Here is a 54712-nt window from a genome sequence, read left to right on the forward strand (position 1 = left end):
GCCAAAAGCGCCAAGAGGAGCGGAATGAGCGCCAGGATAAAGCTGGTCATCGTCTGAATCGCCTCAGTTGCATAGTTAATTGCCACATGAAAGCTATTAAGCGCAAGGATAATCAGCACCATGTACACAATTGAGTAAGCGACCTTACTGACGGTGCTTTGCTGAAAAGCATTTTGCAGAAGCTGCAGAATGACGCAAAAAATCGTGAGCAAAATCAATGTGCCCAGCAGCTTTCCGTTGGCAAGCACTTCATGAAACAAATAAGAAAAGAGAGCTTTCAGCCATTCTTGCGGTGAGAATGATTTATCGCCATTGATAAACTCCATTAAGCTGCCTTTTTGGCTTTCCGGCAGCAGTCCACCGTATTCTGTCATAATGTCATTCCAAAATTCCCCGATCTTATCTGTTTCAAGCGAGGCTGCTGTCCTTTCCGCTAATTGCTCAGCTGTTTCAGCATGGTCTTCCGTTTTTTCTGCATTACCAGCTGCTTGTACAATTTCTGCACGGCCTGCTATAATCAGCACGGCCAAAAGCAAAACCCATTGAAAGCGCTTCAATCTACCGCCTCCTTTCGGTTATGACATAGAAGGTATAAGTCCGAGAATCGTCTCGATAATGACGGTTAAAATAGGCACAGCCATAACGAGAATTAAAATTTTTCCCGCCAATTCTATTTTCGAGGCGATGGCCCCTTGGCCGGCATCTTTTGTGAGCTGCGCCCCGAATTCAGCAATATAGGCGATTCCGATAATCTTTAAAATGGTTTCAACATAGACCATGTTGACATTTGCATTAATCGCAATTTTTTCTATCATTCGAATAATGTCGTAGATTTGGTCTACCAAATAAAGAAAAATGGCACATCCGGCAAAAACGACGATTAAAAACGCAAAAGTCGGCTTTTGTTCTTTTACGATTAAAGAAAGGAAGGTGGCGATCAGCCCTAAACCTACAATTTGAACAATGTCAATCTGCAAGCCCCCCTATCCTTGGAATAAAAACACAGCTTTTATCTTTTTAAATAGGTCATCTACAATCGTGGCGACCATAAATAAAATATAGATAAAACCTAACAGCGTCACCCACTGAGCGTATTCTTTCTTGCCCATCTGATCCAATATCGTGTGTAAAAAAGCGACCACGATCCCCACTCCGGCGATTTGAAATATGACATTCACGTCTACTCCCATTTTATTTTTGCTCCCCTCACGTTTACATCAATAGAAGAATGAGTAACAAGCCCGCTAAAAAGCCCAAACTTTTTATCATCTTTTCATTTTTCGCTTGCGCCTGCTCAGCATCCGCTTCCGAGGCTTCCAAATGTGTCAGCGCCAGCTTGATGTGCTTTTGCTGAGAGATTCGATCATGAATCCCAAGCGTCTCGCCAAACTGCTTCAGCACTTCGTATTCGCTTTTTTTCAAAGACAGGGTGTCCCATACCTTCTTTAAGCTTTGCTCCCACGCCGTTTTCGCGGAATCACTTCCCTTGTCCAGCTGATCACTGAATGCGGAAAAAAGAGCTGAAACAGGCTGTGCGAGCTGTTTGGCAATCTGCTGTGAAGCAGTATGAAGCGGTGTATGGCCGTACATGATTTCAGCCTCGAGGGATTGAAGCGCCGCACGCAGCTGGCGGATTTGCCGCGGCCGTTCTGTATAAATCTTCGCCATCTCAAAACCTGTCCATGTTGTCGCTACCACAATGAATACAGCGCCCAGCAGCTTCAGCATGTTTTCACGCCCGTCGTTCTAGACAGCACATTTCCGTCTTTGTCATAAATTTGGCTCACTGTGCCCGGCCCCTTCGCTCTCGATAATTCCAAATAGCGGTCAAAGGCTCTTTCTTCCCACAAACGCTTCAATGAAGGCCGCTTCATCAGGTCGGATATGCTCCAGCCATGCGCCGACACGATTACTGAAACACCGGCATGCAGCGCCTCCAGAAGTGCATCTGTATCTTCCATACGCCCGATTTCATCGACAATCATCACCTCAGGGCTCATGGATCGAATCATCATCATCAGCCCTTCAGCTTTTGGACAGGCGTCTAACACGTCAATTCTCTGACCAAATTGATGCTGCGGAATGCCGCGAAGACACCCGGCAATTTCTGACCGTTCATCGACGATTCCTGTCTTAACGGGCAGCATGGGTTTTTTGCCGGTGCTTGAGAGCCTCGCAAGGTCCCGGAGAAGTGTTGTTTTGCCGGTTTGGGGCGGTCCGATAATCAGCGTATTCAGCCAGCTGTTTTGATATAAGTATGGAAGCAGCGGCTCCGCAATCCCCAGCTTTTGCCGGGCAATTCGTATATTAAAAGATGCGATGTCACGGAGGCCTTTCACACCTCCGTTTTCCGTAATGACTCTGCCCGCCAGTCCGACTCTGTGGCCGCCTCTGATCGTGACATACCCTTTCTTCAGCTCTTCTTCTAGTGTATACATACTATAGTTGCTGAGCCGGCTCAGGATCAGATGGGCATCCTCGGCCGTGCCCGCATAGGACAAATAAACAGGTTGTCCTCTTCGAATCAATTCAACAGGGCGGTTGATCCGAATTCTGACTTCTTCGATTTCCAGCCATTGTTGTTCCGGTATTTCAGAAAGGGCGTTTTTCATGGATTCAGGGAGAACCTCAGCAATTTCATTCAACAGAGCCTCCTCCTTTCTACCGATTGGCTTCTTTAAAATGTATGATGTGAGGCAGACTTTATGACAAGCCTCTCTTTATTTATGAACACCCGCCAAAATCAAAACAACACCCGTAAAAATCAGAATCAGCTTTGCATACGAAAGCTGCCCGGCAATTTGGTAGATTCCGACAGTCATTGTAATGATAAAAATCAACGGACCGACAATAGCGAGAATGCTGTTAACCACAACCGCCTTCCGGACATCGTTGGTCACAAGCATGACAATTGCTGCCGTCAGCTCAATCATAGAGGATAAAACTCGTAATCCCGCCATTGTTAAAACAGTAGAATTGATATTTCCAAGTAAAAATTTCATAGCACTCTCCCAACCTCCCATTTTTTTATATGATATGCTCTAGCTTGCTGAAGTAGTCTTGTCATTTTCGTATAAAAGAAAGATTCTGTTTTTGGGCACAAAAAAAGCCTGCTCCCATTTGGGAACAGACTTCTTTTTTTCTTTCTATGCTCTTGAAACGTAAGAACCGTCTGATGTATTGACAACAAGTGTGTCGCCTTCATTCACAAAGAACGGCACGTTTACAACAAGCCCGGTTTCAGTTTTCGCAGGTTTTGTACCGCCTGACGCTGTATCACCTTTAATACCAGGTTCAGTTTCAACAACTTTCAGCTCAACTGTGTTTGGAAGTTCGATACCAAGTGTTTCATCCTGGTACATCATGATATGCACAGACATGTTTTCTAGCAGGTATTTTAATTCTTCTTCGATTTGAGTTGCGCTCAGTTCAAGCTGCTCATAAGAAGAAGTATCCATAAATACGTGCTGATCTCCGTTTGCATATAGATATTGCATTGTTTTGGTTTCGATTTGCGCTTTCGCTACTTTTTCACCAGCGCGGAATGTTTTTTCCTGAATCGCGCCAGTGCGAAGGTTGCGGAGTTTAGAGCGGACAAATGCCGCACCTTTTCCAGGTTTTACGTGCTGGAAGTCAACGACGCGCCAAATGCCGCCATCTACTTCAATTGTTAATCCTGTACGGAAATCGTTAACTGAAATCATGTTTAATGTCCTCCTATATTCCAATCACAAAATAATAAGTTCTTTTGGGGAATGGGTGATTATCCGGTTGCCGTTTTCTGTAATCACGATGTCATCTTCAATGCGGACACCGCCTGTTTCTGGTATGTAAATGCCCGGCTCCACTGTGACCACCATACCCGGTTCAAGGATAGCTGAAGATCTGACGGATAATCCCGGCGATTCATGAACTTCCATGCCGAGCCCGTGCCCGGTTGAATGGCCGAAATAGTCACCGTAGCCTTTTGCAGCAATATGATCCCTTGTGAGGGCGTCAGCCTCTTTTCCTGTCATTCCCGGCTTAATATGTGCGACGCCAAGCGCCTGAGCATCAAATACAACCTGATAGATCTCCTTCAATTGATCACTGGGCTGACCTACAGCGACCGTCCGGGTAATATCAGAACAATATCCTTTATAATAAGCGCCAAAATCAAGCGTAACAAGGTCTCCGCTTTCAATCAGTTTGTCACTGGCCACACCGTGCGGAAGGCTTGAACGAAGGCCTGAGGCGACAATCATATCAAAAGAAGAGCTGTCTGCTCCCTGGCTTCTCATATAAAACTCCAGCTCATTGGCAACAGCGATTTCAGAAATGCCGGGTTTCATAAACGTCAAGATATGTCTGAAGGCATCATCTGCAATCTTCGCAGCTTCCTCTAATATCTTAATCTCTTCACTAGACTTAATCAAGCGCAACTTTTCCACGGATTCAGCCACAGGCACTAATTCGGCATCACTGATAACGGCGCTGTATGAAGCGTAAGTGCCATATGTCATGCTGTTCTGTTCAAAGCCGAGACGCTTGATGCCAAACGATTCAACAGTGTTGGCAGTGGTCTGAATCAGGCTGCCGCCATGTTCAATGATCTCAAAGCCCTTTACCTGAACCTTCGCCTGCTCAGTATAACGAAAATCCGTAATAAACGCTGCTTTGTCACCCGATATAACAGCCAAACCCGCTGAACCTGTAAACCCTGTCATATAGCGTACATTCGTGCTGCTTGTAATCAGCATGCCGTCAATTCCCAGCTGTCCAAACAGGTTTCTTAATTTCTCTAGCTTCATCTTGATTCTCCCCCTTGCTGGCTTAATAAGTAGCGAACAGCAAGCTTGTAGCCTTCAGCTCCAAGACCGACAATCTGCCCTTTCGCAACAGGAGCGATAACCGACTGATGCCTGAATTCTTCCCTGGCGTATAAGTTTGATAAATGCACCTCTACCACAGGAAGACTGATGCTTGAAACAGCATCCCTGATCGCATAGCTGTAATGACTCAGGGCGCCAGGGTTCAGAACAATCCCGCTGTATTGCTCCTCAGCCTCATGTATCGCATCTATCAAATCACCTTCGTGATTAGACTGGAAGAAAGTGAGCTGGATATGTAAGGCTTCAGCAAACTGAAAAAGATCTGTTTCAATATCGGTCAGTGTCTGGCGGCCGAATACTTCAGGCTCACGCTTCCCAAGCCGGTTAACATTCGGTCCGTTCAAAATCAAAAAATGAGGCACATAATCTCTCCTTTTCGCGAGGGTTTCTCATGTAAAAAATGTTCACTTCTCGTGAACATTTTATCATACTGGAAAAGGATTATACACTATTCTCTATGCATTCCCAGCGCACGTGCAAGCTTTTCCGAATTCAGCTCATTGTATTCAAATGAAATGGAATACCCGACAAACAGCCCGTAAAGCAAATAAATGCAAATGGTCGTAATAATTGTATCTGATGTCAGTTCGGTCACCGTGCGCACTTCTGGAAAAATCGGATTAAAAACAAAAAACACGAGCAGCCAAAGCACCAAGCCGTATAAAATACCCGGCCACATTGTTTTTAAACGTTTCAATAGAAGAAAATAAAGAAACGCTGCGCCAATTGAAATTACTCCAATCAAAATGATGCTGATTACCGTTCCCAGCCCATGTTTTTTCCACTCTCCGAGCACAAACGGCTGCAATATCATATTCGGGCTGATTTCGGAAAAATGAAACAAATATGCGATATAAGCAACGAAACTCCAAAGTACACCTCCGCAAAAACCTGTTGCCGCCACTCTGCCGGCCATTGAAACAGGCGGCTTTTGCTTCTCATTCAATTCTTCATTTTGTTCTGTATCTTTTTCGCTTGTCATCATGGCACCTCCAGTTAAAGTGTGCCCCAAAAATGAAATGTCAATAAAAAAGCTCACACTTTTTGGCAGCTGCGAGTAAAATTTGAAAATAACGGGTATAATGCATGTAGAAAAAGCAAGGCTATGGCAATTTTTTCAGCCTGTCAATCTAGAGGTTTAGCGCTGTTTCCTGTACAATAGAGTGAAAGGAAATGGTTAGCAATCCTAAAGAAATAGGCAGGTTGATAATATGTCAAAACATAAAGTTCCGCCCGCTTACGGCGGGCAGGCTGTTGTGGAAGGCGTTATGTTTGGCGGAAAGCATCATTACGTTACAGCCATCAGAAGAACGGATGGAAGCATTGACTTTTTTAAGCTTCCACGCAAACACAACCCGAAACTGAACATCGTGAAAAAGATACCGTTTTTACGGGGGATCGCGGCCATTATCGAAGCGAGTGCAAACGGCACAAAGCATCTGAATTTTTCAAGCGAACGTTACGGGCTCGATCCATCTGAAGACGAGACACTTGAGCAGGAAGAAAAAAAATCCTCCGGGCTGTCTATGTATCTCAGCCTCGCAGTTATAGGCGTCCTATCATTTTTGTTCAGTAAATTCGTATTTACATTGGTTCCAGTTTTCTTAGCTGAACTGACAAGGCCGATTTTTTCCTCGGACACAGCGCAAATCGCGGTTGAAAGCCTGTTTAAGTTGATTTTGCTGCTCGGTTACATCTATTTTTTGTCCATGACACCGCTCATTAAAAGAGTGTTTCAATATCATGGAGCCGAACATAAAGTCATAAACTGTTATGAACAGAATTTGCCAATTACCGTAGAGAATGTCCAAAACCAATCTCGGCTTCATTACCGCTGCGGATCAAGCTTTATTTTATTTACGATTATTGTCGGCATGTTTGTTTATTTACTCGTTCCGACAGATCCGCTTTGGCTGCGTGTTATAGATCGTGTCGCACTGATACCGGTCGTGCTTGGTATATCCTTTGAAGTTCTGCAGCTGACAAACAAAGTGCGTGACATTCCCGGTCTGAAATTACTTGGGTACCCGGGACTTTGGCTTCAGCTGTTAACCACAAAGGAACCTAAGGATGACCAGGTTGAAGTTGCCATCGAAAGCTTTAACGAACTTCTCAGACTCGAAGAATTGTCTGAGCAAAATCAGAAGCCTTCTCACAACGTCATCTAAAATCCGTTGCCCTGCTATTACTTTCGGAGGTGGACAGTTATGAATCATCGTGTACAACCTATTATTGCTGTATTAATTGCGCTGGGAGCGTTCGGTTTCCTCTATGTGCTGGTAACCAATCCCGGAGAAATGGCAAAAATGGCGGTAACCGTCATCGTGGCAGGTATCATTATTTATTTTATTGTGAAATATGTAATGAATCGAAATGCGGGCAGCGAAGGAGCAGCCTTCAAAAAAGCGGCGAAACAATCGCGGCGCCGGATGAAAGAACAAAAAGCAAAACACCGCGCCGGACATAAGGGACGTGTCAGCCACCTGCGAAGCGTTCCGAGCGCCAGCAAGCCTAAGCCGATGATTCTCAAGAAAAAAAGCCAGACTCAGCTGACTGTTATAGAAGGGAAAAAAAATAAAAAGAAAAACAGGGCGCTTTTTTAATAGGTCCACTGCTTTAAAAACAGCTCTGTCCGTCTTTTACCTAGCTCAATCAGGGCTAGTTTTTTTTGTTGTGTTAAATGAAAATCAGTTGCCATTACGCCATCAACCGGGAGAAAAATGATATTTTGTTCATAGCGTGATGCAATGTGCCTTGCGTCATGGGCATCCTTCATCGTTTCAAACAGGGCGCCGAACAGTTCAAAAGCGTTGCGGATATTTTTTTTCGGACGCTCTCTTTCACGCGGCGCAAGCGTCACACCGATCACAGGGCGCTTTCTTTCCTTTGAAAACAGCCAGATGGGGAAATTGCTTAACACACCTCCGTCGACAACCGTGGCGGTGCCTGTGTCCGTTTTTAATTTTATCGGTTCAAAAAAATACGGAATGCTGCAGCTCATTCTGACCGCTCTGGCAACCGGGAACATATCGGGATTTAACCCGTAACGGGCCAAATCGTCCGGCAAAACAATCATGGTGCCGTTTGTCAGATCAGAAGCAATAAGGCGCAGAGACCCTTTCTGCAAATCGCCGAAAACCCTTATGCCTTTCGCTCTTAACAGATCAGCAATCCATTTTTCTATCGTATCGCCTTTGTATAAGCCAAGACGCCAGTAGATGGACACCCACTGGAGCATTTTTAAGGGGAGAAAAGAGTACCTCTGATCCAGCAATTTCTCTCCGTCCACTTCTTCAATTAAAGCGTGGATTTCCTTACTGGTGTAACCTGACGCAATGAAAGCGGCAATAATGGCGCCCGCGCTTGTACCCGCAACCCTTTTAAAGCGGAAGCCTTTTTCCTCAAGCGCTTCATAAGCGCCTGCAAGCGCAATGCCTTTTACTCCTCCGCCGGAAAACACACCGTCAATATACATCTCATTCCCTCCCCCTCCATCCGATCGTTTATTACCATTTTAAGAAAACATGCGAAGAAATAGACCAACGAATGACGGGCGGCGCAGCGCATCAAAAAAGACGGCCTCCTTTGAGACCGCCTTTTTACTGATTATGATGTTCTGTTTTCTTTTGGATTGATTTCAGATCTTTTTTACGGGCATCATCTTCTTCAAAATATTGAACAAGATCCCCGATGCGATCAATGCTGTTCCAGCTTAAATGATGTTCGATTCCTTCGACATCGTTATATATTTTCTCTTCATCAACACCAATGATTCTTAAAAACTGCTCAAGCAATTCATGTCTGTATACCAGCCGTTTGCCTATTTTTTTCCCTTTAGACGTTAACACGAGACCGCGATATTTTTCATAAATTAAATATTCGTCTTTATCTAGTTTTTGAACCATTTTTGTTACAGAGGAGGGATGGACTGCCAATGCTTCCGCGATATCGGAAACTCGTGCATATCCTTTTTCTTCAATCAGCATATAAATCTGTTCAATATAATCTTCCATACTTGGTGTTGTCATCGAAACCCTCCCAAAAAGCACCTTAACTTTATAAACCATTACAAGTTTACACTAATGAACTTGAAAAAACAAGGATGCTCCGCGGGTCAAAAGCCCTGTTTACCGCTTATAATTCCATTCATCTGAAGCGTACTTTGTTTCAGCCAAGTGATGAACAAAATCAAGCTCTTCCTGAGAAAGTTCATATGGCTCCAAATGAATGTTAAGACCTGTTTCAAATCCTTCTTTAAAGGCTTTACGAGCCTCATCCATCGTCACCCGCTTTTCAGTGAGTTCATTAATGGCAACCGCTTTATTTTTGAAATTGCGCTGCATCCGTTCTCTTACTCTTTCACTCGGATATAAGAACAGATCGAACAGCTTATCCTCATCCAAATCAAGCAGAATGGAGCCATGCTGAAGAATCACGCCTTTTTGTCTCGTTTGCGCGCTTCCCGCCACCTTGCGCCCCTCAACCACTAGCTCATACCATGAAGGCGCGTCAAAACAAACAGATGACCGCGGATTTTTTAAGCTTTCTTTTTCTTTTTCAGTTCTCGGGATGGCAAAGTAAGCGTCCAGACCGAGATTTCTAAAGCCTTGAAGTATGCCTTCTGAAATAACCCGGTAAGCCTCAGTAACAGTTGCCGGCATCTCGGGGTGCTCTTCCGAAACAATTACGCTGTATGTCAGTTCCTGATCGTGCAGCACACCTCTCCCGCCGGTCGGGCGTCTGACGAATCCGAGATTATATTTATGTACTGCTTCAAAATTGATTTCCTTTTTAATATTTTGAAAATACCCTACAGAAAGTGTCGCCGGATTCCAGCCGTAAAAACGGATAACCGGGGGGATTTTCTTTTCGCTGTGCCAATATAAAAGCGCTTCATCAAGCGCCATATTGAATGCAGGACTTGCATTGCCTGAGTCTATAAACCGCCAAGTTTCTTTTTGCATTTTAAGACCTTCCTTACCGTTTTAATAGAATCAGTTTATCAAACTGTCGGGAAAATGAAAAATATTTTAGTTCCATTATAGATGACAATCACGCTGTGCTTTACTATAATAGTATTTGTCGAAAACGGCTCTATGACCTTGTTTTATGAAGCAGGGTTTTGATTTTATATGCTAAAGGAGTAGAATCACATTGTCTAATATGATCGTTTTGATTATTTTTGCTGCATTTATCATCTATATGATTGCTTCATATGTCTATCAGCAGCGAATTATGAAAACACTTACCGAAGAAGAATTCCGCGCGGGTTACCGCAAAGCGCAGCTTATTGATGTTCGTGAGCCAAATGAGTTTGAGGGCGGACATATTTTAGGCGCCCGCAACATCCCGCTTTCCCAGCTGAAACAGAGAAAAAATGAGATCCGTACGGACAAGCCTGTTTACCTGTACTGCCAAAACAGTGTCCGCAGCGGACGCGCGGCACAAACCCTGCGCAAAAACGGCTGCACTGAGATTTACAACCTAAAAGGCGGCTTTAAAAAATGGGGCGGAAAGATTAAAGCGAAGAAATAAAGCAAACAGCTGTCTGGTAGACAGCTGTTTTTATTTATCTTTCTTCTGCCTCGTATCTGAGCACCGGGTGTCTCGCCGCTTTTGTTTCATCCATTCTTTTTACAATCGTTGTATGCGGGGCCTCCTGAACAAGCTCCGGATTCTCCTCCGCTTCTTTTGCGATTTGAATCATAGCATCAATAAACGCGTCCAGTGTTTCCTTTGATTCGGTCTCTGTCGGCTCGATCATGATGCATTCTTCAACATTAAGCGGGAAATAAATCGTCGGCGGATGATAGCCGAAATCAAGCAGCCGTTTTGCAATATCAAGCGTACGCACTCCCAGCTTTTTCTGCCGCTTCCCTGATAATACAAATTCATGCTTGCAATGACGGTCAAACGGAAGATCGTAATAAGGCGCGAGCTTCCTCATCATATAGTTGGCGTTTAACACTGCGTTCTCAGTAACAGCCTTTAATCCGTCAGGCCCCATGGAGCGAATATACGTATACGCTCTCACATTAATGCCAAAGTTGCCGTAATACGGCTTCACTCGGCCAATCGCATGAGGGCGGTCATAATCAAACGTAAAGCGCCCTTCTTTTTTGACTAAAACTGGCTTTGGCAAATAAGGAATCAGATCTTTTTTTACGCCGACAGGGCCTGAGCCGGGGCCTCCGCCGCCATGAGGGCCTGTGAATGTTTTATGCAGGTTGAGGTGCACCACGTCAAATCCCATATCTCCAGGTCTCGCCTTGCTTAAAACGGCATTTAAATTAGCGCCGTCATAATACAGTTTCCCCCCCGCTTGGTGTACAATTTCCGCCATCTCTGTAATCTGCTCCTCAAACAAGCCGAGCGTGTTCGGATTCGTCAGCATAAGAGCTGCAGTTTCTTCATTCACTGCTCTTTTTAAATCCTCTAAATCAACAAGCCCTTTTTCATTCGATTTCACCGTAACGGTTTCAAAGCCTGCTACTGTTGCTGATGCAGGATTCGTCCCATGCGCGGAATCAGGGACAATGACCTTCGTCCGCTTGAAATCCCCGCGAGCTTCATGATAGGCACGGATCATCATCAGCCCCGTCCATTCGCCGTGCGCTCCGGCAGCAGGCTGAAGCGTAACCTCATCCATTCCCGTTATTTCTTCAAGGTGCTTGCTTAAATCATATAAAAGCTCTAATGCGCCTTGCACCGTGTCTTCATCCTGAAGGGGATGAATCGCAGCAAAACCAGGTATACGTGCGATTTTTTCATTGATTTTCGGATTATATTTCATCGTGCAAGAACCGAGAGGATAAAAACCGGAATCCACCCCGTGATTGCGTTTGGACAGCGCTGTATAATGGCGCATGATGTCCAGCTCTGAAACCTCCGGCAGCGCTGCGTCTTCGTCACGAATATAGGTGTCTGACAAGAGGTCCTCCAATTCGATTTCCGGTACATCGAGCTCCGGCAGACTGTAGCCGATTCGGCCTTCTCTTGAAAGTTCAAAAATAAGTGCCTGGTCCTGATTACTCATGGCGATCCCCCAATTCCTGAATGAGTGCGTCAATTTCTTCTTTTGTTCTCAGCTCCGTTACAGCAATCAGCATATGGCAGTCCAGCTCCGGATACGTCAACCCAAGATCATATCCGCCAATCATGCCTTTTGCCAGCAAACGCCTGTTCACAGCTCTCACCGGCTCATCCAGTTTGATGACAAATTCATTAAACATCGGCCCATCAAACATAACGGTAAGGCCTGCTTTTTTTGCTTCTTGCTTTGCATAGTTGGCTTTTAAGAGATTTTGGCGGGCTATATCTTTTACGCCGTTTTTTCCGAGAGCAGTCATGGCCACTGATGCTGCCAGCGCATTTAAAGCTTGGTTGGAGCATATATTTGATGTTGCTTTATCCCGGCGGATATGCTGCTCCCTGGCTTGCAGGGTAAGCACAAAGCCTCTTTTTCCGTTTTCGTCTTCCGTTTGTCCGACAAGACGGCCCGGCACCTTTCTCATTAATTTTTTAGTAACGGCAAAAAAGCCGCAATGCGGGCCGCCGTATGCTGAAGGAATGCCGAAAGGCTGCGCATCACCGACGACGATATCAGACTGAAACTTGCCCGGCGGAGTGAGAAGACCTAGCGCCAGCGGGTTGGCTGAAACAATAAACATGGATTTCCCTTGATGAGCGATAGGCTCAATATCCTTTAGCGGCTCGATCCGGCCGAAAAAATTCGGGTACTGAACGATCACTGCGGCTGTGTTCTCGCAAACGGTTTGGCGCAATGCATCAAGATCCGTAACGCCATCCGCAGCGGGTACTTCAACAACATCAATATACTGACCTTTTGCGTACGTTTTCAGCACCTCTCGCGATTCAGGATGCACGGTTTTTGACACAACAATTTTTTTCTTTTTCGTGTGGCCTGAAGCAAGCATTGCTGCTTCTGCCAAGGCTGTTCCGCCGTCATACATCGAGGAGTTGGCGATATCCATGCCTGTCAGTTCACAGATCATCGTTTGGAATTCAAAAATAGCCTGGAGCTCTCCTTGTGAAATCTCTGGCTGATAAGGCGTATATGCGGTATAAAACTCAGAGCGCGAAATAACATGATCCACAATGACAGGCTGATAGTGGTCATATACACCCGCTCCTAAGAAAGAAGCGTATTGTACGGTATCACGATTTTTAGAGGCCAGCTTTGTCAGTTCTCTAATTAATTCTGTTTCTGATTTCGCTTTTTTGATTTGATACTCTTTTTTATATTTGACGTTTTCCGGTATATCAGCAAATAAATCATCGATGCTGCTTACGCCGATAGTAGCAAGCATCTCCTGTTTATCCTTTTCTGTTGCGGGCAAATAACGGTGCTTCATGTGTTGTCTCCTCTCTCCAAGAAAAAATATTAGCGTTTATAAAATGGTGTTTTGACAACCTTTGCTTTCACTAATTTTTTGCGAATCTCTACATCTACAACAGTCCCGATCTCACTCGTTTCCGAATCAATTAAGGCAAGGCCGACGTTTTTCCCTAATGTCGGTGACTGCGTGCCGGTTGTCACCTTTCCGACAAACCTGCCATTTTGAAAAACCTCATATCCGTGCCGCGGTATCCCTTTTTCAATCATTTCGAGACCGACAAGTTTGCGCTTCGCTCCGTTTTCTTTTTGTTCACTCAATACTGACTTGCCAAAAAAGTCAGACTCCTTTTTGTGCTTTACAGCAAAGCCTATACCTGCTTCAATCGGTGTAATATCCCGGGTCAGCTCCTGACCGTAGAGCGGGAGCTTCGCTTCAAACCGGAGTGTATCACGTGCACCGAGACCGCATGGAATCAATCCGTATGCATCCCCTGCATCGATGATTTTTTTCCAAATATGCATAGCATCATCACTGCGGCAGTAAATTTCATACCCGTCTTCTCCCGTATAGCCAGTGCGTGAAATAAGTGCTTTGCGGCCGCTGATATCGGCTTCATCAATAAACGCAAACGGCTTTAATGCAGACACATCCGCATCTGTCAGATTTTTTAAGATCGCTTCTGCTTTCGGTCCCTGTACAGCCAAGAGCGCGATTTGATCTGACTGATTGTCAATCTGCACATCACCTGCTGCATGTTCTTTCATCCAAGCCAAGTCTTTATCTATATTAGAAGCATTAATGACAAGCAGATAGCAGTTCTCTCCTTTTTGATAGATAAGCAAATCATCGACGGTTCCGCCATCCGGGTAACACATCGCTGTATATTGAGCACGGCCTGGCGTTAACGCGGAAACATCATTTGTCATCAATCTTTGCAAAAAAGACAGACTGTCGTTCCCTGACACTTCGACTTCTCCCATATGAGATACATCAAACAAACCGGCTGCAGTTCGGACAGCCTCGTGTTCTTTTTTTATAGAAGAAAATTGAACAGGAAGCTCCCAGCCTCCGAAATCAATCGTTTTTCCTCCATATTCATTATACAGGTCAAATAACGGCGTTCTTTTCAGCATCTAATTCCTCCCCTTTATCAACGGCGCAGCTAAAAAATATACAAAAAAGGACAGAGAAACACCTCATGTAAAATGAAGGTTCTCTGTCCTGGCACCTGAAAGTTTACTTTGCATACGCAAAGACGTCCCCTTTGGTGGTTTGCGCATCCGCACAAACACTCTCCAGAGTTGCGTCGAGCAAGAGTTCTTTTGCCTGAGAGATTCACTCCGCAGTTTGCTCCTTCGGCGCCTGTATCCCGAGGTTTTCGGTCAGGTCTCTCCCCTTGCTGTCATTCGCTCATATTTTCATGCTGTTATGGACATACTATAGCAATATCTTACATCAAATACATACTCATATCCTACCATCATCACTATATGCTGGGCAACAGCAATTTGGGCAGATTTTTCTTATATTATTCATCTTAAGAATCGAAGAATAAGAAAGGCGGTTTCAAAGCAATGAATACAGAAATGATCTACGATGCAAAATGGCCTGAAGAATTTGCTGAAAGACTGAAAAACGATGGCCCTTGGGCAAACTGGGAACTGTACAAGCTCTCTGCAGAAATCCAGAAAACATTAGCAATTCCAGAGTTTGAAGGCTTACGGGCTCCTTTATATCTGCCTTCCTTTACGCCGCTCCCCCACCAGCTTGAAGTGGCGCAAAAAGTGGTTGAAAAAATGAACGGGAAAGCGATTTTAGCAGATGAGGTTGGTCTCGGAAAAACGGTTGAAGCTGGACTGATTCTAAAAGAATATATGATTCGCGGGTTAGCAAAAAAAATTTTGATCCTTGTGCCCGCTTCCCTTGTGTCACAATGGGTCAAAGAGCTTCAGGAAAAATTTTTGATTCCGGCTGTTGAACAAAAGAAAAGCTATGTGTGGGAGCAATGCGATATTGTCGTCTCATCAATAGACACCGCGAAGCGCTCGCCCCATCGAGAAATCGTTCTGTCTATCCCATATGATCTTGTCATTATTGATGAGGCACACAAACTGAAAAATAGCAAAACGAAGAACTATGAATTTGTCCGGAATCTCGTAAAAAAATATTGCCTGCTTCTTACCGCGACGCCAATCCAGAACCGTATCGAAGAGATTTTCAATTTGGTGTCCTTATTAAAACCCGGCCATTTAGGCAGTCAGAATCACTTTCAGGAGGAGTTCGCCAAGAAGAAATCCAGTTTAGAAGCGCATGAACATTTAAAAGATCTTGTGAATAAAGTCATGATCCGTAACAGGCGGCATGATACAGGGCTGAATTGGAAACAGCGCCATGTTGAAACAGTGCCGATTCAATTTTCTCCATCAGAGCAGGCGCTTTATGATGAAATTTCTCGCTTGAAGGAAAGTATCAATAAACCGGCCAGCATGTTCTCGATTATGACCTTGCAAAGAGAATGCTGTTCGAGCAGAGAAGCGGTATATATGACGCTGAAAAAGATGCTTGATCAAAAAGAGAAACAAGCACCTGCCATTGATGAGGATACGATTTCAGTTTTGATAGATCGCATCAATCAAGTGACACAAAACTCTAAAGCGCTTCAAGTTGTTGACTTGATCAAAAAGATCGACGATAAGGTCATCATTTTTACAGAATACCGTGCAACCCAGATTTATCTGCAGTGGTTTCTTCAGCAAAACGGCATCAGTTCTGTGCCGTTTAGAGGCGGATTTAAACGTGGAAAAAAAGACTGGATGAAGGATCTTTTCCGCGGAAAAATCCAAGTCCTTATTGCAACTGAAGCAGGCGGTGAGGGAATTAACCTGCAATTTTGCAATCACATGATCAACTATGACCTGCCATGGAACCCGATGCGGCTTGAGCAAAGAATCGGAAGAATTCACAGACTCGGGCAGGAGCGTGACGTGCATATTTATAACATGGCGACAAAACATACGGTGGAAGAGCATATTCTAAAGCTTTTATATGAAAAAATTCATTTGTTTGAAAAAGTGGTCGGTGAACTTGATGATATTTTAACGAAGATACAAGTGAACAATTTTGAAGAGCACCTTCATGACATTTTGTATCACTCAGCAACAGAAGAAGAAATGAAAATAAAAATGGATAACTTAACCTCATTTTTGTCTTATAAAAAACAGCTGCCTGCTGAAAAAAGAGGATCTTAGCCTGTAAGGAGGTTTTATTAGTGAGACAGCAAGAGGTTCACGATTTTCTGCTGCGTTTTTTTCAAGCAAACAGCTGCCAAATCGTCGATCAAGGCTTAGGCTATATGACAGTGCAGCTTACAGTTGAAATGGACAAACAAATCATGAACCGCCCTTTCTACTGGCATTGGCGCGAGAAGACAGGCGGTGATCCGAATCCAATGAAAATCACTTTTATTACAGATAAAGAAAATGCGCCAAAAGACCTAGATGGTGAATTTATATATTTTGGGGCCCCGCGTCTTTTTCAAATATTTAAAGCTGTTAAACAAAATGGGAGATTTACCAGAATGTATGAGAAAATTGAATCAGCCGGAGCTAAAGTCCCACTTCAGCCTTGGCTTGGTATAAATGTCACGATTTCATACCAGTCCGACATGAAAAAGGATAAGTTATTGTCACTAGGTCTTCACCTAGTCTCTGGAACGATAATTGAAGATTTTCAAAGCAAGCTGACCCAGTTTTCACTGACGTCTCAAATATGTGACTATTGCTTCACCATTTCACCTATGATCAAACCAGAAAGCGGACTTAAGCGTATGGAAAACTATATTTCCAAATCCGCTATGCAGGAGCCGTCCGACTGGGCGGAACAGGCGGTTAACAGGTGGAAGAATGATATGACATTGCTTGATAAGTTTTACGAGCATATAGAAGAAAAACCAGAAGAATACCATCTAGAAAAACAGGCGCTGAAAACCTTGTATCAACCAAAGATATCAGTTGAAATTGAAAATGGCGGATTGTTTTATCTGCAAAATAATATTTCAAGCTAACTTTTTTACCATTCGACATCATTCTCGTTTTTTTTGAGAAAATACGATTATAATAAAGGTATATTGGAAAAAAATTCTGGCGATTTAATGGCAAATGACTTCCAGAGACTAATGAAGCATACAATAAGTCATGGCCGGACTGGCTGAAATACATAAACAAGTATTTTAGGAGGAGAAACTGCATGAAGAATGCAAAACAAGAGCACTTTGAATTGGATCAAGAATGGGTTGAATTAATGGTGGAAGCCAAAGAGGCAAATATCAGCCCGGAAGAAATACGAAAATATTTACTTTTAAACAAAAAGTCTGCTCATCCTGGTCCGGCAGCCAGAAGTCATACCGTAAATCCTTTCTGAATGTGCTATAATATCACAAGGAAGGTGATGACATTGATTGGCCAGCGTATTAAACAATACCGTAAAGAAAAAGGCTACTCACTATCAGAACTAGCTGAAAAAGCTGGGGTAGCGAAGTCTTATTTAAGCTCAATAGAACGAAATCTACAAACGAACCCCTCCATTCAATTTCTCGAAAAAGTCTCCGCTGTTCTGGACGTCTCGGTTCATACTTTGCTCGATGAGAAACATGAAACCGAATACGATGGTCAATTAGATAGTGAATGGGAGAAATTGGTTCGCGATGCGATGACATCCGGGGTATCGAAAAAACAATTTCGTGAATTTTTAGATTATCAAAAATGGAGAAAATCTCAAAAAGAGGAGTAGTGCCTGAGCAGAGGCACTAACTCCTCTTTTGTCAATAAACATCGAGACGGCCCAGTATATGAATACTGGGCCGTCTCTTTTTATTGCTGTTATTAATTTTTATCCTCGCTGTGCGCTTTTTCATTTTCTTTCACATAACCGTCTTTATCAGTATGGTCCTTTTTGATTGTCAAGCCGTTCCACTGTGTAGCTTCGAACGAGAATTGAAGCTTAATGGAGTTGCCTTGATATTTATTTTGAACCATAAGCCCGTTTTCATCTTTTGTTTTATCATCTTTGAATTGGATTTCCATTTGAACCTGATCGAAGTCAGTTGGTGTTTTTGGAACACCATCATATTCAGGAGCGGTTTTACCGTCAATTGTTGCTACATTGACTTTACCGCTTGCATTTAAGAATTTAGGGTCAATTTGTTTTTTGATTTTTTCAGTAGCCGCTACATCATTTTTAGCAGACATCAAATACAAGTCTTTAAGGTTCGCATCATCTAAAATAATGTTTTTCGGGTAACCATTGCCGCCCTCTTTTCCAACTGTCAACAATGTCACTTCAAACTGGCTGAGGAAATCTTCTGGAGATGTATTGCTGCCGCCGTTTGCTTTAAAATCTCCATAATTAAGCGCCATTAGAACTTCTTTGATCGCAAGTGATCCGTTATTTTCAAATTGGAAATCCTTTGTCAACTTATCTCCCGGCTTTAGATTTGATAAGTTCACACTCGCTGAATTCTCTTTAGCAGATAAATCAAGCGTACCTGATGCAAAAGTAGCATCCTTTGATTTAATGTCGTTAAATGCTGCCCATGTTCCTCCTCCAACTAAAGCTAATCCTAGTGCTGCAGAAGCAACTCCTAAACTCAATTTCTTTTTCATACCCATGGTAAACTCCCCTTTTATTGAATGATTTTATATCGAAACCTGTTGCCAGGTTTACAACTGAAGTTAAGTAGACATGGTGCTGTCCTTTGTATCTGTTTCCAAGGCTTTTGTCTTTCTTTCAATTTCTCTAATGGCGCTGCTGATCGTCACAAAAGCGTAAACTAACAGCATCACGCCGGGAACAATCAATAATACAGCCGTTCCAATCGGCTGGCTGGCAAAATGAAGCATATAGCCGGCATATGGAAGCTGAAAACCTGTGTATTGCGCGCGAACATTTTCGTCCGATACAGGCGCTGAATCAGCTGCTGCATTATTATCACCTTTTGTTTTAAATAACAAATGGTCTCCTTGCTTTGTTATGTCAACAATTCTGTGGGTGACCGCCGTATTTGCATCCTGCATAAATGTAATAACGTCACCTTTTTGGAGCTCTTTCACATCAGTGATTTCTTTGACCAATATTAAGGAACCTGTATTGAACTCCGGCTCCATCGAACCTGACAGAACTGATTTCAGCGTATACCCAAACACTGCCGGCTCTCCCCCGGATGAACGTGTTGAAATCACGACAAGTGTCAGCACAATAATAAGAGTAAAGATGATCACGTATAAAATATTACTGATCAGCTTCATTGCTTTTTTCATCCTCTTCCCCGCTTTCCTTCTGGTCTGATTGAGTTTCTTTTTCTTTGGTTACAGCTTCTTGAGATGTTTCTTCTTTCATTGTTTTTTCCTGTATATCTTTTTGTGTTGTTTCATTCTCCTTTTTGACGTCCGACTTTGTTTCTTTTTTAGGGACTGTCGGTTTTTCATCGCATTTTGCAAGCCTCATAGGCTCCGACCACTCAAATGTACTGCCGTTTGCCGGGTAGCCTGCCGGTTTATATACTTTAAATGCATAAATGCCGGGTTTCATTTTTTTCTTCGTCTCAATTTTATAAAGTGAATCGCCAATTTGATTGGAGACAAATCCTTTTTCGATCACGTTCCCATCCTTTAACGGTTTGCGGGCATTTTCAAGCTTATGAAGCTCCCACTTCCACTTTGATTTCTTAAGTTTCTCACCTGTATTTTCGAGCACAGCAAATAAGGCGAAAGGTGAGCATACAGTGCCTTTCGTATCCGTTTGATCTGATATGTGCAAATCACTTTGATCCCAGCGTTTATCATAATGGCAGTTTTTATCTGTATGCTGAAAGTCTTTACACGTTTGAAGTGAGACATCAAATGTTTCAATATCATGAAAAGCAGCGCTTGTATCATCGGAAAATTGTAAGCATAGTGCGGCAGTCAGACTGAAAATGACTGAAAGCTGAAAGATAAGCAGAACTTTCAGTTTCGTCTTCGCATTTTGCTGATTGTGAAACAATCGAAACATATCTTACCCTCCTGTAAAACACTGTAACTTGATATGACAATCGTTCTCTTTAAAGAACTTCACAAATAGAGTATAATCAACGATTTATAGATTTAAAAACACCGAAATCGCTCATTTCGTTCGTTTAAAAGAATGTTTTCATCATATTACAAAGTCTTGCTCAGTATTGCTCATTTTTTCAATTTTTTTGAAATTTTTGGGATTGTTATGTGAGAATTTAAATGCATATCCCATTATTATTTGGTAATAATAAACAAAGAAAGGGTGACAGCATGATGATCAAACAATGTGTGATTTGTCTATCTCTTCTCGTCTTTGGCACCACAGCCGCTCACGCAGAAGAAACACCGCTTATAACCGCCCGCCACATGTCCAAATGGGAAGAGATTGCTGTAAAAGAAGCAAAAAAAAGGTACCCGCTCGCACAGGTACTGTTCAAACAAAAAGTATGGGACCGTAAAAGAAAAGATGAAGCAGTGAAGCAATACCATTTAACTCTAAGGGAAGGGTCAAAAGAATTCGGCGTTTTTGTGACGATTTCATTTGATCCTTATAGCCAAAAGGTCAATAAAATCGCCATATTAGAAGAATATCAATAAGGTCCTCCATTTTTTTAAGGACCTTATTCGTTTATTTGCGGTTATTTTTTCCGTTTCAGCCAAAGTCGGAAGCCATAGGGTAAAATACCGAACCACTGCTGGGAAGCAGGCGTTTTTGTTTCTTTCCGCACCTCTTTTCGTTCTTTTCGCTCATCTCTCGGAGTATCTATATATTTGACAAATTGCTGCGTCATATATTTAACATAATCATTCGTTTTCACGTGATCACCTCATCATTCAATTATTATGAGTGTTGTCTCACATGACTTTTTTTATACCCTTTACACTGTTTTATTCTGTCCATCTCAGCAGTTTTTTCTGTTTTTGATCAAACACGATCTGTGCAGTTCTTTCTGTTCCCGACTCCGTTGACACTCTTAAGTTGATTTCTTTTTGTTCTTTTATCGATGTATCATGAATGTAATAAGAAACCCGTCCATATGGAAATTGCTGCGTACCCTCCTGGCCTTTCCGTTTCTCTAGAACGTGCCGAATCGAAAGAAGCGTACCATTTTGAAGCAAATTCTCTCCTATGTATAACTCTTTTGTTTCCTTCTCAAACATGCAGCGTGAAATATATTGAGCAGCAGCAAAGTTCACGATTAACAGCACAAGCGCTGACACAAAAAGAACAGCTGGATAAATAAACCCTCTTGTACGATACATTCACCCCCCTCCTAAATACGAATAGACTGGAAAAGCAGTTTGATACACTTTTTGGTTCTCACTCTGAATTTTCAGCAAAACAACACCATTTTCAATATCAGCTTTCATGGCAGTAATATGATCTAAAATCGGAACATGCCCTTTGCCATCCACTCTTTTTCTTATCATTGAATGATAAATTTCGAAACGGATGTCCTGCCCGGAAAGATTGGTGCAGGTTAACACGCTCCCATGCTCGGCTGTCTTAACTGCCTGTGACTCCTTGCATTCATTCATCATCTGTTCTATCGAAACCATCCATTCTTGCTGTGTGAAACCGTCATGTTCCTGCTGTCGAGACAAAAACAGATGGAAAATCGCAGCTAACGATCCTGATATGAGCAAAAAGACTGAGAGCGAAAATAATACGTTAAGAAGCGTGTAGCCATTCTGTCTGCAGGATGCTGAGGCAATATGATTTTTCTTTATAAGCTGTGGCTTTGATACATACGTTTTGATATTCGCCCTCCTCCTCCCACTTCATTGCGTAGATATGATTGTTCTTTGTAATCGTTTTTGACGCGGCTCCTTCACCACTCATGACATATTTGCTAATGCTCTCATTCATCATCTGATAGCCGATTTCTCGTGATTCCGCCATTTTTTCATCAGCCATCAGCTTGTCCCACAAGGGGACGACTGTCAGCAGCACAAACAGCCACAGGCTTAGCGCAGACATTGTTTCTATTGTAGAAAAACCTTTATTTTCTCTCCACATTGACTCTCCCGCTCCCTAGATAAACTGTTATGTCATAAACGGCATGGCCTTTTACTCGTATTTTTCCGCCTGCATTCGGGTGCCCTTTCTCATTAAATTCCAAACGGTCTTTTAATGTCAGCAGTTCTATAGAAAGTCCCGTTGCATACGGACGTTCAATAACCGTATCACCAATGACTAATTGATATTCTTTTTTATGAAAGAGAATTTTTGTTCTTTGTTGACGGGAAATAGCAGTCTGCTGTGTGAGCATAATGTCATTTTTCAGCTGCCTTGCTGCCTGTCGGACAGCTGTATTGTCATAAGCAGGAGGAAGTGTAGTGAAGACGGCCACCAGGAGGATAGAGGCAAGGCTTAACACAAGCAAACTTTCTAAAAGGGTAAACCCCTCCTCCTCGTTTAATTTAATGTTCAACCTTAACTTCTCCGCCGGTGATGATAATGTGCTTCCCATTTGGACAGACAGCATCCTTTTTCACATAGCCCTCTGACTGTAAATCGGCAAGGCTCGGAGTTTGTCCTTCATGATCAAGCTCAAATGCAGTCACTTGTGCCTTAACCATGTTTTGTAGGCCTTCACAGCCCTTTTTTTGAATGGTTTGATTATGTTTCGTGACGTTCGGTATCGTAATTAAAAGCAAGATCGAAATAATAAAGAGCACGATTAACATTTCAACAAGTGTAAATCCTTTCTCATTCATCAGCCTCTTCCTTTCACATTTGATTCATCATCTGATACATAGGCACAAGCATAGATAAATACACAAGTAAGATCATCGCTGCAACAAATCCATAAATCATTGGCTGAAGAATGCCTGTCCATTTTTGCGCCTTGTGTTCCAGCCGCTGCAATATGAACTGGCTGTATGTGAAAAGCTCTCGATCCAATCGGCCGCTCAGCTGGCCGTGAGATATGACTTTTGAAAAATCAGTTTCATAAAAAGGGCTTCCACAAATAGCGGCTTCAATTGACTCACCGGCTTTTAGCCGTTCAATCAATTGTTCAGCCTCGCAGCGGTAGAAAGGGAGAAACGTTTGATATTTAAATGCATTAAGGCTGTCATAAATTGAGAGGCCTGATTTTAAAAGGCTGCTTAGCTGCAAAGAAAAAAAGTAACTGTTAAACAGCTTGACAAGCTTTCCAACCAAAGGAATCCTGACACAAATCAGCATTTGCCGGGCAGGTGATTTTTTCTTAAACACAAGCCAATAATAAATCCCGATACCTGCTGTAAAAAGAGCCAGCAAAATGATCACAAGATCAATATGCTGGAAAAAAGCAAAAAGCATATCGGTTGAACGTGAGGTTTCCATATTCATCGATTGATAGATACCGGAAAACTGAGGAATGATGATGGACTGTAACATATAAAACATGACAGCGACCGTAAATATGAGGAAAAGCGGATAGCGCAGCACTCTTTTCAGCTGGTCTGCCTGTGCAATTTTTCGTTCCAGCAGCTCTCCGCTCTGGATCATGGAAGCAGGCAGTTCACCATGTGTTTCAGCAAAATAACAAATACCTACGGCTTCCTTATGAAATGACAAACTCTTTAGTACTTGATAAAACGGAGCCCCTTCCCTCAAACAAGTGACCGTATCAGTCAAGTCAGCCGCCTGCCTCTTATTCATCTGAAGTTCCATCAGGCGTAATCCATCCAGAAGCGTATATCCCCCCGCAGTCATTTCACCGAGCCGCTTTAATAACCTGGCTTGATCCTTTAATGACCAGACTTTTCTAATCTTTTTCATGATAAACCCACCGGTCATAGTTGTTTGTCGTTAAATAGCCGAGCGCAATTCCTTTCCTGATAATTTGACGAAGCGTTTGATATTGGTAATTTGCATGATTTCCTTTTGCCTCCTGGATACATTGCTGAAGATTTTTCCCGTATAGAAGCTCATAAACACTAGCTCTCCTGGTATTTCGTGACTGTCGGCAATACACTGATGAACATCCGTTTTCACAAAACGGGCAAGCCAAATCAACCAAGCGCTGAGCCGCTATTGCAATGACAGTCTGTTCAATTTCATTCATATTGATACCGAATTCAAGCAGTCTGTAAATTGCGCCCTTTGCGTCTCTCGTATGAAGGCTCGTCAGTACCAGATGTCCCGTCATCGCTGCCCGCACCGCAATTTCAGCTGTTTCCGCGTCTCTGATCTCACCTAAAATAATCATATCGGGATCATGGCGCAAAATTGCTTTCAGACCTGCGGAATAAGTTACACCGGCTTTTTCATTCACCTGAACCTGAAGAACATCTTCGTCCCTTGTTTCAACAGGATCCTCTAATGTGACAATATTTCGATTAAAGTGTTTTTTTGCATATTGAACGAGAGAGTATAATGTGGTAGTCTTTCCTGAACCAGTTGGCCCGGTAAAAATGAGCATGCCATGGGAATGTTTTAAAAACGAGAGTAATGTGGCTCCTGTCTTCGGAAATAGCGACAATTTATCAATCGAAGGGATATTGTATTGGGGCATCACTCTGATCACGAGGCTTTCTTCATTAATTGTGGGCAGCGTTGACATTCTTAAATGAACATTTCCCTCTTTCAGCTTTAACGTAAGCGAACCGTTTTGCGGCTTTCGCCTTTCACCTATATCCATTGCTGAAAGAAATTTAAAATGTGAAATCAGCCTTACGCACTCTTCTTTTTTCATGTCCCTTTTTTTCAGCAAGGCATGATCGACCCGAAAATGAATGATAGCGTCCCGCTCCCTCGGCACGATGTGAATATCAGAAGCCTTTGTTAGATATGCCTCTTCAATCAAGTTTTTGCTTAACTTTTCTATTGAATCCAATTTGATTCCCTCTCCTTTCAACGCATATTGTAGAAAAAGAAGAAACGGTAATCAAACAGGGAAAACGTGATTTTGAGAGATGTTATATGCTGAAAAAACAATTCTTTCTGGCAAGAAAAAAAACTTTCAACTGAATGTGCCCCTTTCATTATAATTTTCCCAATAATAAAAAAGCAGACATGGTCACCATGCCTGCTTGAGGTCCATTTTCATTATGCTGTTTTCGCTTTTTGACCAGTATCTTTTTCAACGGAAAGGTCGCCTAATGCAACAATACCGGTCATTTGGTCATTTTCAAGAATCGATAAACTGCGGATTTGATGCCCTGCCATAAGCGCCTTGACATCGTATCCGGTCACCCTGATATGTCTGGTGAAAAAGCGGGGCACGCTGCACAAAATATGAAACATCCTATAGAGTCCGCCTTTTTCGAGGTTTCTTTTTCTTCTTCCGCTCCTGCAGCATATCTCCCGTCCAGCCTTTTTTTCTCAAATAGAGATAGATCAGAACTGTAGATGTGACAATCAATAAGAGAGAAAAGAGATATCCGTATTTCCAATTCAGTTCCGGCATCACTGAAAAGTTCATCCCCCATAAGGCACCCAGAGCTGTAATCGGCGTAAAAAGCGTCGTAAAAATGGTCAGTGCTTTTACAATTTCATTTCCCCTATGTGAGGTAATGACTTCCTCTGAATGCAGCAGATTGTTAAGCTCCCCTTCAAATTCGCTGATGTATGTAAATCCCCTATCAATTTTCAGTTGTGTCCGCTGATAATCCTTTTTCTCTTCATTTTGAGGTAAAAAGGTTTCTTTCAACGCCATTTCAATTTTTTTGGCGCTTAATATTAAATTTTTCCAAATCATCAGTTCATGGCGCAGGAGATGGACGCGGTTTAAAATGCTTTTGCTATTGTCGTCTTTAATCTGCCATCTGAGCTTTCTCAGCTTTACTTCAAATTCATCAACACCGATTAAATACGCATTCATTAGTTCGCCGAGAAGAATTAAAAACCCCTCTATCGCATTGTCCGCTCTTTCCATTTGCCGGACAACTTCTTTTCCTTTAATCTCTCTCAAAATCGAAAAGTCAAAATTGATTGTAAAAAAATATTGTCTGGTGATATAAAAGTGAAAAACAGTATGGTCTTTTTCTTCACCAAGCCCCTGATCATAAACAATCGACCCAAATACCGCTTCATTTTCCGTATCAGTTGTATCTACCCGCAAAAAATTAACGTGGTGGTTATTTTCAAACCACTTTTCACACTGAGGCCAGTGAGAAAAATGGATTAGATCTCTTGCCTTACTTCTTTCTTGAGGCCCCATTTGGTACCAAAACCAATCCTTTCCTGAATGTGCCTTCATGTCAAGATCCTCCAAACTTTTGTTCTTTATTCTTTAATTGCCCAATAACCGCGTCACTAAACCAGTCTGCCGCTTCAACACATGTTTTATGAGCATTTTCAGGTGGTATGGAATGTAGAAAGACATCGGAAAAGGGAGGTGCATGCCTTCCTTGGAGAAGGCAGTTGTTTTGGAATTTGTCAATTTACTAGCAGTCGCTATTCTCATTTTGTTAACAGGATTTTTTGTTGCCGTAGAATTTTCAATCGTAAAAGTGCGGCGGTCCAAAATTGATCAGCTTGTCGCAAAAGGAAAGAAAGGTGCTAAAGCGGCAAAGCATGTCATCACTCACCTTGATGAATATTTATCAGCCTGTCAGCTGGGCATCACAGTCGCAGCTTTAGGTCTGGGATGGCTTGGGGAACCGACTGTGCAAACTCTGCTTCGACCGCTTTTTCATAAAGCAGGCTTAAATGAATCGCTTACCCACCTGCTTTCACTCGTCATCGCATTTTTAGCGGTTACGTATTTAAATGTCGTTATTGGGGAACTGGCGCCAAAGAGTTTTGCCATTCAAAAAGCAGAAAGCATTACCTTGTTGTTCGCTAAACCGCTTATTTGGTTTTATAAGATCATGTTTCCATTCATTTGGCTGTTGAACCACTCTGCCCGATTGATTACAGGAGTGTTTGGGCTGAAGCCGGCATCAGAGCATGAGCTGGCTTATACAGAGGAAGAACTTCGGGTCCTATTGGCTGAAAGCTATAAAAGCGGCGAGATCAGAAAAAGTGAATTAAAGTACATGAATAATATCTTCACCTTTGATAAACGAATGGCAAAGGAAATTATGGTGCCGCGAAATGAAATGGTTAGTTTGTCACTAGATGAAGACTCCATTTCAAATCTTCAGGAAACAGTCAAGCAAACAAAATATACACGGTACCCGGTTGTAAGAGAGGATAAAGATAACGTCATTGGCGTGATTAATATGAAAGAAGTGCTGTTTTCCATGCTGACGAAAGATTTTTCAATCAAGAAGCATCAAATTGAACCTTTCGTACAGCCCGTTATCCATGTCATTGAGACGATTCCTATTTATAAACTACTGCTGAAAATGCAAAAGGAACGCACTCATATGGCGATCCTCATAGATGAATATGGAGGGACGTCCGGTTTGGTCACTGTCGAGGATATTATCGAGGAAATTGTAGGAGAAATCCGTGATGAATTTGATGCGGATGAAGTGCCTCATATCCGCAAACTTGGAAAGGATCATTACTTGTTAAATGCAAAATTATTAATCAGCGATGTTAACAGCCTGCTTGGAACCGATTTATCAGACGCAGAAGTAGACACCTTGGGCGGCTGGTTTTTGACACAAAACATAGACGCTGAGCCTGAAAGTACCATAGAACATGATGGCTACTCTTTTAAGGTAAAAGACATCAACAGCCATCACATTTTATTTATAGAAGTTAAAAAAGCTGAATAGCCCGTGAAAGGCTGTTCAGCTGCTATCTTTCAGATAAACATGGCAAAGGCATCAGCACTCTTTTATTTTAAACCCTTTATTGGCCAGGGCTTTAGCAAGACTTTGCTCGGTTTTCACATTCGAAAAATCCAGACCCAGCTTCACGACAGTTTGGGCAATTTCCGGCCTGATTCCTGAAATAATCGTCTCAATGCCGAGCAATTTGGTGCTGTCAATCACTTTAAAAATTTGATAGGCTACCATGGTATCAACGATAGGAACGCCCGAAATATCTAAAAATAAATACGAGAGCTTTAACGCTGAGCACTGCTCCAGCACAGACTCCAAAATCGTCCTCGCTCTGTACGTATCAATTTCACCGACAAGCGGAAGAATCCCAATTCCATCAGTAATCGGCATAATCGGCGCACTCAATTCATTAATCATTTCTTTTTGCGCGTTTAATTGTATCATGGTCACCTGGTGATATTCTTCTGTAAACACTTCAATGATCTCATCAATGTTTTGATTCAAGATCCGGCTCCACTCATAAAAATCCTGAATGCTGATGTCTTGAGAAGAAGCTTCGCTGAATTTCTGAATCCATTCAAACATGATGTGCCTGAAGGTGTTAAACTGGCCGACACTTTCTGTTACCGTCACTTCATGAACGGCACGGTCTCTGGCGCATTGAAGAGACCACCTGTTGAGCTCATCCTCTACGTCTTCTTTTCTAAGGGATTTTGCTACGATGGTCACCAATAATTCATGCTGGTCTTTTAACTTTTGTTCTAATTTTTGCTGATCTTTCGCTGAATACAGCCAGCTGCCTTTTGACGTACAAACTTCCAGCCATTGTTGCGTGATATCTTCTTTGTGCTCTGTTAAGTGCTGATCAAGAGCTATCATCTTAATGAGTTACCTCCTGTTTTTGAAAAATGTACGCTATATATGTATAACGCGTCTGCCTTTACACATACTATGTTTACATTCAATGGGCTATAGCCAAGCGGTAAGGCAATGGACTTTGACTCCGTGATCGTTGGTTCGAATCCAGCTAGCCCAGTTTCTGAACAGGTGAAAAACCGAAGATAAGCTGATTCGTATAAATCAGCGGATCTTCGGTTTTTCATCATGCAGATTGATGAACCGTTTTCTTCTTCGATAACTTCAACAGTTCTCCCGGGTTATAACCAATCACTAGCTTTTTGTTGTCTACTAGAATCGGGCGTCGCAAAAGCTTCGGCTTTTCGATTAAAAGTTCCAGCACCTCATTTACCGTCATTTCTTCAATGTTTAAATTTAAATTTTTGAAAGTCTGGCTTCTTGTCGCCAAAATTTCATCAATTCCTTCTGTCGTTAACGATAAAATGTACTTTAATTCTTCTCTTGTCGGGGTTTCTCTGAATAAGTGCCGTTCGTTAAATTCAATTTGATGTGCTTTAAGCCAATGTTTTGTTTTTCGGCATGACGTGCAGCTTGGATATGAGTAAAAAGTTAATTGTTGTTCCATTCGTTTTTTCCTCCTCAGTTAACCATCTCTTTGTAGAATAACTACCCGGATCATTTTTCATTTAAACCATTTACAGAACTTTTTTCGGATTATTTTTTAAAAAACATTCATACAATAGTAAACACAATCAAAGGGACAAATTCCATTTGTATATTAATAATGAAAATGTTTACATTTCTAGGTGTGATCTATTATAATAACAGTCAGAGGGACTCTCGGGAGGGGATAAAAATGAATCGCATGTTCCGGGTGTTAGGATTTTGGACGGGAATTTTTGCAGTCATGTTTTATTTAGGTGATATGAAAGATGCTTCCCTTTTATTTTTTGGACAGACGATCTTATTTGTGTTTCTATCGTATTTGAACTTAACCGAACGCATGTATATTTATATTTTTGGCGCTTATTTAACAATTTTCTTCGCCGGCTTTACATATTACTCAATTTTTATTATGGTGCCCGGCGGCGGAGGCCATTAAATGCAGAAAGAGACAAACCTTATCGGTTTGTCTCTTTTTTTTACAATGAAAATCCATTTAAAAACGGATTTTGGTCCTGCTCAGTCAGTACGTCTGTTTCAGGTCCATGGCCGCTTAACACCAGCGTGTGTTCCGGAAGCGTAAGCAGTTTTTCATGAATGGACGTCAGCAGTGTCTCTTGATCGCCGCCTATTAAATCCGTACGTCCTATACCGCCTTGGAACAAAACATCTCCGGAAATGACCAAGTCTGCATCTTTCACGTAGTAAGACACACTGCCTGGTGAATGCCCCGGCGTAAATAATGTTTCCAAATGAAACGGCCCGATATTCAACTCACCGTCGCCTTCAATTAGATGATCTGCAGGCTTAGCTGTGACCTCTATCCCTCGCAGCATGCCGGAGCCGTTTAAAGAAGCATCCGTAAGCCAATTTTTTTCATTTTGATGCAGGTAAACAGGGATATCCCATTTTTCTCTCACTTCATCAAGCGCCCCAATATGGTCAAAATGGGCATGTGTAAGCAAAATGGCTAAAGGCGTCAGCCCTTTTTCTTTTATGTATTGATTGATTTTATGTCCCTCGCCGCCCGGATCAAAAATCAGGCATTGATCATCACTGATGAGAAAATATGCGTTCGCTTGAATCGGCCCTACTGGCATTCGTCTCCATTTCACTATTATCACCTCTTTCTTTTTTATGCTCTTATTATGAGGGTTTTTTAAAAAAGATTCAAACAATCGCAATGAAAACGCTATCGACAAACCTATAAAAAACAGGTAGAATAAAACTGGAAAGAATTGCAGGTTTTTCAATGTAAAGGGGGCTGTGTTATGTTACTTGTCGTGATTTTCGGCCTTGTCGCTCTTTTCGCTTTATGGGGAGTCTTGCGTTCTGTTAGAAATAAAAATATACTCGGGTTTTTATTAGCCGGTGCCACCTTATTTGTCTTTGGCTGGTTTACCGTGATGACCGTAATAAACAGCGGGTATCCAACCGCACATTAAAACCTGTATCCGATGGGATACAGGTTTATTTTTATGGCTGTAAATGTTTATTGACACTTTCTATTTTGCTCTCAAGCGTCGTTTTTTTGTCACGCCTGTCATCGATGCGGATATTCGTTGCCACTCTGTGCAACCCTTTTTGAAATGGCGCTTCGTGAATTGCCTGAATGACTGCAAAAAGGTCACTGAGTTCTCCCTCGATCAGCGTATTCATCGGTGTCAGCTGATATTTGATTTTCCCTTCTGCTTGATATCCTTCTAATATCTTTTGCACATCGGCTACGTAAGCACTGACACTAGGTGTTTCAGTACCGATTGGGATAATGGTTACATCTGCGATAGCCATCGTTATTTCATCTCCTTTTGATCAATGATGAGTTGCTTCGTTTCATGTGATTTCAATAAAATAATTTGCTCAAAATGAAAGCCGTATAACGCATATTTCCCGTTCGGAGATATTTGAATCGGCTCCATTTCCCGCAGAGACACAAGATCCTTTGTCTCTCCCGATGCTACATTGACTGCTGCGAGCTTATATGCATCGCCGCTTTGTTTGAATGTATAAAACAGGCCTCCTGCTTCATCATAGTCATACTCCATTGGAGCTAAACTTGTATATTTCGCTTGGAGCGGCCATTTCGCTGTAACAGGTGATGTTGATTGCGGCGTTTTAAACTGATACGTCCCTTTTCCTCCGGAAGCTGATTTGACAGTAAAACTCATTTTATGGAAAGAATCGAAGAATAGAACGTCATCCTCAAGCTTCTGTTTCGTCTTAGAAGCTGTATCGAACGTATATAAAGGCCCTGTTTTATCGTCTCTTCCCTCTTTTACATAATCAAATGTATTTTTGGATGTCCAATGAATGAACGGAACCTGTACCGGGCTTAAGAAAGATTCGTCTTTTTTAGCATTCACCTGATATGTATGGAAATCCCAGTTTTCATTGAATTCCGTCACCATCATTTGATAAGGATCATACTGATTCCAAGCAGCCTCCAGCTCATACGTTTCGTAATCTTTTTCGTAAAGCGTCTCTCCTTCTGCATTAAGCAAAACCACTGCCGTCTTTTGGCTATGTGTGATTTGCAGCAGAATCATCTGCTCCCTCGCATTGATTTGAACATCAACGATTTGACCATCCGTTTGATAGAGCTTTTTCGCTTTGCCTGTAAAGATGCGGTATGCAAAAAGCTCTGTTTTCGTCGGATTAGACGCAGTATATAATATTGTGCTGTTATTCAGCCAGCCTTCCGCCCCATCCGCTTTTTCCGCGGAAAGCGGTATGATGTTTTTTTTCTCATCTTTTGCCGCCGATGCCTGTTTTTGCTGCTGATGAGATGGTTCGCATGCCGATAAACTAAACAGCAATACCGCCAGCAGAATAAAACAAACTGATCTCATCAGCATTCCCCTCCGATCATCTTTATTGTCTCATATTTGCTTCGGCAGAAAAAAGAAAAAGTTTCAGTTACTCATGAAAAAATAACGCCCTCCACAAGATGCCGTTTGTGGCGTTATATATGTGTGAAAACTGCTGAAACGGCAAAGGATTTTGGCCTTTTCCAAGTTCCACCGTATACCCTTCCTTAAAGTAATGGTGAATAAACCAATCACGAAATCCAGCATAGCTGTCTATATCCCTTACTCCCTTATAAATGTTCCCGCTTAACTCCTCAAAATCCTTTATGACGGCAGCAGATTCCTCAGGCTCAAGGCCTTTATAGCCCCAATAAATTTCTTCCCCTTGAGTATGAAGAGCCAGCAATCTGTCAGGCGGATTCTCCGTTATCAGCCGGTACATCGCAATAGATTCCGGCTCCGTAAGCGGAGAGATTCCCGGAAAATCGCGGTAGCTGGGTGCTGTCGGTTTTCGGTATTTTTCAATTTCCCATAATGATGGAAATTGTTTATTTAAATCAACCCCGTTTATATTCGCCTTCCATTCATTAAAATTCGGACGATGTTCATTTAGCCTTTCGAGCTCATCTCTTCTGGCTCCCATGACTTCTGATCCGTTTAAAACAAGATCAACGCCATCCGGATTGACAAGAGGAACGAGGGATAAGGATGTGCAGTTAAACAGCTTTATGGGAGAAAAGCCAAAGAAAGGCGAATTGCAGCATAATGACATACAGTATTCCTTAAACCATTTTAGCAGGACAGACGTTGTAATCCACTCATTCGCATGAAATGACGCGTTCATATGGACCTTTTTTACGGCATGCTCCCCACCAGCCTTCAGCTCCCAGATAGGCCTGCCGAGTATAGAACGGCCAATTTCCCGGCATGAGACAAACGGAAAAACATCAATGATCTTCTTTATTTCCTTTTCAACAGCTGAATCATCATAGATTTTCTCTTGCTCAATCCAGCTATCAGAAAGTTTCAGTTGCCGAGGCTGTAAAAAGCGCTTTATGTCCTGAATGGTTTGAAGCTCTTTGCCGCTATGCTCCTCTATCACATAACCAGGGCAATACAATTGATGTTTTTGTGCGGAGCGATTTGCACTTTTAAGCAATTCCTCGTCTATCTTCAGTTCTTTCGCCACTCTGGCCAAATTGTTCTTGATCTCAGGTTTCACCGTAATAAACGCCATCATCATCCCCCTTTTTTGTTACTATATGACAGCATATTTAAAAAAAGAAAGCCTCCCGCTCACTTTGACGCGGGAGACATTGTGATTACGATGCCTGATCAAGCATTTGTTTTTCTTTCCGTTTTGACGAATTGTCCAGCCTTTTCTGGTCATAAAATCGCAACAAATCCCCATAAATGATTTCATCAGAAAGTGATAGCTCCTGTTTTGCTTTATCAGCAAATGCTTCACATTGTTTTGTCTCCTCTAACGGTTTTCCCGTCTCTTTGTCATAACACGCACCGTCTGTATAAACAACCTGATCTGTGATAAAGCTCCCGTCCCGGAGCACCGTAAAGTCCAGTTTTTCGTCTGAAAGCAGATCGTTGCCGAATTGAATTTGATCTTTCGTATCAATCCCTAAAAGATTCATTAGCGTCGGCCTGATATCAATCTGCCCGCCTACTGTTTCAATGGTTTGCGGCTTTTTATCAGTAATACCCGGAATATGGATGACCAGCGGCACTTTTTGGAGCTGTACCTCTTCAAATGGAGTTATTTCTTTTCCTAAAAACTGCCCCATCGCTTCATTATGGTTTTCTGATATACCATAATGGTCACCGTACAATACAATTACAGAATTGTCGTATAATCCGTCTTCCTTCAGCTTTTCGATAAACCGTTTCAGCGCATCATCCTGATAACGCACTGTCGGAAAATATTTATTTAGCGTCTGGCTGCTTGAATCATATTCATCAATCAATTGATCCTCTTCATCAAGATCAAACGGGAAGTGGTTCGTCAGTGTAATCAGCCTCGAGTAAAACGGCTGAGGCAGATTTTTCATCAGCTCTGAAGACTGCTCAAAAAATTCTTTATCCTTCAGTCCCCAGCCGACTGAATTTTCGTCAGTTACATCATACGAGTTAATATCAAAAAACGAATCATATCCAAATGAGTCGTACATTAAATCACGATTCCAAAAGCTCTTATTATTAGCGTGGAGGACCGCTGAATAGTATCCGCTGTTTTTCAAAATTTCAGGAGCGGCCATATATTGATTGCCCGCATTCGTAAAAAACACGGCACCTCGTCCAAGCGGATACAGTGAATTGTCCACGATAAATTCAGAATCCGAGGTTTTCCCCTGGCCTGTTTGGTGGTAAACATTATTAAAGTTGTAGCTCTGTTTTATAAAGTCATTCAGAAAAGGCGTGATTTCTTCTCCATTCAATTTTTCATTAATCACGAAGCTTTGCGTCGATTCTAAGGATACGAGAATGACGTTCCTTCCTTTTGCAGCGCCGAATAAGCGTTTGTTGGCATCCTTCGCATTAGCGGTTACGTAGTTTTCAATCTCCGTCAGGCTGTTGCTGTCTGCCAACGCTCTCTGTGCGGATTGCTTTGACTGAAGAACGCCATCGTAAATATGAAAATTAAACAGGCTAATGTTTTTAACAAGCATTTCTCTGTCAAATGAGCGTGTCAATAGCTGAGGTCTTTCCGCCTCAGACAAGCCCAGGTTGAAGAAATAAACAGAAGCAACGAACAAAAAATAAGCCGCCCGTTCATTTTTCGTTGAGGGAATGTCCGATTGAAAAGCTTTTTGCCGGATGTGAAGCCATATTAAAACCGCAATATCTACAGCTAATAGGAGGTCTGTCGGCTCTAGAAGTGTTCCGATGCTGCTTCCGAGATCACCCATATTGCTCGTTTGAAAAAGAACAGGGATTGTTAAGAAATCATTGTAAAAACGGTAAAAAACCATATTTGCCAGCAATACAAACGTGACAAGACAGCTCATCGCGATAATGTAGCGATTTCTGTTTTTGCCTTTTAAAAACAGGCTGAGGCCAAAAATAAGCAACAAAAAACTCAATGGGTTGATAAACAGAATAAATTCCTGTGTTAGATTGTCGATTTTAATATGAAAACTGGTTTTGTAAACAGCATACGTTTTCAGCCACATCAATAAAATGGCAATCAGCATAAATGAAATCTTCGAAAAAAACGTTTTTCGCATTTCAACCTCCTATGCAGCACGCTCAAAAAAATCAGTCTATTCCCAACATTCTCATTAACACATCAAATTAAATCTTAACCTGAGCACAACAAAAAATCAATTTCATTTACACAATTTTAACAATTTTGATGTTTAAGCCATTCATTTTTAGCGATCCAAGCGCCTCCGATAACGCCGGCATCATTTCCAAGTGCTGCGATTGAAATATCAGCAGCTTGGGCTGCCCGCGGAAACGCGCATTTGCGGAATGTTTTCTCGACTTTTGATCTCAGCAATTCTCCGGCTCTCGATACGCCGCCGCCAAGAACGATTTTGGACGGATTAAGCGAGCTTGCCAAATTTCCGAGCACCAAACCAAGATGCTTGGCTACATAATCAACCACCTCAAGGGCAATTTCATCATTTTCACCCGCCGCTTCAAACACATCCCGCGCTGACAATTGTTCGGTTGCTTTTAAACGTGTCGTCTTTTTAGCATTTGCTATTTTTTCTTTTGCAATTCTTACAATTCCGGTTGCTGACGCAATTGTTTCGATACAGCCCGTTTTGCCGCAGTTGCAGGGCGCTCCGCCTTCAGGGATGCTGCAAATATGGCCGATTTCTCCGCCGGCGCCATTTATGCCATGTACAATTTCACCATTTGCAATGATGCCGCCGCCAACTCCTGTGCCAAGCGTCACGAGAATGACGTCTTTTGCGCCATCACCCGCTCCCTTCCACATTTCCCCGAGCGCAGCAATATTCGCGTCATTTTCTATAACAGCTGGGATGCCGGTTTCTGTCTCCAGATGGTTTTTCAAAGCATAATTTTCCCACCCTAGATTTACTGTTTCATAAACAACTCCTGCCGCCATATCTACAGGGCCTGGTGCACCCATTCCGATGTATTTGATGATGTGCTTCGGTTTTTGCAGCTCATCCAGCTTGCTGTCGATTGTTTTTGCAATTGTGACAGTAATCGTGTCGCCGGTTTTATCAGTCGGAACTTCCCACTTATGCTGAATTTCGCCATATTGATTAATAAAAGCGAGTTTAATCGTCGTTCCTCCCAGGTCAATGCCCGCAAACCATATCTCGTCCATTTTTATCACCTTAGCCTTTATAAAAATCTCTTCCGTTTTTTGTTTGTTCCAATTCTTTTCGAAGGACAGCTGCCGCTCTGGCCCACTGCTCCTTTTCAATCATGTGGTTCATGTATAATTCCTTTAATTCATCCAGCATAAACTCAATTTCAAGCTCTCTGTCTCCAAAATAAACAATATGGCCAAATGTTTTTAACAGCTGCTGCACATCATAAAATGTATTCATTTTTTCCTCACCATTTCTTGAACTTAACTATCATAAGCGTATTCATATGGAAGCGGTCAGTCAAGAAGAAAACGCTGACAAAAAATCCAGCTTCCTTTCCATATTCCACCTTTATGATTCTTTATTGTTTTCAATTTGCTGCTGCAGCTCCTTGTAGCGCTGCTCCTTCGGCTTCAGTTTCACAGCCGTCCGGATGGCCTTTTCTGCTTGTGCAAGCTCATTTTTTTCCGCATACAATAACGCTAAATTGTAATAGGAAGCATGGTCTTTAGGTTCTTTTTTCACTGCTCGTTCCAAAAGGGAAACCGCCTGATCATATTCGCCGATTTTAATATCAGAAACAGCAAGAATTTTCAAAAGATCGGCAGAGGCATCTTTTTGCGCTGCTTCTCCGTTCAGCAATTCTGTTACTTCTTCATACTTTCCTTCCTGATACAGCTCGCTTGCCTGCTGAATCAGCGCTGACTCCTGGTGTGAAGGCGAATGCAATCCGTAATATAAAAATCCGGCAGCCAAAGCAATCAGCAAAACCGCTGACAACAATCTTTTTCCAAAGGCTCTGGCTTTGGGCAACCCCGATGCTGCTGCGGCGAAAAAGCCGCCAATCAAGCCGCCGATATGTCCTGAATTATCAATATTCGAAACTGCAAAACCAAAGCCAAGATTGATGATAATAATGACAATAATATTGGTTCCTATGGTTCTTAAAAACATTTTTCGATTGGACAAAGCAACATACAGTAATGCGCCTAAGCATCCGAATATGGCTCCTGATGCCCCTGCCGAAGGATACGGGCTGAACACAAAACTCGCAATCGAACCCGTAATGCCAGCAGCCAGATAAATCAGCAAAAATCTCCCCGATCCATACATCCGCTCAACCGCTGTACCAACCGACCATAAAGCCAGCGTATTAAAAGCTAAATGCGCTATGCCGATGTGAAGCACGATCGGTGTCAGAAGCCGCCACCATTCTCCTTGTGCAATCAGGCTGTTTTCCTTTGCTCCAAAAGCGACCAGCGTCTCCGTATTAGTGCTGCCTCCGTTTATTTCGAGCAAGAAAAACATCAGGATCTGAAGCGCAATAAATAAATATGTAAAAATCGGTTTTCCGTTTTGAAAAACCGCCGCTTCAGTTTTTCTCTGTTCTTCTTGTTTCAGCACTAGCGAAAGGAAGCGTTCTCGTGCCATTTGCGCGTCTTCAAACGAAGCGTGTTCCTCTGTACAATCTTCTGTACGAAATGATGGAAAAACCGCTTGAAGATCATCTCGAAGCATCGTTCCTCTAACGATCGCCGGCTCAACTGACACAGTTCCCTTCTCAAAAGTTTTTTTTGCAATCTCTTCCCAGTCATCAACAGGGGCATCCGTTGAAAAAAACACATTCAGCAGCTTCATCCTTCGTCTGCCCAATTGATGTCTGACTCGTTCTACTCGTTCGGCCTGCTCTTCGATGTCTCTAACCATTTCTTGACGGAAATCAAGATCGTGCTTATAAAGACGAACTAGATCATGAGAGCACTTGTCCGGCGCTTCCAGCCATATTTCATCTGACTCACCGGCTTGTATGACGCCATACCCGCTATTCACCAGGTGCGCCGCAATTTTCCAATATGTATACTCCAGCAAAAACATGTTTACCGCTCCAATAGTTTTTTTTCATTATAACAGCTGGCGCTCCGAAACGCCTACTGAAAGCAAAAAATCCCGTTTTTCACGGGATTTTAGAAAGCTTGTTGTATAAACTTATTGCGGATAAATGGAATTCTTAAAAACAAATGGATAAAAGACCGCCTGATTCCTGGCTGGCTGAGTACAGTATTCATAAGACGGTAGCGATTTTGATAAAACATGACGGCAGAAACCGCGAAAATGGCATATATCAAAAGTTTTTTCATTATATCCCTCCTGCCAATAGGGTTTGTTATTCTGCCTTATTTATTCTCGAATCAGGGACAGGAAAGTTATGAAAAACAAGAAATGATCCGATCCTCTGTTATCAGCTTATGTACCGGGATGTCATGCGGCAGACTGGGTACGTGCGCAAACAACTGGCACTCCAAAAGCAAAGAGACTGTCTTCCCTTCATATGCACTTAAATAGCGATCATAATAGCCGCCTCCAAAGCCGACCCTAAACCCGTTAACATCAAAACAAACACCTGGAACGATCACCAAGTCAATTTGTGATGGGTTTACTTCCTTTGTTTTTTCAATTACCGGCTCGAGCAGTCCGGCGTACACGGTTTCGAGCTGATCATCAGTCTGATATGTGCGAAATTGCATTTTCTTCGTGTCCGGATGGCATTTTGGGATGCAAACTTGTTTCCCTTCTTCCCAAGCCTGCTCAATGACAGGACGCGTCGGTATCTCTAATCCTCTGGAGATGGTGACCGCAATGGTGCCGGCATTTTGCCACTCCGGCAGAGAAAACAAATACTTATACATACGTTCCGTTTTTTGAAGCAGATCTTCATTTGATAAAGCAGACAGTGCCTCCAGCGTCTTTTTTCTTAATTGTGATTTCATCTCTCATCCCCCTCGGAATAGAAAAAAAGCCAGAACCTTTTTCAAAGCTCTGGCTTTTTTCTTACACCTCAAACAGCAAAGCTGTTATTTTGTTTCACGGTGTAACGTAGATTTTTTATCACGTGGGCAATATTTTTTAAATTCAACGCGGTCTGGATTGTTGCGTTTGTTCTTTTTAGAAATATAGTTACGCTCACCACATTCAGTGCAAGCCAAAGTAATATTAACGCGCATTATTTTCCCTCCAAACTAAAATCATTTACTTATTCAGACTTATATATAATACCACTATAATGGACGGAATGCTAGGCTGTTTTTCAATGAATTGCTGAATTATTGATGATACGCTCATAAAGCTGCAAATATGATGACGTAATGAGTCGGGGGTGGTGGAGCTTAAACACTTGTTGTCTGCCAGCTTCTTTTATCCGGCGGGCTTTCTCCCGGTCTATTAAAAAGCTGTCCAGCAGATCAGCCGCTTCCTGTACGCGCGTAAAATCAGCGATGACTGCCGTTTTGTCATGAACGGCATAGTCACAAAAACCACCCGACTGAGAAACGACAGTCAGCACACCTTGTTCCATGCTTTCTTGCGCGGCAAGCCCAAACGGTTCATAAGAACTAGGGAAAACAGCCATTTCACAGTGAGACAGTAACGTTCTGATGTCTTTCCAATTGAGAAACGGCAGGAACATGACGCGATCCTTCAGGTTATATGCCGCAGCCAATTTCTCATAGCAGGACAGAGACGGCCCCTCCCCAGCCAGCACTAGATAGAGGTCAGGCTGACGCTGCTTCAAGATGGCAAACACCTTTAACAGCTGCGAAAATCCTTTTTCCGGAACAAACCTTCCATATGAAAAGAGGAATCTTCTATTCATGCTTCTTGGTATTTTCCCCTTCTCTTCCTCCATAGATGCAGGGCTCGGGATAACGGTTAATTTTTTATGTGCCGACTTATCAAGAGACCGCTTCATAAATGTGCTTAATACGATTAAAGCATCAGCGGACTCTATAAGGAGCCGTTCGGTCTTGAGCCTGTAAGGGTGTGGGGCTTCTCGGCACACCTTCTTCCTTTCTCTTTCAAGACCGTGGATTGTCGCAGCAAGCGGAAGGCCAAGCCGTTGTTTCAAATACTGGGCGGCAGAGGCAGTTGTGTCATCATGGGCATGAATCAGATCAAAGCGTTTATTGTGTGATAACACATGGCGAACCATTGTAAAGTTAGCATCAGCTATGTAATCTTCAAACTTCGCATACGAAAACAGCTGCCCGCTCGGAGTACAAACTGTAATGTTGATATGAGGGTTTAAATAGGAAATGAGGCGGTTTAAATGGACACCGAGCCCGCTTTTCGGCTCATCGGGATGTTCGGGTGAAAGCATGAGAATGTTCACCGTTCTTTTTCCCCTCTCCCATAACAGGTGTATGCAGAAAATTGCGCCTCCCAACTGGTGTGCGCTTCTTCAATCTGAAAACTGTTTATATGACGAATCCCATTTTCATCAAGGTATATGTCGTCTGTATCGGCAAGCTTGAGAGAGACATTCATTGAATTCACAATTCTGTATTCAGCCCGATATACAGCATCACCAGCCGCCTGTCTAATCGTCCATTCGCCTTTATCATACGTTGTGCGTTTTGTACTGACAGCTTCAATGTCTTTTCTTTTGATGACAATGCGCAATTCTTTTATCATATCCTGCGTTTTTTCGAAAAGGACCGCTTCAGCCAGCCGCATTGTTTCTTCTGAGATTTCCCAGCTTACGGTCAGGGTGTGAGCGTTTTGAATGATTATGTCGAATGTGTCCCTAAAAAAGGAAAGCTTATGTCGTATATTATAGGGAAATGGGTGTTTATCCATGGACTCCTAACATTCTCCTTTCCAATCGTTCACTTCGTGTTCCTATTAAACCATTACATAAAGAAGAAGCAAAGAAAGATTTCTCGACAAAATCTCGTTTTTTTCGCGAATTCCTTTAGAAACTATTGGTTTTATGGTATAAAAAAGAAGGATAAAAAAAGAATAGAAGGTGATGAAACGTGGAAATTGCTATTATTGCGTTGTTTATCGTCAGTATAGCGCTAATTGCATTCTCATATTCTCAAAGAGACCCGATGAAAGATGTAGAACAGGAGCTCGAAACACTGCAGCTTTCTGCGATGCAGGAAATTTACAAGCTCAAAAAGAAAATGACAGTGCTTGAGGAAGAATTACTGGAAACAAACCTTGTCATTCGCAAATCAAAGCAGAACGACATCAATCAAAAAATCGCTAAACAAATACTTTCTAAATATAATAACGGTATGTCAGCTGAAGCGATTGCTAAAGCTGAGCATGTATCAGTGGAAGACGTGAATACGATTATCAAAGATAATGAGAAGGTGCTCGTATGACAAAACGGGGCATTCAGGCATTTGCTGGCGGCATCATTTTAGCGACAGCCGTTCTTGCAGCTGTTTTTTATCTGACTGACGAAGACCAGGCCGCTGCTGTAAAAGAAAATAAAACAGTAACCGAACAAGACGTGAACAATTATCTTGATTCTAAAAAATTGGTTTCTGTCAACCGTGATGAATATCAAAAACTTCTCGATTCAAAAGAGAAATCCTTAAACAATGACAGCGGCTCAGACACGAAATCAGACAAAGTCAAAACGTACAAGCTCACCATTAAAGACGGCATGAGCACGGCGGATGTATCTGCTATTCTTGAAAAAGAGGGCATTATCTCCTCGGCTCAAGACTTTAATGACTACGTCATTGATGCCGGCTATCACAAAGAAATTCGTGCCGGCGAGTTTAAAGTAAAATCAGACATGAGTTTCAAAAAAATCGTAAAAACGTTAACACGATAAAAAAACAGGCTGACTCAGCCTGTTTTTTCATCCAAACTTTCCTGAAATGTAATCGAGCGTTCTTTGGTCCTTCGGGTTAGAGAACATTTTATTCGTATTGTCGCATTCAACAAGCTCGCCCATGTAGAAAAAGGCGGTTTGATCAGAAACCCTTGCTGCCTGCTGCATGTTATGCGTGACAATGACAATTGTGTATTTATTTTTCAGCTCTAGAATGAGTTCTTCAATTTTTCTCGTTGAGATTGGATCTAGTGCAGATGTCGGTTCATCCATCAGCAAAATATCAGGATTGGTCGCAAGTGCTCTGGCGATGCAAAGACGCTGCTGCTGGCCCCCTGACAGCGAAAGAGCGGACGTATGCAATCGATCCTTCACCTCATCCCATAACGCCACGTCTTTTAATGACTTTTCCACAATTTCCTGAAGCTTCTTCTTATTTTTGGTGCCGTGGACTCTCGGTCCGTAAGCCACATTATCAAAAATAGATTGCGGAAACGGATTCCCTTTTTGGAATACCATTCCGATATTTTTTCGCAAATCCACGATGTCCACTTTATCCTTTAAAATGTTGCTGCCATTATAGTTCAGCTCACCTGCAAGCTTTACATTCGGCGTCATTTGAATCATTAAATTCAATGTCTTGATAAAGGTCGATTTCCCGCATCCGGATGGCCCGATAATCGCCGTAACCTCATTTTCATAAATGCTCAAATTGATATTTTTTAAAGCATGATGCTGTCCATACCATAAGTTCATTCCATTGACTTGATAGACTTCCTGTTTCATTACAGCTTCGGTAGCAATACTCATTGCCGCCCTCCTATCCGAATTTCCCGTTAATATAATCCTCTGTCTTTTGCTTTTTCGGACTCGTGAAAATCTGTTCGGTCTGTCCGTATTCTACAAGCTCGCCGTTTAAAAAGAATGCCGTCCGGTCAGAAACCCGCAGAGCCTGCTGCATATTGTGCGTGACAATAATAATTGAGTATTCTCTTTTCAATCCTGTAATTAATTCCTCTATTTTCGCATTTGAAATCGGATCAAGCGCTGAAGCTGGTTCATCAAGCAGAAGAACAGCCGGCTTCATCGCAAGCGTTCTCGCGATGCATAAACGCTGCTGCTGGCCGCCGGATAACGAGAGTGCGGATGAATGTAAACGATCCTTCACCTCATCCCAGAGGGCCGCTTTTGTTAAACTTTCTTCCACAATTTCATCTAAAACAGCTTTATTCCGCTCTCCGGCATATTTCAATGCATGTGTGATATTCGCATAGATCGATTTCGGAAATGGATTTGGTTTTTGAAAAACCATTCCGATTTCTCTTCTCAAGCTGACAACGTTAATATTGCCGCCCAATATATTTAATCCTTCATAAAGGATTTCACCTTCCGCTCTTGCAGATGGAATTAAATCGTTCATTCGGTTAATATTTCTCAAAAAAGTAGATTTTCCGCATCCCGACGGCCCAATTAAAGCAGTCACCGCATTTTTTTCAATATCCATGTTTACATGATGAACTGCTTGTTTATTTCCATAAAAAATAGACAGATCTTTGACCTCAAGCACGTGGTTCTGCTTCGGAACAATAACAGCTCGCTCAGGTTTTTCTTTTACCATTTGTTCAGACATGTTTTTCGCCTCTTTCCGTTCTAATTTGCCGTAAGCTTTTTGTAGATCATCGTGCCAAGCCATCTCGCCGCGAGATTAAACACAAGAACAGAAATCACCAGCACGGCAGAACCACCGTTGGCAATCGCTTCAGCATCCGGAATCATTCCTTGTGTATTGACGTTCCAAATGTGGACCGCAAGTGTTTCAGCGGGCCTGAAAATATTAAGCGGTGATGTTTCCGAAAACGGGTTCCACTCCGTAAAATTAAGACGCGGTGTTGTCAGGCCTGCCGTAAATAATAATGCGGCCGCTTCCCCGAACACCCTTCCTGACGCTAAAATTGCTCCTGTGATGATAGAAGGAATCGCACTTGGAATTAAAACGGTTTTTACGGTATGCCAGCGTGATACACCTAAAGCGAGAGAGGCTTCCTTCAGATCTTTAGGGACTGAACGGATCGCGTCTTCTGTCACACGCACCATGACAGGAAGGTTAAAAACAGTTAACGCAAGCGCCCCGCCTATGATCGTATATCCCCAGCCTGTTAAGTTGACAAACATCAATAATCCAAACATTCCAATGACAATAGACGGAAGAGATGAAAGCACCTCTATACATGTTCTGATGAAGTCAGTTACTTTGTTATTAGGCGCGTATTCAGCCATGAAGACTCCGCCGCCCACACCGAGCGGGATTGTAATCAGCATTGTAATAAACAAAATATAAAAGGAGTTAAACAGCTGATCTCGTATGCCTCCTCCAGCTGCAATGGCGCTCGATTTTGTTGTAATAAATTGAAAACTGAGTTGAGAAACACCGTTTATAATAATATAGGAAAACAAACCTACTAAAATGGCAGCGATAATGGCTGCACACAAACCAAACATTCCGGTCGCCAGTTTATCTGTTATTTTGCGGTTCATTACACTTTCCTCCTAGATGACAAGTAGCGAATAAGCAGGATGAACAAGAATGACATCACCAGAAGCACAAGCCCCATTGACCACAGCGTATTGTTTTCAACACTTCCGTATGTGGTGTGGCCCATATTCAGCGTGATGATCGTTGTCAGCGTTCCCGCAGTGTCAAACAGGCTTTCCGGCAATACTCTTGTATTTCCAATGACCATCTGAACAGCCAAAGCTTCACCGAACGCCCGAGCCATGCCTAACACAACAGCTGTCATCAATGTTGGAAAAGCTGCAGGCACAAGTACTTTTCTGATCGTCTGCCATCTTGTCGCACCAAGCGCGTAAGAACCCTCTCGTAAACTCTTCGGAAGAGAAGCCATTGCATCAGCAGAAATCGATGTGATCGTCGGCAGAATCATGACGGAAAGGACAATCGTTCCCGCCAATAAACTGTGCCCTGTTCCGCTCGATTTGAACTGGGCGATAAACGGCACCAATACTGTAAGACCTATGAATCCATAAACAACAGATGGAATACCGACTAAAAGCTCAATCACCGGCTGCAGCACTTTCTTTCCCCAATTCGGGGCAATCTCTGTCATAAAAATCGCACCTGCAATGCCAAGCGGCGCAGCGATTAGAGCAGAAAGAATCGTTACTGCAAATGAGCCAAAAATAAATGGCAGCACTCCGTATTTCGGATCAGTATCTGTAGGATTCCAATTTAAGCTCGTTAAGAATTCAATTGGGCTTACACCATTTACAAGAAAAGATTGCAGCCCCTTCACGCCGAGGAAAATGGTGATCGCAACAGATGCCGCAATCATAATCAGCGCACATGCTGTCACAATCATTCTTCCCCGAACTTCATCCAATTGCCGATTTTGCCTTGAGCTGATTAAACGCTCGCTCACAGACATATTTTCTCTATTGTTTATCATTGTTTTACACTCCTATGAATGTGTTAAGAGGAGAAACGGTTGTCCCCGCACTCCTCTTTTTATTAAGATCAGCTTTGCTTCCCGTTGGCATCGCGTGTCACTTTCATATCAGTAACCGGAATGTAGCCTTGGTCAGTAACAATGCTTTTTTGAATGTCTTCACTCTTTAGATAATCAAGAAATTCTTTAGCTAAACCTGTCGCTTCACCTTTTGTATAAGAATGCTGATAAGCCCAGATCGGATACTCGCCAGTTGCTACATTTTTCGCTTCAGGTTTAACACCGTCAATAGATAGAGCAGTTACTTTGTCATCTGTTAAATATGAGAATGCAAGATATCCAATCGCTCCCGGAGTATCAGCAATGATCTTTTTCACCGTGTTGGAGGAATCTTCAGTAATGCCTTCTGCAGGCTCCGCTCCGTCAAGCGCATATTTCACAAATGTAGCACGTGTGCCAGAAGAATCAGGACGGTTTACAAGTGTAATCTTTTGGTCTTTGCCGCCGAGCTCTTTCCAGTTTTTGATTTTGCCAGTGAAGATTTTTTTCAATTCATCTTTTGAAATATCCTTCACACCAGCATCAGGGTTTACAGCTGCTGCCATACCAACTACAGCGACTTGATGATCGACAAGCGCTTTTGCATCGATGCCTTCTTTTTCTTCAGCAAAAACGTCTGAATTCCCGATCTGAACAGCTCCTTCAGAGACTTGAGAAAGCCCTGTTCCAGAACCGCCAGCTTGTACCTGTATATCAGCATCAGGGTTTTCTTCCATAAATTTTTCCGCGGCTGCAAGTACTAGTGGCTGCATAGCCGATGAACCAGAAATGGTTAAAGAACCTGATGCCTTTTCTTCTCCTTTTGCAGAATCGCTATTCGATTTTTTACTTTCTCCTGCATTTCCGCATGCAGCTGCAATCATCATAAAAGCAGCCATCAGAAGCATAAGCACCAATTTGTTTTTTTTCATTTCCTGAATTCCCCCTGCGTATAATGTGTAATTTGTCCTACACGTATAGAGTAAAGGTTCTATGTAAAAAGGGTTTGAACCGAATGTTAAGGTTTTGTAAATCAGTGCGTTTTTTTGTATAAAAAAAAACGCCCACATCATGTGAGCGTTTCTTTTTAGTTATCAGAAGACGTTGTGTTTTCTGCATTTTCTTCGATTTTGTTTTTATTCTTTTGCTGAGTATCTTCTTTGTCCTGCTTCGATTTCAGCTCAAAATATTTATCCATTACTTCTCTGCCGATTTCGTTTGTAATGGTATATTTAGCGCTGTAATCAATATAAGCCCAAGGGACTACTACAGAGATCGCAATCTCAGGATTATCAGCCGGTGCATAGGCAACAAGTGTCGTATTATAAGTCGCTGTTCCTGTTTTTGATTTATCAGGTCCATCATAGAACGATTGTGCTGTTCCTGTTTTACCAGCAGGCTGATATGACGCTGAAGCAAATTGGCTGGCAGCTGTCCCTTTTGTCATTACCCGTCTGAATCCGGCCTGAACCTCTTTAATGTATTCACTCTTCATGTCGATTTTATTCAGCACTTCCGGCTGAACGGATTGTACGACAGCACCGATCCCTCTTTTAGCATCAGGTTCTCTGACTTCCTTTACAAGCTGAGGCTTTAAGCGATATCCGCCGTTTGCAATCGTTGATACGTATTGCGCAAGTTCCAGCGGTGTATACGTGTCGTATTGCCCGATCGCATAGTCAAGCAAGAATCCCGTCAATCTGTCTGTTCCTTTATAACCTGTCATTTCATTCGGAAGATCAATTCCAGTTTTGACACCCAGTCCAAATTGGCTGAAGTAATTACGGAACGTATCAAAGGCCGTCGTATCAATCGGTAAAGCTTGGTGCGGTTTATATTCACCTTTTCCGAGCGCGATCGCAGTTTTAAACATAAATACGTTGGAAGACTGCTCTAAGGCTCTTTGAATATTGACCGGTCCTAAGTTAGTCCATGATTTTTTACCATTTTTATCCTGACTGCCGATATACAATGGTTCATCCTGAAAAACAGTATTCAGATTAATAGCTCCGGTTTGAAGGCCTGTCAAGACTGTTGCGCCTTTGACCGCTGATCCCATGGCATAAGATGACGTCATTGTACCTAAAGCGTAATCATCAATTTTATATTTCCCATTTTCTTGTTTAATCTGCTTGCCCGCCATTGAAAGCACTTCACCGTTTCTTGGGTCCATCATCACAACGAATGCCCGGTCTAACAATTGCGTGCTTGGTCTTGCTTTAGCAGATTTGAGGTTCTTCTCAATGATTTTTTCCACTTCTTTTTGCAAATCAATGTCAATCGTAAGCACGAGATCCTTACCGGCTTTGCCTTCAGATACCGTTTTTGTTCCCGTGACATTGCCGTTTGAATCTGTGATATTTTCGACTTTGGCTTTTTGGCCCTGCAGAAGGCTTTCATATTGGTATTCCAGATAACTTTTTCCGACCCTGTCATTTCGGCTGTAGCCAAGCGACAGGTAATGCTCGAGCAAGTTGGACGGCAATCCTTCATTAGAGCTGGAAACACTTCCGAGCACTGAGCGAAGAAGGTTTTTATACGGATATTCACGTTCCCAATCGGACGTGACATCAACACCTGGCAGTTCGTCTAAATGTTCACTTACCACTGCCATTTCCTTCGCTGATACATCTTCGTTTTTGATATATTGAGGGGTCAATGCATAGCCCGAATCCATCTGTCTTTTGATAGCGAGGATCTGCATATCTTTATCCGTCAATTCATTCAGCTGCTTATCAGTAATCCGTTTTAGCTGAAGCTGGTATAAATCATCATCGGATAATTTTTTCTCTTCGACCTGCTGTCTTTCTTTAGAGCTAATGAGCTTTTTCGCTTCTTTCGGTCTAGTCAAAATCCAATAATCTTTTTTATCCCGTTCTGTTACTTTTTTTGTATCGACTTTGATCATGTCAGACAGCTTTTTTGCGATCTTTAAGCGCTGTTCTTGCGTGGTCGATTTAGATCTCGTGTATGTGATTGCATTTAAAGCCTTATTTGTCACAATGGCATTAAAGTTTCGATCATAAATTTTCCCGCGTGGTACCGCTGAGCTGACTTCACTTTGTTCCTGCTTATTCGCTTGGTTTTTGTAATCATCGCCTTGCACGATCTGCTTGATGCCCAGTTCCACAATAATCCAGGTAAATATAACAAAGGCAGCTAAAAATAAAATATTCAGCCGGATCGGAAGCGACTTCTTTTTCTCTTTATGATTTTGCTTTTTTGGTTTATTTCTCCTCATAACATCACCTTTTCTATTTACAGAAAGAAAAGACACTCAAGTAAGAGTGCCAGTTTTCATTTTAAAGGTTTTTTCGACTTTTTTCTACAGATAACCCCTTTTTGGCAAAAAAATTATCTCTCGCCTTTTAACAGGGTCGGTTCTGTTACCCGTTTTTGGCCGTCTTCTTCCATGGTTTCATTTTCCCCTTCTTTCTCCTTAAAACGGATATCCTTGACAAAGTAATAAATCAAAGGATGTCCTATACCCAATATCGCAAGTGACAAAGGAATTCCCATATCCTCTTTCAGAAGGGCCACGATCAGGAGAAAGCACAAAATGGAAACAATTCTGCCGGCATTCAAGAACATTTCTCTAAGCACGATATATTCAATTCTTGCTTTTCTGGCATGTCTCGCGCGCCCTATCACATCATATGTAAGTGATACATATGGCACAAGCAACAGAGGATAGCCGATGGCAATAAAAACGCCATACGTTAATAATGTCGAAAAGCTCATATGGAACAGAATCAAAAACAGCGCGCCATACAAAATAAGTCCGCCCAGCAAAATCGATTTTTTTCTCGCCTTTTTCTTAATCAGCCTGGATGCAAAGTAGTAGGCAAAGAAGGAAACAGCTGAATTGACAAGACCGAATGTACCGAGAGCAAGTTCGCTGTTTGTCTCAATAAATACAAACACACTGATTAAAAAGACAAAAATCCCTTCTCTCAAACCCTGAAAAAAATGCGCATTCGTGATTCTCCGCCAATTCATATTGCTATGGCGCTCTCCAAATACTTTGCTCAGCATAAAACGGCCCTTTGATTCTCTCCGTTTTAAGAAAAAGCTCATCACGACAGCTAGGGCAAATAAACTGAGGGAGAGACTGAAAATCACTGTATAACCCGTATTATTTTCAAGCCTTGAGATCACGAATCCGGCTACAATCGGGCCGATCATTCCTGCAGAGGAAGACAGAATGCCCATAAACCCGTTGAAAAAGTCTCGCGTATCCGGCTCTGTTATTTCAAAGGTCAGCACGTTAAACGCTAGCCAATAAAAGCCATAGCCCACTCCGAGCACCGCGCCGATTAGCACGAGGCGGCTGGCCGCCGTTTCTCCGGCTAAAAGCACACTTAAATAAAAGGCAGCTAAAAAAATGACGCCGAACCTTAAAATGAATACCCTGTCTATTTTTTTGGCTAACCGTCCAGCCAAATAAAAGGTTATCGGCTGCATTGTCACAATGGATAAATTATATATCGCCAAATCAATAAATTTCCCTGACTGCTTCCAAAGATACACATTAACAAATGTATTGGACAGTGCAATTCCCAGCGAGTAAAGCCCGCCAATGGTCAGCAGAAAGAGTAACCCTTTGTTTACGTCTACATCGCCTATCACTTTTTTTAGTTTGCTCATTACTGACTCCCCTTTACTATCCCTTAGTCTGTCTCACTCAAACCGAGATATGTAAAAAGAAGACATAAAAAAACAAGGCCCCATAATGAGGACCTTGTTTGTGCCATTATTTTGCTTCGCTGTATAGACGAGCCACTTCGTCCCAGTTTACAACATTCCAGAAAGCTGAAATGTAATCAGGACGGCGGTTTTGATAGTTAAGGTAGTAAGCATGCTCCCAAACGTCAAGACCTAAGATAGGCGTTTTGCCTTCTGAAAGCGGAGAATCTTGGTTTGGCGTGCTTGTGATTTCAAGTTTACCGTTGTTCACAACAAGCCATGCCCAGCCAGAACCGAAGCGTCCAGCTGCTGCTGCTGCGAATTGCTCTTTGAATTTGTCAAAGCTTCCAAATACACTGTTGATCTCTTCAGCAAGCGCGCCAGTCGGTTCGCCTCCGCCGTTTGGAGATAAAAGTGTCCAGAATAATTTGTGGTTTGCGTGTCCGCCGCCGTTGTTGCGGACTGCAGTGCGGATGTTTTCAGGAACAGAATCAAGATCTGCAACAAGCTCTTCAACTGATTTGTTGGCAAGAGCAGTGTTTCCTTCAACCGCTTTGTTTAAATTTGTAACGTATGTGTTGTGGTGTTTCGTATGGTGAATAGTCATAGTTTCCTTGTCGATATGCGGTTCTAAAGCATCGTACGCATAAGGTAATTCTGGAAGTTCGTAAGCCATGATAATTCCTCCTTAGTATATATGTACTGAAATGCCGCTTCACAGCGAGCCTTTCTTCATTCAATGTAACAAAAGAATGCTTTGTAATCAATGAAAAAGCTCACGATTTGGCTCATTTCAGCGGACATATTTCACTTTAACCGATAATCTGCCCCATTAAACCTGCCGCCAGCATTTCTTATAGGACCGTCCATAAAAAATATCCGATCATCAAAAGCTGTATGATGCCCTTGGCAATAACCCCTGTTAAAAAACCAATGAGTGAGCCGAGGCCAATTTTAAACGCTGACTTTAAGTCCTTCTGATGGACGATAAGTTCTGCGCAAACAGCCCCGATAAACGGACCCAATATGATCCCTGCAACCGGAATGACAAAAGGCCCGATTAATAAACCGATCGTGCTTCCCCATATGGCAGCTTTGCTTCCTCCGAACCTTTTTACTCCAAGCAGATTCGACACGTAATCTGCTGCGAATAATACTGCGGCAAAAACTGCCTCAACAAGCCAGAACATATAAGAATACGGACTGAATGAAAATAAAAATCCGTACAATACAAATCCGGCAACAATAAATACTACGCTCGGAATAACAGGATACACCAGCCCGATAAAGGCAATGATAAAAACCGCTGCAATTAACAGCCAATACAACATATCCATAGCTTCCATCCTCCCATTTTACTCTGTCTTCTTCATGTCTTCCTTGTATTCACACGCATGCAACGATACAATAAGCAACATATATTAGTTTAGCTAGGAAGTGAAGATAGTGAATGTGTTTCAGCTTTTCATTAAAAGTACATACTCTCCCCGTGATATTGCAAAAACAAGATTTCAAGGAATCGGAAAAGCGATTCTTTATGTATTTTTGCTCTCTGTCCTGTTTGCAATCCCTACCGCTTATTATGTAAGTACAGGGACCGTAAAATCAATGAACGGCTTTAAAACTGTTTTAAACAAAGATTTCCCTGATTTCACAATTTCAAACGGCAAACTTCAAACGGATGAAAAAAAAGCCACGGAATCTCAGGCAAATGGTTTCGTCATCGTGTTCGATCCAACAGACTCCTATGGCACTGAACAAATTGAAGCAAAGCAAAACGCAATCGGCATCCTTCAGAACAAATTTGTTTTGGCCATTGACGGACAAGCCCAAGAAATGTCTTACTCAATGATGCCGTCAGAGTTACAGAAAAAAGATGTCATTGCAGGTTTAAACCAAAATAAAGCGATGATCGTAACTGTTCTCTCAGCTCTTATTTTTCTCGTAACAGCAGCGGGAAAATTTATTGAAGTATCGTTTTTAGCGCTTATCGGGTTAATCATTAAGAATTCGCAGAAAAAACATTTATCCTATCATCAGCTCTGGAAGCTTTCTGCTTATTCCATCACCCTTTCAACTGTATTCTTTACAATCATGCGGGCATTAGAAGCAACCGTACCAAGTGAATTTTTGCTGAACTGGTTTGTCAATTTTGTCATCCTGTTTCTCGTTTTAAAAGAGATTCCGTCCAAAAAAGCTGCTGTATAAACCGAGGCTGCATTCGCAGTCTCTTTTCTTTTGTCATGAATCGAAATGGACAAGCATACTATGGTATAAAATTTCGTATGCGGGAGGAAAAGCGATGAAGCGTCTCACCTTAGTATGCAGCATTGTTTTTATACTTTTTATTCTTTTTTATGACCTTAAAATTGGAACCATACCCATTCAGGACCTCCCTGTCTATGAAGCATCAGCAAAAACGGCTGTACAAGAACCGGCTTATAAAACGGTGAAGGTAAAGCCGGGTGATACGGTTATGTCGATAGTCGGATCAGCAGGTTCTCCGGATGACATTGTAAAGGATTTTGAAGCACTGAATCCAAATGTGAAAGCTAACGCCATTCAAGCCGGAACAGCGTATAAATTCCCGGTCTACCCTTAATTTAACGTTAATTTCTTGTCAGTTCGGCGAAGACACTGTTACAATGTAATTTGTAAAATAAATTCACATAAACCATACTAGAATTGTTATATCTAGAAGCGGCAACTACAATTAAGGAGCGATTGCAAGTGAGTGAAATCACACATCGTACAAAAACGCGTCCCGTCAAAGTGGGACCTTTAACAATAGGCGGCAACAATGAAGTTGTCATCCAAAGCATGACAACAACAAAAACACATGATGTAGAAGCAACGGTTGCGGAAATTAACCGTTTGGCTGAAGCCGGATGCCAAATCGTTCGGGTAGCATGTCCGGATGAACGGGCGGCAAACGCCATTGCGGATATTAAAAAGCGCATTTCCATTCCTCTCGTTGTTGACATACATTTCGATTATAAACTTGCGTTGAAAGCCATTGAAGGCGGCGCAGATAAAATCCGAATCAACCCCGGCAATATCGGCCGGCGCGAAAAAGTTGAAGCGGTTGTTAAAGCGGCCAAAGACAAAGGCATTCCGATCAGAATCGGAGTAAACGCCGGTTCATTGGAAAAACGCATTTTAGAAAAATACGGTTATCCGACTGCCGATGGAATGGTAGAAAGCGCACTTCATCACATTAAAATTCTTGAGGATCTTGATTTTCACGATATTATTGTCAGCATGAAGGCCTCTGACGTGAACCTTGCAATCGAGGCTTATGAAAAAGCAGCGAAAGCGTTTGACTACCCGCTTCACCTCGGGATCACCGAGTCAGGAACGCTGTTTGCCGGCACAGTAAAGAGCGCAGCAGGACTCGGCGCCATTTTAAGCAAAGGCATCGGGAACACCATGCGCATTTCACTAAGCGCAGACCCTGTAGAAGAGGTAAAAGTAGCAAGGGAGCTTCTGAAATCTTTCGGCTTAGCCTCCAATGCTGCCACGCTCATCTCATGCCCGACTTGCGGCCGTATTGAAATTGATCTAATCAGCATTGCCAATGAAGTGGAAGAGTATATTTCTAAGATAAAAGCGCCGATTAAAGTTGCTGTTCTCGGCTGCGCTGTAAACGGACCTGGTGAAGCGAGAGAAGCTGATATCGGAATCGCCGGCGCACGCGGTGAAGGGCTGCTGTTCCGGAAAGGGAAAATTGTCCGTAAGGTTCCAGAGGAAACGATGGTAGAAGAACTCAAAAAAGAAATTGACATTCTTGCTGAGGAACACTACGCAAAACTTGAAGCTGAAAAAGCAAAATTAAAAGAAGAAACACAAAAAGCTTGACGGGAACCCGTCAAGCTTTTTTGTGTTAGAAAAATGGAATAATAAATATTCCAAGCACTAATGAAACGACACCGATACCCATTGCCCAGGCTCCAAGGCCTTGAGCACCTCTTCTTCTTGCGATATAGCCGACAATAATACCGGCAGCTCCCAATAAAACAGGCAGTACAAACAATGAAATGATGGACAAGGCTAAAGCGATGTACCCTATTCCCCGTCCTTCATTGACATTGCCGTCGCTGCGATCATTGTCTTGGTCATTGCTGCGGTCAGCAGCACGATAAGGCTCTGCGATTTCAGCAGCTGTTTCCTCAAAAAAACCGTCATTGTCGCGGGTAATATTTGTCCCTTCAGATCCATGATCAACATAGTAACTGTTGTTATCACGCTTTTCGTAATCGTTTGCCACCTTCAATTCCCCCTTCTGTTTTATTAAAGGAGCTTTTATAG

The 54712-nt window shown here is 42.4% G+C and carries 70 protein-coding genes, 1 tRNA gene and 1 riboswitch (1 of these 72 cut by a window edge); of the genes, 17 read left to right on the forward strand and 54 right to left on the reverse strand.

Features of this window, described 5'->3' with window-relative positions:
- The 10 genes from spoIIIAE to AC07VD_RS15675 all read right to left on the reverse strand — a co-directional run.
- Nucleotides 1-557, reverse strand: the beginning of a protein-coding gene (gene spoIIIAE / locus AC07VD_RS15630) for a stage III sporulation protein AE (RefSeq protein ID WP_017696428.1). Its footprint begins 643 nt before the window's first position; only the first 557 of its 1200 coding nucleotides appear in the window; the start codon lies at nucleotides 555-557; its stop codon lies off the left edge, out of view.
- Between the two features lie 18 nt (nucleotides 558-575).
- Nucleotides 576-977 carry a stage III sporulation protein AD gene (spoIIIAD, locus tag AC07VD_RS15635; RefSeq protein ID WP_003230228.1) on the reverse strand — a complete coding sequence of 134 codons (402 nt, stop codon included), beginning with the start codon at nucleotides 975-977 and terminating at the stop codon, nucleotides 576-578.
- Between the two features lie 6 nt (nucleotides 978-983).
- Nucleotides 984-1190 (reverse strand): stage III sporulation protein AC, encoded by a 207-nt coding sequence (spoIIIAC, locus tag AC07VD_RS15640; protein ID WP_003153142.1) that lies wholly within the window; start codon nucleotides 1188-1190, stop codon nucleotides 984-986.
- 22 nt (nucleotides 1191-1212) lie between these two features.
- Nucleotides 1213-1728 (reverse strand): stage III sporulation protein SpoIIIAB, encoded by a 516-nt coding sequence (spoIIIAB, locus tag AC07VD_RS15645; protein WP_014477309.1) that lies wholly within the window; start codon nucleotides 1726-1728, stop codon nucleotides 1213-1215.
- On the reverse strand, nucleotides 1722-2645 hold the full coding sequence (spoIIIAA, locus tag AC07VD_RS15650) for a stage III sporulation protein AA (protein WP_029317922.1): 924 nt from the start codon (nucleotides 2643-2645) through the stop codon (nucleotides 1722-1724). Before spoIIIAA ends, spoIIIAB begins: the two co-directional genes overlap by 7 nt.
- 75 nt (nucleotides 2646-2720) lie before the next feature.
- Nucleotides 2721-3002, reverse strand: a complete 282-nt coding sequence (locus AC07VD_RS15655) for a YqhV family protein (RefSeq protein ID WP_004398639.1) — start codon at nucleotides 3000-3002, stop codon at nucleotides 2721-2723.
- 144 nt (nucleotides 3003-3146) lie between these two features.
- The gene (efp, locus tag AC07VD_RS15660; RefSeq protein ID WP_003226377.1) at nucleotides 3147-3704 is read right to left on the reverse strand and encodes an elongation factor P; all 558 of its coding nucleotides are present in this window, start codon (nucleotides 3702-3704) and stop codon (nucleotides 3147-3149) included.
- Nucleotides 3705-3728: 24 nt separating this feature from the next.
- Complete coding sequence (gene papA / locus AC07VD_RS15665) at nucleotides 3729-4790, reverse strand: aminopeptidase PapA (protein ID WP_494721811.1); 1062 nt, start codon at nucleotides 4788-4790, stop codon at nucleotides 3729-3731.
- Nucleotides 4787-5233: a type II 3-dehydroquinate dehydratase gene (gene aroQ / locus AC07VD_RS15670; RefSeq protein WP_015384075.1), complete on the reverse strand. Its 447-nt coding sequence runs from the start codon at nucleotides 5231-5233 to the stop codon at nucleotides 4787-4789. Before aroQ ends, papA begins: the two co-directional genes overlap by 4 nt.
- Before the next feature lie 86 nt (nucleotides 5234-5319).
- Complete coding sequence (locus AC07VD_RS15675; RefSeq protein WP_072557057.1) at nucleotides 5320-5856, reverse strand: YqhR family membrane protein; 537 nt, start codon at nucleotides 5854-5856, stop codon at nucleotides 5320-5322.
- Nucleotides 5857-6082: 226 nt separating this feature from the next.
- On the opposite strand from AC07VD_RS15675, the gene AC07VD_RS15680 reads away from it, so the two are divergent.
- Together AC07VD_RS15680 and AC07VD_RS15685 are read left to right on the forward strand one after the other, a co-directional pair.
- The gene (locus tag AC07VD_RS15680; RefSeq protein WP_014477314.1) at nucleotides 6083-7039 is read left to right on the forward strand and encodes a DUF1385 domain-containing protein; all 957 of its coding nucleotides are present in this window, start codon (nucleotides 6083-6085) and stop codon (nucleotides 7037-7039) included.
- A gap of 39 nt (nucleotides 7040-7078) precedes the next feature.
- Nucleotides 7079-7474 carry an SA1362 family protein gene (locus AC07VD_RS15685; protein WP_003226367.1) on the forward strand — a complete coding sequence of 132 codons (396 nt, stop codon included), beginning with the start codon at nucleotides 7079-7081 and terminating at the stop codon, nucleotides 7472-7474.
- Here the strand turns inward: AC07VD_RS15685 and AC07VD_RS15690 are convergent.
- The 3 genes from AC07VD_RS15690 to lipM all read right to left on the reverse strand — a co-directional run bounded on the left by AC07VD_RS15690 (nucleotide 7471) and on the right by lipM (nucleotide 9835).
- Complete coding sequence (locus tag AC07VD_RS15690) at nucleotides 7471-8346, reverse strand: patatin-like phospholipase family protein (RefSeq protein ID WP_015251724.1); 876 nt, start codon at nucleotides 8344-8346, stop codon at nucleotides 7471-7473. The genes AC07VD_RS15685 and AC07VD_RS15690 overlap by 4 nt on opposite strands.
- A gap of 124 nt (nucleotides 8347-8470) precedes the next feature.
- Nucleotides 8471-8899: a transcriptional regulator MntR gene (mntR, locus tag AC07VD_RS15695; RefSeq protein ID WP_003236923.1), complete on the reverse strand. Its 429-nt coding sequence runs from the start codon at nucleotides 8897-8899 to the stop codon at nucleotides 8471-8473.
- Between the two features lie 99 nt (nucleotides 8900-8998).
- A complete protein-coding gene (lipM, locus tag AC07VD_RS15700) occupies nucleotides 8999-9835 on the reverse strand; it encodes an octanoyltransferase LipM (RefSeq protein WP_014664579.1) in 837 nt (278 codons plus the stop codon).
- 190 nt (nucleotides 9836-10025) lie between these two features.
- Between lipM and AC07VD_RS15705 the strand changes: the two genes are divergently transcribed.
- On the forward strand, nucleotides 10026-10406 hold the full coding sequence (locus AC07VD_RS15705; RefSeq protein ID WP_004398485.1) for a rhodanese-like domain-containing protein: 381 nt from the start codon (nucleotides 10026-10028) through the stop codon (nucleotides 10404-10406).
- A 34-nt stretch (nucleotides 10407-10440) separates the two neighbouring features.
- Here the strand turns inward: AC07VD_RS15705 and gcvPB are convergent, their stop codons facing one another.
- The 3 genes from gcvPB to gcvT are packed head-to-tail and all read right to left on the reverse strand — an operon-like array spanning nucleotide 10441 to nucleotide 14364.
- Nucleotides 10441-11907, reverse strand: coding sequence for an aminomethyl-transferring glycine dehydrogenase subunit GcvPB (gene gcvPB / locus AC07VD_RS15710; RefSeq protein WP_476692814.1), 1467 nt, complete (start codon nucleotides 11905-11907; stop codon nucleotides 10441-10443).
- Nucleotides 11900-13246: an aminomethyl-transferring glycine dehydrogenase subunit GcvPA gene (gene gcvPA, locus AC07VD_RS15715; RefSeq protein ID WP_494721810.1), complete on the reverse strand. Its 1347-nt coding sequence runs from the start codon at nucleotides 13244-13246 to the stop codon at nucleotides 11900-11902. Before gcvPA ends, gcvPB begins: the two co-directional genes overlap by 8 nt.
- A 29-nt stretch (nucleotides 13247-13275) precedes the next feature.
- Nucleotides 13276-14364: a glycine cleavage system aminomethyltransferase GcvT gene (gene gcvT, locus AC07VD_RS15720; protein ID WP_494721809.1), complete on the reverse strand. Its 1089-nt coding sequence runs from the start codon at nucleotides 14362-14364 to the stop codon at nucleotides 13276-13278.
- Nucleotides 14365-14535: 171 nt separating this feature from the next.
- A riboswitch (glycine riboswitch) is annotated at nucleotides 14536-14637 on the reverse strand.
- Nucleotides 14638-14805: 168 nt separating this feature from the next.
- Here gcvT and AC07VD_RS15725 point away from each other — a divergent pair.
- From AC07VD_RS15725 to sinR, 4 genes are all read left to right on the forward strand, one after another.
- Nucleotides 14806-16479, forward strand: coding sequence for a DEAD/DEAH box helicase (locus tag AC07VD_RS15725; protein ID WP_047182869.1), 1674 nt, complete (start codon nucleotides 14806-14808; stop codon nucleotides 16477-16479).
- Between the two features lie 20 nt (nucleotides 16480-16499).
- A complete protein-coding gene (locus tag AC07VD_RS15730) occupies nucleotides 16500-17294 on the forward strand; it encodes a YqhG family protein (protein WP_003230200.1) in 795 nt (264 codons plus the stop codon).
- 182 nt (nucleotides 17295-17476) lie between these two features.
- Nucleotides 17477-17650, forward strand: coding sequence for an anti-repressor SinI (gene sinI / locus AC07VD_RS15735; RefSeq protein ID WP_003230187.1), 174 nt, complete (start codon nucleotides 17477-17479; stop codon nucleotides 17648-17650).
- A 33-nt stretch (nucleotides 17651-17683) separates the two neighbouring features.
- Nucleotides 17684-18019: a transcriptional regulator SinR gene (gene sinR / locus AC07VD_RS15740; RefSeq protein ID WP_003226345.1), complete on the forward strand. Its 336-nt coding sequence runs from the start codon at nucleotides 17684-17686 to the stop codon at nucleotides 18017-18019.
- 92 nt (nucleotides 18020-18111) lie between these two features.
- On the opposite strand, the gene tasA is transcribed toward sinR, so the two are convergent.
- The 3 genes from tasA to tapA form a co-directional block, all read right to left on the reverse strand.
- Nucleotides 18112-18897 carry a biofilm matrix protein TasA gene (gene tasA / locus AC07VD_RS15745; RefSeq protein ID WP_212130175.1) on the reverse strand — a complete coding sequence of 262 codons (786 nt, stop codon included), beginning with the start codon at nucleotides 18895-18897 and terminating at the stop codon, nucleotides 18112-18114.
- Nucleotides 18898-18960: 63 nt separating this feature from the next.
- Entirely contained in the window at nucleotides 18961-19533 is a 573-nt protein-coding gene (gene sipW, locus AC07VD_RS15750; RefSeq protein WP_003246088.1) for a signal peptidase I SipW, read from the reverse strand.
- Entirely contained in the window at nucleotides 19517-20278 is a 762-nt protein-coding gene (gene tapA, locus AC07VD_RS15755; RefSeq protein WP_024573387.1) for an amyloid fiber anchoring/assembly protein TapA, read from the reverse strand. Before tapA ends, sipW begins: the two co-directional genes overlap by 17 nt.
- A gap of 272 nt (nucleotides 20279-20550) precedes the next feature.
- Between tapA and AC07VD_RS15760 the strand changes: the two genes are divergently transcribed.
- Nucleotides 20551-20877 (forward strand): YqzG/YhdC family protein, encoded by a 327-nt coding sequence (locus tag AC07VD_RS15760; protein ID WP_024573388.1) that lies wholly within the window; start codon nucleotides 20551-20553, stop codon nucleotides 20875-20877.
- Between the two features lie 41 nt (nucleotides 20878-20918).
- Here AC07VD_RS15760 and AC07VD_RS15765 read toward each other — a convergent pair whose 3' ends face one another.
- The 10 genes from AC07VD_RS15765 to corA form a co-directional block, all read right to left on the reverse strand.
- Nucleotides 20919-21098: a YqzE family protein gene (locus AC07VD_RS15765; protein ID WP_014480252.1), complete on the reverse strand. Its 180-nt coding sequence runs from the start codon at nucleotides 21096-21098 to the stop codon at nucleotides 20919-20921.
- Between the two features lie 70 nt (nucleotides 21099-21168).
- The gene (gene comGG, locus AC07VD_RS15770; RefSeq protein ID WP_032726157.1) at nucleotides 21169-21543 is read right to left on the reverse strand and encodes a competence type IV pilus minor pilin ComGG; all 375 of its coding nucleotides are present in this window, start codon (nucleotides 21541-21543) and stop codon (nucleotides 21169-21171) included.
- Nucleotides 21544-21927: a competence type IV pilus minor pilin ComGF gene (comGF, locus tag AC07VD_RS15775; protein ID WP_129092526.1), complete on the reverse strand. Its 384-nt coding sequence runs from the start codon at nucleotides 21925-21927 to the stop codon at nucleotides 21544-21546. It lies immediately after the preceding gene.
- Nucleotides 21928-21952: 25 nt separating this feature from the next.
- The gene (comGE, locus tag AC07VD_RS15780; protein WP_123373078.1) at nucleotides 21953-22300 is read right to left on the reverse strand and encodes a ComG operon protein 5; all 348 of its coding nucleotides are present in this window, start codon (nucleotides 22298-22300) and stop codon (nucleotides 21953-21955) included.
- Complete coding sequence (comGD, locus tag AC07VD_RS15785) at nucleotides 22284-22715, reverse strand: comG operon protein ComGD (RefSeq protein ID WP_024573390.1); 432 nt, start codon at nucleotides 22713-22715, stop codon at nucleotides 22284-22286. The genes comGE and comGD overlap by 17 nt, the downstream gene beginning before the upstream one ends.
- Nucleotides 22705-23001: a comG operon protein ComGC gene (gene comGC, locus AC07VD_RS15790; RefSeq protein WP_129092527.1), complete on the reverse strand. Its 297-nt coding sequence runs from the start codon at nucleotides 22999-23001 to the stop codon at nucleotides 22705-22707. The genes comGD and comGC overlap by 11 nt, the downstream gene beginning before the upstream one ends.
- Before the next feature lie 13 nt (nucleotides 23002-23014).
- Nucleotides 23015-24052 carry a comG operon protein ComGB gene (gene comGB, locus AC07VD_RS15795; RefSeq protein ID WP_129092528.1) on the reverse strand — a complete coding sequence of 346 codons (1038 nt, stop codon included), beginning with the start codon at nucleotides 24050-24052 and terminating at the stop codon, nucleotides 23015-23017.
- A complete protein-coding gene (gene comGA / locus AC07VD_RS15800; RefSeq protein ID WP_024573393.1) occupies nucleotides 24039-25109 on the reverse strand; it encodes a competence protein ComGA in 1071 nt (356 codons plus the stop codon). The genes comGB and comGA overlap by 14 nt, the downstream gene beginning before the upstream one ends.
- Nucleotides 25110-25321: 212 nt before the next feature.
- Nucleotides 25322-25519 (reverse strand): CBS domain-containing protein, encoded by a 198-nt coding sequence (locus AC07VD_RS15805; RefSeq protein WP_124058597.1) that lies wholly within the window; start codon nucleotides 25517-25519, stop codon nucleotides 25322-25324.
- Nucleotide 25520: 1 nt separating this feature from the next.
- Entirely contained in the window at nucleotides 25521-26474 is a 954-nt protein-coding gene (corA, locus tag AC07VD_RS15810; RefSeq protein ID WP_032677123.1) for a magnesium transporter CorA, read from the reverse strand.
- Between the two features lie 142 nt (nucleotides 26475-26616).
- Between corA and AC07VD_RS15815 the strand changes: the two genes are divergently transcribed.
- On the forward strand, nucleotides 26617-27945 hold the full coding sequence (locus AC07VD_RS15815) for a hemolysin family protein (protein WP_494721808.1): 1329 nt from the start codon (nucleotides 26617-26619) through the stop codon (nucleotides 27943-27945).
- 51 nt (nucleotides 27946-27996) lie between these two features.
- Here AC07VD_RS15815 and rsbRD read toward each other — a convergent pair whose 3' ends face one another.
- Nucleotides 27997-28833 (reverse strand): RsbT co-antagonist protein RsbRD, encoded by an 837-nt coding sequence (rsbRD, locus tag AC07VD_RS15820; RefSeq protein WP_015384093.1) that lies wholly within the window; start codon nucleotides 28831-28833, stop codon nucleotides 27997-27999.
- Nucleotides 28834-28919: 86 nt separating this feature from the next.
- Between rsbRD and AC07VD_RS15825 the strand changes: the two genes are divergently transcribed.
- Nucleotides 28920-28990, forward strand: a tRNA-Gln gene (locus AC07VD_RS15825).
- 66 nt (nucleotides 28991-29056) lie between these two features.
- Here AC07VD_RS15825 and mgsR read toward each other — a convergent pair.
- Nucleotides 29057-29437: a transcriptional regulator MgsR gene (gene mgsR, locus AC07VD_RS15830; RefSeq protein WP_003230147.1), complete on the reverse strand. Its 381-nt coding sequence runs from the start codon at nucleotides 29435-29437 to the stop codon at nucleotides 29057-29059.
- 231 nt (nucleotides 29438-29668) lie between these two features.
- Between mgsR and AC07VD_RS15835 the strand changes: the two genes are divergently transcribed.
- Nucleotides 29669-29914, forward strand: a complete 246-nt coding sequence (locus AC07VD_RS15835; protein ID WP_003226300.1) for a DUF2626 domain-containing protein — start codon at nucleotides 29669-29671, stop codon at nucleotides 29912-29914.
- 40 nt (nucleotides 29915-29954) lie between these two features.
- Here the strand turns inward: AC07VD_RS15835 and AC07VD_RS15840 are convergent, their stop codons facing one another.
- Complete coding sequence (locus AC07VD_RS15840; protein WP_014480263.1) at nucleotides 29955-30590, reverse strand: MBL fold metallo-hydrolase; 636 nt, start codon at nucleotides 30588-30590, stop codon at nucleotides 29955-29957.
- Nucleotides 30591-30746: 156 nt separating this feature from the next.
- Between AC07VD_RS15840 and AC07VD_RS15845 the strand changes: the two genes are divergently transcribed.
- On the forward strand, nucleotides 30747-30920 hold the full coding sequence (locus AC07VD_RS15845) for a DUF2759 domain-containing protein (protein WP_003230141.1): 174 nt from the start codon (nucleotides 30747-30749) through the stop codon (nucleotides 30918-30920).
- A gap of 31 nt (nucleotides 30921-30951) precedes the next feature.
- On the opposite strand, the gene AC07VD_RS15850 is transcribed toward AC07VD_RS15845, so the two are convergent.
- From AC07VD_RS15850 to AC07VD_RS15905, 12 genes are all read right to left on the reverse strand, one after another.
- Nucleotides 30952-31266: an MTH1187 family thiamine-binding protein gene (locus tag AC07VD_RS15850; protein ID WP_003230139.1), complete on the reverse strand. Its 315-nt coding sequence runs from the start codon at nucleotides 31264-31266 to the stop codon at nucleotides 30952-30954.
- A gap of 2 nt (nucleotides 31267-31268) precedes the next feature.
- A complete protein-coding gene (locus AC07VD_RS15855; RefSeq protein ID WP_494721807.1) occupies nucleotides 31269-32324 on the reverse strand; it encodes a YqgU-like beta propeller domain-containing protein in 1056 nt (351 codons plus the stop codon).
- A gap of 67 nt (nucleotides 32325-32391) precedes the next feature.
- Nucleotides 32392-33522 carry a M14 family metallopeptidase gene (locus AC07VD_RS15860; RefSeq protein WP_348711215.1) on the reverse strand — a complete coding sequence of 377 codons (1131 nt, stop codon included), beginning with the start codon at nucleotides 33520-33522 and terminating at the stop codon, nucleotides 32392-32394.
- An 82-nt stretch (nucleotides 33523-33604) separates the two neighbouring features.
- Nucleotides 33605-35521, reverse strand: a complete 1917-nt coding sequence (locus tag AC07VD_RS15865; protein WP_342819527.1) for an LTA synthase family protein — start codon at nucleotides 35519-35521, stop codon at nucleotides 33605-33607.
- A gap of 116 nt (nucleotides 35522-35637) precedes the next feature.
- Nucleotides 35638-36603: a glucose kinase GlcK gene (gene glcK, locus AC07VD_RS15870; RefSeq protein WP_130572563.1), complete on the reverse strand. Its 966-nt coding sequence runs from the start codon at nucleotides 36601-36603 to the stop codon at nucleotides 35638-35640.
- Nucleotides 36604-36613: 10 nt separating this feature from the next.
- Complete coding sequence (locus tag AC07VD_RS15875) at nucleotides 36614-36829, reverse strand: YqgQ family protein (protein WP_004399107.1); 216 nt, start codon at nucleotides 36827-36829, stop codon at nucleotides 36614-36616.
- A 111-nt stretch (nucleotides 36830-36940) separates the two neighbouring features.
- On the reverse strand, nucleotides 36941-38464 hold the full coding sequence (gene yqgP, locus AC07VD_RS15880) for a rhomboid protease YqgP (protein ID WP_217018230.1): 1524 nt from the start codon (nucleotides 38462-38464) through the stop codon (nucleotides 36941-36943).
- 89 nt (nucleotides 38465-38553) lie between these two features.
- Nucleotides 38554-38727: a protein YqgO gene (gene yqgO / locus AC07VD_RS15885; protein ID WP_003230126.1), complete on the reverse strand. Its 174-nt coding sequence runs from the start codon at nucleotides 38725-38727 to the stop codon at nucleotides 38554-38556.
- Between the two features lie 66 nt (nucleotides 38728-38793).
- Complete coding sequence (locus AC07VD_RS15890; protein WP_129092532.1) at nucleotides 38794-39357, reverse strand: 5-formyltetrahydrofolate cyclo-ligase; 564 nt, start codon at nucleotides 39355-39357, stop codon at nucleotides 38794-38796.
- A gap of 84 nt (nucleotides 39358-39441) precedes the next feature.
- On the reverse strand, nucleotides 39442-39591 hold the full coding sequence (gene rpmG, locus AC07VD_RS15895; RefSeq protein ID WP_003153056.1) for a 50S ribosomal protein L33: 150 nt from the start codon (nucleotides 39589-39591) through the stop codon (nucleotides 39442-39444).
- Nucleotides 39592-39674: 83 nt separating this feature from the next.
- Nucleotides 39675-40754: a glycosyltransferase family 4 protein gene (locus tag AC07VD_RS15900; protein ID WP_217018220.1), complete on the reverse strand. Its 1080-nt coding sequence runs from the start codon at nucleotides 40752-40754 to the stop codon at nucleotides 39675-39677.
- Nucleotides 40751-41221 carry a hypothetical protein gene (locus AC07VD_RS15905; protein ID WP_217018218.1) on the reverse strand — a complete coding sequence of 157 codons (471 nt, stop codon included), beginning with the start codon at nucleotides 41219-41221 and terminating at the stop codon, nucleotides 40751-40753. Before AC07VD_RS15905 ends, AC07VD_RS15900 begins: the two co-directional genes overlap by 4 nt.
- A gap of 179 nt (nucleotides 41222-41400) precedes the next feature.
- Here AC07VD_RS15905 and AC07VD_RS15910 point away from each other — a divergent pair, with 179 nt between their 5' ends.
- A complete protein-coding gene (locus AC07VD_RS15910; protein WP_003245993.1) occupies nucleotides 41401-41754 on the forward strand; it encodes a hypothetical protein in 354 nt (117 codons plus the stop codon).
- On the forward strand, nucleotides 41751-42215 hold the full coding sequence (locus AC07VD_RS15915) for an endolytic transglycosylase MltG (protein WP_024571927.1): 465 nt from the start codon (nucleotides 41751-41753) through the stop codon (nucleotides 42213-42215). Before AC07VD_RS15910 ends, AC07VD_RS15915 begins: the two co-directional genes overlap by 4 nt.
- A 27-nt stretch (nucleotides 42216-42242) precedes the next feature.
- Here the strand turns inward: AC07VD_RS15915 and pstB (AC07VD_RS15920) are convergent, their stop codons facing one another.
- From pstB (AC07VD_RS15920) to AC07VD_RS15960, 9 genes are all read right to left on the reverse strand, one after another.
- Nucleotides 42243-43025: a phosphate ABC transporter ATP-binding protein PstB gene (gene pstB / locus AC07VD_RS15920; RefSeq protein WP_014480273.1), complete on the reverse strand. Its 783-nt coding sequence runs from the start codon at nucleotides 43023-43025 to the stop codon at nucleotides 42243-42245.
- Nucleotides 43026-43035: 10 nt separating this feature from the next.
- The gene (gene pstB, locus AC07VD_RS15925) at nucleotides 43036-43845 is read right to left on the reverse strand and encodes a phosphate ABC transporter ATP-binding protein PstB (protein ID WP_015384102.1); all 810 of its coding nucleotides are present in this window, start codon (nucleotides 43843-43845) and stop codon (nucleotides 43036-43038) included.
- Between the two features lie 20 nt (nucleotides 43846-43865).
- Nucleotides 43866-44750, reverse strand: coding sequence for a phosphate ABC transporter permease PstA (pstA, locus tag AC07VD_RS15930; RefSeq protein ID WP_003230103.1), 885 nt, complete (start codon nucleotides 44748-44750; stop codon nucleotides 43866-43868).
- Nucleotides 44750-45679, reverse strand: a complete 930-nt coding sequence (gene pstC / locus AC07VD_RS15935; RefSeq protein ID WP_015714268.1) for a phosphate ABC transporter permease subunit PstC — start codon at nucleotides 45677-45679, stop codon at nucleotides 44750-44752. The genes pstA and pstC overlap by 1 nt, the downstream gene beginning before the upstream one ends.
- A 68-nt stretch (nucleotides 45680-45747) precedes the next feature.
- The gene (locus AC07VD_RS15940) at nucleotides 45748-46650 is read right to left on the reverse strand and encodes a phosphate ABC transporter substrate-binding protein (protein WP_004398774.1); all 903 of its coding nucleotides are present in this window, start codon (nucleotides 46648-46650) and stop codon (nucleotides 45748-45750) included.
- 155 nt (nucleotides 46651-46805) lie between these two features.
- A complete protein-coding gene (gene pbpA, locus AC07VD_RS15945) occupies nucleotides 46806-48959 on the reverse strand; it encodes a penicillin-binding protein 2A (protein ID WP_342819529.1) in 2154 nt (717 codons plus the stop codon).
- Between the two features lie 113 nt (nucleotides 48960-49072).
- Entirely contained in the window at nucleotides 49073-50365 is a 1293-nt protein-coding gene (locus AC07VD_RS15950; RefSeq protein WP_217018216.1) for an MFS transporter, read from the reverse strand.
- 106 nt (nucleotides 50366-50471) lie between these two features.
- On the reverse strand, nucleotides 50472-51080 hold the full coding sequence (sodA, locus tag AC07VD_RS15955) for a superoxide dismutase SodA (RefSeq protein ID WP_004398583.1): 609 nt from the start codon (nucleotides 51078-51080) through the stop codon (nucleotides 50472-50474).
- A gap of 178 nt (nucleotides 51081-51258) precedes the next feature.
- Entirely contained in the window at nucleotides 51259-51741 is a 483-nt protein-coding gene (locus AC07VD_RS15960; RefSeq protein WP_004398518.1) for a DUF456 domain-containing protein, read from the reverse strand.
- 109 nt (nucleotides 51742-51850) lie between these two features.
- Here AC07VD_RS15960 and AC07VD_RS15965 point away from each other — a divergent pair, with 109 nt between their 5' ends.
- The 3 genes from AC07VD_RS15965 to ispG all read left to right on the forward strand — a co-directional run bounded on the left by AC07VD_RS15965 (nucleotide 51851) and on the right by ispG (nucleotide 54262).
- Nucleotides 51851-52612, forward strand: a complete 762-nt coding sequence (locus AC07VD_RS15965; RefSeq protein WP_015384107.1) for a DUF1189 domain-containing protein — start codon at nucleotides 51851-51853, stop codon at nucleotides 52610-52612.
- Nucleotides 52613-52706: 94 nt separating this feature from the next.
- Nucleotides 52707-53006, forward strand: coding sequence for a protein YqfZ (locus AC07VD_RS15970; protein ID WP_003230087.1), 300 nt, complete (start codon nucleotides 52707-52709; stop codon nucleotides 53004-53006).
- A 122-nt stretch (nucleotides 53007-53128) separates the two neighbouring features.
- Nucleotides 53129-54262 carry a flavodoxin-dependent (E)-4-hydroxy-3-methylbut-2-enyl-diphosphate synthase gene (gene ispG, locus AC07VD_RS15975; protein WP_010886567.1) on the forward strand — a complete coding sequence of 378 codons (1134 nt, stop codon included), beginning with the start codon at nucleotides 53129-53131 and terminating at the stop codon, nucleotides 54260-54262.
- A 25-nt stretch (nucleotides 54263-54287) separates the two neighbouring features.
- On the opposite strand, the gene AC07VD_RS15980 is transcribed toward ispG, so the two are convergent.
- The gene (locus AC07VD_RS15980; protein WP_072557054.1) at nucleotides 54288-54677 is read right to left on the reverse strand and encodes a DUF308 domain-containing protein; all 390 of its coding nucleotides are present in this window, start codon (nucleotides 54675-54677) and stop codon (nucleotides 54288-54290) included.
- Nucleotides 54678-54712: the final 35 nt, after the last annotated feature.

This window comes from Bacillus sp. GW821-FHT01G09 (genome assembly GCF_059422205.1).

Coding starts and splice junctions, on each gene's coding strand:
- AC07VD_RS15875 (WP_004399107.1), bottom strand. CDS start 36,829: ATGAATACATTTTATGATGTGCAGCAGCTGTTAAAAACATTTGGCCAT.
- pbpA (WP_342819529.1), bottom strand. CDS start 48,959: ATGAGGAGAAATAAACCAAAAAAGCAAAATCATAAAGAGAAAAAGAAG.
- gcvPA (WP_494721810.1), bottom strand. CDS start 13,246: ATGAAGCACCGTTATTTGCCCGCAACAGAAAAGGATAAACAGGAGATG.
- corA (WP_032677123.1), bottom strand. CDS start 26,474: ATGAAGGCACATTCAGGAAAGGATTGGTTTTGGTACCAAATGGGGCCT.
- pstA (WP_003230103.1), bottom strand. CDS start 44,750: ATGAACCGCAAAATAACAGATAAACTGGCGACCGGAATGTTTGGTTTG.
- spoIIIAC (WP_003153142.1), bottom strand. CDS start 1,190: ATGGGAGTAGACGTGAATGTCATATTTCAAATCGCCGGAGTGGGGATC.
- spoIIIAB (WP_014477309.1), bottom strand. CDS start 1,728: ATGCTGAAGCTGCTGGGCGCTGTATTCATTGTGGTAGCGACAACATGG.
- AC07VD_RS15905 (WP_217018218.1), bottom strand. CDS start 41,221: ATGGATAAACACCCATTTCCCTATAATATACGACATAAGCTTTCCTTT.
- AC07VD_RS15805 (WP_124058597.1), bottom strand. CDS start 25,519: ATGTTTCATATTTTGTGCAGCGTGCCCCGCTTTTTCACCAGACATATC.
- AC07VD_RS15675 (WP_072557057.1), bottom strand. CDS start 5,856: ATGATGACAAGCGAAAAAGATACAGAACAAAATGAAGAATTGAATGAG.
- mgsR (WP_003230147.1), bottom strand. CDS start 29,437: ATGGAACAACAATTAACTTTTTACTCATATCCAAGCTGCACGTCATGC.
- AC07VD_RS15860 (WP_348711215.1), bottom strand. CDS start 33,522: ATGATGGCGTTTATTACGGTGAAACCTGAGATCAAGAACAATTTGGCC.
- AC07VD_RS15915 (WP_024571927.1), top strand. CDS start 41,751: ATGACAAAACGGGGCATTCAGGCATTTGCTGGCGGCATCATTTTAGCG.
- comGE (WP_123373078.1), bottom strand. CDS start 22,300: ATGTGGAGAGAAAATAAAGGTTTTTCTACAATAGAAACAATGTCTGCG.
- pstC (WP_015714268.1), bottom strand. CDS start 45,679: ATGATAAACAATAGAGAAAATATGTCTGTGAGCGAGCGTTTAATCAGC.
- AC07VD_RS15725 (WP_047182869.1), top strand. CDS start 14,806: ATGAATACAGAAATGATCTACGATGCAAAATGGCCTGAAGAATTTGCT.
- AC07VD_RS15960 (WP_004398518.1), bottom strand. CDS start 51,741: ATGGATATGTTGTATTGGCTGTTAATTGCAGCGGTTTTTATCATTGCC.
- AC07VD_RS15890 (WP_129092532.1), bottom strand. CDS start 39,357: ATGAAATCACAATTAAGAAAAAAGACGCTGGAGGCACTGTCTGCTTTA.
- AC07VD_RS15835 (WP_003226300.1), top strand. CDS start 29,669: ATGAATCGCATGTTCCGGGTGTTAGGATTTTGGACGGGAATTTTTGCA.
- comGG (WP_032726157.1), bottom strand. CDS start 21,543: ATGTATCGTACAAGAGGGTTTATTTATCCAGCTGTTCTTTTTGTGTCA.
- AC07VD_RS15940 (WP_004398774.1), bottom strand. CDS start 46,650: ATGAAAAAAAACAAATTGGTGCTTATGCTTCTGATGGCTGCTTTTATG.
- AC07VD_RS15865 (WP_342819527.1), bottom strand. CDS start 35,521: ATGCGAAAAACGTTTTTTTCGAAGATTTCATTTATGCTGATTGCCATT.
- pstB (WP_015384102.1), bottom strand. CDS start 43,845: ATGTCTGAACAAATGGTAAAAGAAAAACCTGAGCGAGCTGTTATTGTT.
- sinI (WP_003230187.1), top strand. CDS start 17,477: ATGAAGAATGCAAAACAAGAGCACTTTGAATTGGATCAAGAATGGGTT.
- comGC (WP_129092527.1), bottom strand. CDS start 23,001: ATGAATGAGAAAGGATTTACACTTGTTGAAATGTTAATCGTGCTCTTT.
- tasA (WP_212130175.1), bottom strand. CDS start 18,897: ATGGGTATGAAAAAGAAATTGAGTTTAGGAGTTGCTTCTGCAGCACTA.
- yqgO (WP_003230126.1), bottom strand. CDS start 38,727: ATGAAAAAACTTTTGATATATGCCATTTTCGCGGTTTCTGCCGTCATG.
- AC07VD_RS15760 (WP_024573388.1), top strand. CDS start 20,551: ATGATGATCAAACAATGTGTGATTTGTCTATCTCTTCTCGTCTTTGGC.
- papA (WP_494721811.1), bottom strand. CDS start 4,790: ATGAAGCTAGAGAAATTAAGAAACCTGTTTGGACAGCTGGGAATTGAC.
- rpmG (WP_003153056.1), bottom strand. CDS start 39,591: ATGCGCGTTAATATTACTTTGGCTTGCACTGAATGTGGTGAGCGTAAC.
- AC07VD_RS15970 (WP_003230087.1), top strand. CDS start 52,707: ATGAAGCGTCTCACCTTAGTATGCAGCATTGTTTTTATACTTTTTATT.
- glcK (WP_130572563.1), bottom strand. CDS start 36,603: ATGGACGAGATATGGTTTGCGGGCATTGACCTGGGAGGAACGACGATT.
- yqgP (WP_217018230.1), bottom strand. CDS start 38,464: ATGTTTTTGCTGGAGTATACATATTGGAAAATTGCGGCGCACCTGGTG.
- AC07VD_RS15655 (WP_004398639.1), bottom strand. CDS start 3,002: ATGAAATTTTTACTTGGAAATATCAATTCTACTGTTTTAACAATGGCG.
- AC07VD_RS15690 (WP_015251724.1), bottom strand. CDS start 8,346: ATGTATATTGACGGTGTGTTTTCCGGCGGAGGAGTAAAAGGCATTGCG.
- AC07VD_RS15685 (WP_003226367.1), top strand. CDS start 7,079: ATGAATCATCGTGTACAACCTATTATTGCTGTATTAATTGCGCTGGGA.
- comGB (WP_129092528.1), bottom strand. CDS start 24,052: ATGAAAAAGATTAGAAAAGTCTGGTCATTAAAGGATCAAGCCAGGTTA.
- mntR (WP_003236923.1), bottom strand. CDS start 8,899: ATGACAACACCAAGTATGGAAGATTATATTGAACAGATTTATATGCTG.
- pstB (WP_014480273.1), bottom strand. CDS start 43,025: ATGAGTATTGCTACCGAAGCTGTAATGAAACAGGAAGTCTATCAAGTC.
- sipW (WP_003246088.1), bottom strand. CDS start 19,533: ATGAAGCTGATCAGTAATATTTTATACGTGATCATCTTTACTCTTATT.
- AC07VD_RS15815 (WP_494721808.1), top strand. CDS start 26,617: ATGCCTTCCTTGGAGAAGGCAGTTGTTTTGGAATTTGTCAATTTACTA.
- AC07VD_RS15855 (WP_494721807.1), bottom strand. CDS start 32,324: ATGAGATCAGTTTGTTTTATTCTGCTGGCGGTATTGCTGTTTAGTTTA.
- gcvPB (WP_476692814.1), bottom strand. CDS start 11,907: ATGAGTAATCAGGACCAGGCACTTATTTTTGAACTTTCAAGAGAAGGC.
- gcvT (WP_494721809.1), bottom strand. CDS start 14,364: ATGCTGAAAAGAACGCCGTTATTTGACCTGTATAATGAATATGGAGGA.
- lipM (WP_014664579.1), bottom strand. CDS start 9,835: ATGCAAAAAGAAACTTGGCGGTTTATAGACTCAGGCAATGCAAGTCCT.
- AC07VD_RS15850 (WP_003230139.1), bottom strand. CDS start 31,266: ATGGCTATCGCAGATGTAACCATTATCCCAATCGGTACTGAAACACCT.
- rsbRD (WP_015384093.1), bottom strand. CDS start 28,833: ATGATAGCTCTTGATCAGCACTTAACAGAGCACAAAGAAGATATCACG.
- tapA (WP_024573387.1), bottom strand. CDS start 20,278: ATGTTTCGATTGTTTCACAATCAGCAAAATGCGAAGACGAAACTGAAA.
- AC07VD_RS15950 (WP_217018216.1), bottom strand. CDS start 50,365: ATGAGCAAACTAAAAAAAGTGATAGGCGATGTAGACGTAAACAAAGGG.
- efp (WP_003226377.1), bottom strand. CDS start 3,704: ATGATTTCAGTTAACGATTTCCGTACAGGATTAACAATTGAAGTAGAT.
- AC07VD_RS15680 (WP_014477314.1), top strand. CDS start 6,083: ATGTCAAAACATAAAGTTCCGCCCGCTTACGGCGGGCAGGCTGTTGTG.
- sodA (WP_004398583.1), bottom strand. CDS start 51,080: ATGGCTTACGAACTTCCAGAATTACCTTATGCGTACGATGCTTTAGAA.
- AC07VD_RS15845 (WP_003230141.1), top strand. CDS start 30,747: ATGTTACTTGTCGTGATTTTCGGCCTTGTCGCTCTTTTCGCTTTATGG.